This window comes from Pseudoxanthomonas koreensis, from assembly GCF_010093225.1.
Lineage (GTDB): Bacteria > Pseudomonadota > Gammaproteobacteria > Xanthomonadales > Xanthomonadaceae > Pseudoxanthomonas > Pseudoxanthomonas koreensis.
On the sequence record NZ_PDWM01000011.1, the window covers coordinates 1 to 57,248 of the forward strand.

The window sequence follows — 57,248 nt, forward strand, 5'->3', positions numbered from 1 at the left end:
AAGCCCTTGGCGGGACCACGCTGGGGGCGTGGATGACCTCCAACTTCCCTTCGCACTGCCCGCACGCAGTGACCCCACGTGCCTGGAACGCCCCGCGAAGTGCAAAACGGGGTTGTTCGAGGTTCCCCCATGTGGTTCACCCCCTGGGCCAGTCGCAGCTTGCCGCGCTTGCGGTCGCCATTGAGTTCGATGTTGTAGGGCCCGTTGCCATTCATGCCCGTGGCTGACACGCCCCAGGTCCCGTTGCTGCCGCCGCTGAAGTGGAAGGTGTAGCCAGGCGGGCCTGCCACCTGGAACGGGGCTTCGATGTCGGCGATGTCGCCCTTGAGGTCGCAGCCGCTGATGGCGTATTTCCTGCCGCACTTCTTTGACACGCTCTTGCGGATGTCGTCCATCCGGTCGTTGATGAGCTGCTGGAGCTGTTCGGACGTCATTGCCATGACCAGGCTGGCGGCAACCCCCAGTACCTTGAGCGGCTGCATGCCCGCGGCGGTGGAGGCCACGGTGTTGGCGGCGATGACGTGCAGGTCGGCGACGATGGCTTCGCGAAGCTCGTCCATCTGCTTGAGGATCTTCTCGCGCTCGCCGGGCTGCCATTGAACGCCACCGGGATTGTCCTCGGTGCACTTGCGCAGCTTGTCGATCTCATCCAGCGTTTCCTGCTTCTGGTCGGAGATGCCTTGCAGTTCCTGGCCGGCCTTGGCCACGTTCAATGCGCCGGCGATCTTGCCGCCGGCCTTGCCAAAAGATGCTTCGAGGTACTTGTCGCGTATTTCGTCGCTCGCCGTTTCGGTGAACCAGCTCTGGACCACCTTGGCGAAGCCGCCGTTGCCGGACGCCTGCGCATGGGCGCTGGGGATCAGCAGGTCGATGGGATTGAACGGTGCGCCCGGTCCTTGCAGCAGGGCGATGGGGTCCAGTCCTGACAGATCCTCCTCCGGGATGTAGTAGCGGAGGGTGCTGGTAATCCGCCCGGGCTCGACCGAGCTTTCCAGCACGGCCGGCCCAATCTCGCTGGCATCGACCCGGCTCAGGCGCAGTTCGATCCGGGTGGTGTCGCCCCAGGGATAGGTCATCACCATGTGCAGCACCCCCGGCTCCGGGGTGGTGTAGTTCCAGGTGGTCAGGGCCAGCGCCCGGGCCTCGTCCGGGTCGGCGCCGGCGTCGACCAGTTTCTGCACGAAGACCGGGTCCGGCGTGCCATCGGGATCGGGCGGCGGCGCCTCGGGCAGTTGCGACTGCGCGGCTTGTTCCAACGCCGACTGGCTGTCGGTTCCGGGCGAACAGCCGGCCAGCGCTGCCAGCACCGCCACGATCAGGAAGGTCTTGCGCATGGCCGGTCTCCCCGGATCACCAGCGGCTTGAAGGGGTCCACGTTCTGCTCGACCAGGTCGGGCTGGAAACTACAGGTTGCGCAGGATCCCCTTGAGCAGTTTCTTGCTCGTGCTTTCCGGTTTTTCCTGCGGCTGGCCGTCGGCGGCCTCGTCCGATTGAGGTTCCGGCTGCATGCCGTCGAACGCGCCGCCGAAGTCCATGCCCAGCATCGCGCTGGCGGTGGACTTGGTGCGCACGCGCAGGTTCCACTCCGGATCCCACTTCTTCAGTTCCTCCGGGTCGGTCGGCTTGGGCGGCCAGACCATGTGCGTTTCCGGGCCGTAGGCGATCATGCTGAGCATGGCCATGCCGCCCATGCCGCCCTGCGCGGGGTCGCCGCCGGCGGAGGCGAAGATGCCCTTGGGGATCGTGCAACTGGTGGCGGAGGGCGGCAGCAGCACCTTCTCCTTCAGCCAGCGGTCGACGTAGGAGCCGCTCAGGTACTGCTGCAGTTCATGGCCGGCGCCGGGAGACTCGGCGCTGCTCCAGAACACCATGGTGTTCTGGCCCTGCGCGCCGACCGCGTTGAGGAAGTAGGCGCGGGCGCGATCGACCGGCTGCCAGCCCAGCGCCATCGCATCGGTGGCCTGGCCCGAGGTCCTGAGCGCGATCTTCGGCATGAACTCGGCGTTGCCGCCCAGGTCGAACTGCAGCGATGCGGGCACGTCGGTGCCGCTGATCCGGTGCTGTCCCGCCAGCACGGCGCCGTTGGGCACGCGCTTGTCGTGCTTGCGGTTGGGCCACACCACGAAGGCCGGGGTGACGCTGATGTCGCGCGCGGGGGCCAGCCGGGTCTGCGTCACGCTGCCGCTGGTCTCGAGTTTGCCGCCGCGGAACTTCATCTTGAAGGTCTTCGGCTGGCCGGGACGCACCGTGTCGCCGCAGCCCCAGTATTCGTGGATGGTCATTTCGCCGTCGGGCATCTGCTGCTTGCCCTGGGTGGGAATGCCCGGCTCGTAGTCCTTCACTTCGGCCAGTGGCGGCAGCAGCGGCAGCGCCTTGCCCAGCTTCAGGCCGCCGGGGATCGCCTGCTGTGCCTCCACGCCGGGCCGGGGGCTGTTGTGCATGGCGATGTCGAGGTACTGGCCGGAGGAGGCCGGGTTGAGCGCGGTCGGGTAGGCCATCTTCTCCTGCGCGCCTGCGCCCATCATGCCGGCCAGGCCGCCCATCGCGCCCATGTCGGGCATGCTGGCGAAGTTGTGGGTGGCCACGTCGATCCAGACCTGGGTTTCGGGCGTCTGCGAGGGCGCGCTGGAGGCGGGCAGCGACGCCGCGGTCGCCACGGCCAGTGCGGCGGCCAGCGGTGCGATGCGGCGACGGCGGGGCAGGGGGTGCATGGTGGTTCTCCTGGGTAGTGGTGGCCGCGTGCGAGTGGTCATGTGGGGATCATGGGCACATGGCCGGCCAGGCCGTCATGCCCATGGAAGCGGGGCGGTGGCAGCCTCCGGCAAGGCGGCTCCGGCGGGGCAGTGCGCCGTAAACGTTTCTCCCGCAACGGGTTTTCTTGCCGATGTTGCGCTGCAACGCTTGACAGCCCCCGGTGCCATCGTGTCCCCTTGGACCCATGTCGATGCCCAACGCCAACGCCCGCGCAATCCGGCCGCTCCGGCCGATGCCCGCGCGTGCCCCGGCGATCGGCGCGACCGCCATTACCACCACCATCACCACCACCGGTATTACCCGCCCGGTGCGGCCCGTCGTACTCGCGTAACCCGCGAACCCACGGCCCCGCACCTGGATCAGGGAGCGGGGCGATCCGCGACCTGGTGCTGGCGGGGCCTCAACCATCGAGGTCCTCCATGTCGTCGTCCGCAGCACAAGCCCAACCCGCCGCCGCCGCCGCGCCTGCGCGCACCGTCGTGCACAAGTTCGGCGGCACTTCAGTGGCTGACGCCGAGCGCTACCGGCACGTGGCCCGCCTGCTGCTGGCGCGCGACGAAACCGTGCAGGTCGCCGTGGTCTCGGCGATGAAGGGCGTGACCGACGCGTTGATCGAACTGGCGCAGGTGGCCGCCGCTACCCCGGCCGGCGAAAGCCTGCCGGACTGGCGCGAACGCTGGCACGAACTGCGTGCCCGCCACCGCGGCGCCGCCGTCGCCCTGCTCGGCGAGAACGCCGGCGCCGCCGTGGAATGGCTGGACCAGCGCTTCGACGAACTGGCCCAGGTGCTCGCCGCGCTGAGCGTGATCGGTGGTCTGCCGGACGAAGTGCTGCAGCGGGTACAGGGGCAGGGCGAGGTCCTTTCGGCACGGCTGCTCGGCGAATACCTGCGCACCCTGGGCGAGGACTGCGCGGTGCTCGACGCGCGCGAGGTGCTGGTGGTCAGCCACGGCGAGCTGGGCGTGGACGTGGACTGGGGCCTGAGCGCGCAGCGCCTGGCGCGCTGGCGCCAGGCCAACCCGCAGTCGCGGGTGGTCGCCACCGGCTTCGTCGCCCGCGACGCGCAGGACCGGATCACCACCCTGGGCCGCAACGGCAGCGACTATTCCGGCGCGATCTTCGCCGCGCTGTTCGAGGCCGACGAGCTGCACATCTGGACCGACGTCGATGGCGTGCTCTCGGCCGACCCGCGGGTGGTGCCCGAGGCGGTGCAGCTGGAGTCGCTGAGCTACGACGAGGCCTGCGAACTGGCCTACTTCGGTGCCAAGGTGGTGCATCCGCAGACCATGTACCCGGCGATCGAGCGCGGCCTGCCGATCATCATCCGCAACACTTTCCAGCCCGACCACCCGGGCACCCGGATCACCGCCGCGCGCGACCTCGACGGCCCGGTGAAGGGCCTGACCCTGAGTCCGAACCTGGCCATGCTGAACCTGGAGGGTACCGGCCTGATCGGCGTGCCGGGCACCGCCGAGCGCGTGTTCGCCGCCCTGCGCAACGCCAAGGTCTCGGTGGTGATGATCTCGCAGGGCTCCTCGGAGCATTCGATCTGCTGCGTGGTCAAGCAGGAGGATGCCGACCGCGCGCAGGCCGCGCTGGTGAATGCGTTCGCCCACGAGCTCACCGTCGGCCAGGTGCAGCGGGTGCAGCAGGTGCCTGGGATCAGCGTGCTGGCGGCGGTCGGCGACGGCATGGCCGGGCAGCCGGGCGTGGCCGCGCGCCTGTTCCAGTCGCTGGGCCGGGCGCAGGTGAACATCCGCGCCATCGCCCAGGGTTCGTCCGAGCGCAACATCTCGGTGGCGATCGACAGCGACCACGCCACCCGCGCGCTGCGCGCCGCGCATGCCGGCTTCTACCTGTCGCCGCAGACCTTCGCGGTCGGCGTGATCGGCCCGGGCAACGTCGGCGGCACCCTGCTGGACCAGATGCTGGGCGCGCGCGACGGCCTGCTCGAGCGCGCCCACCTGGACCTGCGCCTGCGCGCGATCGCCTCGCGCGGGCGGCAGTTGCTCGATCCGCGCGGGATCGAGGGCGACTGGCGCGGCCGCTTCGCTGCGGCCACGGATGCGGCCGACCTGGACCGCTTCACCGCGCACCTGCTCGATTCGCACCTGCCGCACGTGGCCATCGTCGACTGCAGCGGCAGTCCGGACGTGGCCGACCGCTACCCGCAGTGGCTGGCCGCCGGCATCCACGTGGTCACCCCGAACAAGCAGGCAGGCGCCGGGCCGCTGGCGCGCTACGTCGCGATCCGCGAGGCCGCCGCCGCCAGCGGCGCGCGCTTCCGCTACGAGGCCACGGTCGGCGCCGGGCTGCCGGTGATCTCGACCCTGCGCGACCTGCTCGACACCGGCGACGCGGTGACCTCGATCGAGGGCGTCTTCTCCGGCACCCTGGCGTGGCTGTTCAACCGCTACGATGGCAGCGTGCCGTTTTCGCAACTGGTCGCCGAAGCGCGCGCGCTGGGCTATACCGAACCGGATCCGCGCGACGACCTGTCCGGCACTGACGTCGGTCGCAAGCTGGTGATCCTGGCGCGCGAGGCCGGGCGCGAACTGAGCCTGGAGGACGTGCGGATCGAGAGCCTGGTGCCGGAGGCCTTGCGCCAGGCCAGCGTGGAGGACTTCATGGGCCGGCTGCGCGAGGTGGATGAAGGCTTCGCCGCGCGCCTGGCCAAGGCCAGGGCCGAGGGCAGGGTGCTGCGCTACGTGGCGCGCCTGGATGCCGCCGGCGGCGCCAGCGTGGGCCTGGTGGAGCTGCCGCAGGAGCATGCCTTCGCCAACCTGCGCCAGACCGACAACATCGTCCAGTTCACCACCCGCCGCTACTGCGACAACCCGCTGATCGTGCAGGGCCCGGGTGCCGGCCCGGAGGTGACCGCAGCCGGCGTGTTCGCCGATCTGTTGCGGGTGGCCGCCGGCCGGGGGGCGCGGCTGTGAGCGAGGCGATGACGACGCCTGCGTCGCCGGGTGTGCGTGGCACGGCCGCGGCGCAGCGCCAGGCCGCCGCGTTCTCGCCGGCCTCGGTGGGCAACGTGGCGGTGGGCTTCGACATCCTCGGCCATCCGCTGGCCGGGGTCGGCGACACCGTCACCGCGCGACGCATCGTCGAACCGGAGGGGCGCATCGCCGCGATCCGCGGCGCGCCGTTCCCGTTGCCGCGGGAAGCCGCACGCAACACCGCCGGCGCGGCGCTGATCGCGATGCGCGAGGCGCTGGCGTTGCCGTACGGGTTCGAGATCGAGATCGACAAGGGCATCGCGCTGGGTTCGGGCATGGGCGGTTCGGCGGCCTCGTGCGTGGCCGCGCTGGTGGCGGCCAACGCGCTGCTCGACGCGCCGCTGCCGCGGCAGGCGCTGTATCCGTTCGCGCTGGCCGGCGAGGCGGTAGCCAGCGGTGGCCGCCATGGCGACAACCTCGGGCCGATGCTGCTCGGTGGGCTGGTGCTGGCCACCGCCGACCGGCTGGTGCGGATTCCGGTGCCGGACGCCTGGCACAGCCTGCTGGTGCATCCGGACGCGGTGCTGGAGACGCGCCGTGCGCGCGAGGTGCTGGCCGGTGCGTATGCGCTTGGCGACTTCGTCGCGCAGAGCGCCAACCTGGCGCTGGTGCTGGCCGGCTGCCATGCCGGCGATGCGCAGCTGGTTCGCGCCGGCCTGCGCGACGTGCTGGTCGAACCGCGGCGCGCGCCGCTGATCGGCGGCTTCGGGCCGGCCAAGGCGGCGGCGCTGGACGCCGGCGCGATGGGCGCGAGCATTTCCGGCGCCGGGCCCAGCGTGTTCGCCTGGTTCGAGTCGCGCGAGCGCGCGCAGGCTGCCGCACCGCTGGTGCAGGTGGCGTTCGCCGCCGCCGGTTTCGAGAGCCAGGCCTGGGTTTCGCCGGTCGACAGCCCGGGCGCGCACCTGCTGTAGCCGTTCTCCTTGCATGGGATCCCGATGAAATTCGTCTCCACCCGCAACAACTCGCCCGCCGTTTCGCTCAGCGACGCCATCGCCGCCGGCCTGGCGCCCGATGGCGGCCTGTACGTGCCGGCGCAACTGCCCGCAGCACGCGCGCTGCAGCCCGGCGACAGCCTGGCCGCGCCCACCGCCGCGCTGCTGGCGCCGTTCTTCGAGGGCGATGCGCTGGCGCCGGAGCTGGCCGCGATCTGCGCCGAAGCCTTCGACTTCCCGGTGCCGCTGAAGCCGCTGGCCACGCCGGGCGACCACGTGCTGGAGCTGTTCCACGGCCCCACGGCAGCGTTCAAGGACGTGGGCGCGCGTTTCCTCGCTGCGGCACTGGCGCGGATCCGGCGCGGCCAGGAGCGGCCGCTGACCATCCTGGTGGCGACCTCGGGCGACACCGGCGCGGCGGTGGCCGCGGCCTTCCACGGCCAGCCCGGACTGCGGGTGGTGGTGCTGTATCCGGACGGGCGGGTGTCGCCGCGGCAGGCGCACCAGCTGGGCTGCTTCGGTGGCAACGTGAGCGCGCTGCGCGTGGCCGGCTCGTTCGACGACTGCCAGGCGCTGGTCAAGCGCGCGCTCAACGATGCGCAGCTGCAGGCGCAGGTGCCGCTGAGCTCGGCCAACAGCATCAGCCTGGGCCGGCTGCTGCCGCAGATGAGCTATTACGCGCATGCGGCGCTGTCGCACCGCGCCGCCACCGGCAGGGAACTGCACTTCGTCATTCCCACCGGCAACCTGGGCAACGCGCTGGCCGCGATCCTGGCGCGCGCGCTGGGCGTGCCGATCGGCCGCATCGTGCTGGCGACCAATGCCAACCGGGTGCTGCCGGAGTACTTCGCCGGCGGCGACTACGCGCCGCGCGCCAGCGTGGCCACCGTGGCCAACGCCATGGACGTGGGCGCGCCGAGCAACTTCGAGCGCCTGCGCTGGCTCTACGCCGGCGATGACGCGGCGTTGCGCGCCGCGTTCACCGCGATGGCGGTGGACGACGACACGATCCGCGCCACCATCCGCCGGCGCCGGGAGTTGCACGGCGAGGTGTTCTGCCCGCATACGGCCACCGCGGTGCACGTGCTGGAAACCCTGCGCGCCGGTGGCGTGGACGGCGACTGGGCGGTGGCCGCGACCGCGCACCCGGCCAAGTTCGAGTCGGTGGTCGAGCCGCTGGTCGGCCATGCGGTGGAGGTGCCGCCGGCGCTGGCCGCGCTGCTGGCACGCCCGGCACACGCCGAGCCGGCGCCCCCCGATTACGGCGTTTTGCGCGATCATCTGCTCGGCTGAGCAGGGGACGGGGGACGCGATGACGGGGAATGCCGGTGGAATGCGCGCGATGGGCTCAGTCGCACGCTGGATGATGGCCGCGCTGCTGCTGGTCGCCGGCCTGGCGCTGGCCCAGGACGCGCCGCGCGGGCCGCTCGGGCTGGAGCCCGGCGAGTTCCGCTGGCACCCGGAGATCGCCCCGTCCGGCCCGGTGGTGCTGGTGGTCAGCCTCGACCAGCAGCGCGCCTACGTGTACCGCAACGGGATCGTGATCGGCGTGTCGACGATCAGTTCGGGCAAGCCGGGCAAGGACACCCCGACCGGGGTGTTCACCATCCTGCAGAAGAACAAGGACCACAAGTCCAACCTCTACAACAACGCGCCGATGCCCTACATGCAGCGGCTGACCTGGGATGGCATCGCCCTGCACGGCGGTGCGTTGCCGGGTTACCCGGCCTCGCATGGCTGCGTGCGCCTGCCGCATCCGTTCGCGGCCAAGCTGTTCGGCATCACCCGCAACGGCGACACGGTGGTGGTCACCGACGCACGCGCCGCGCCCACCAACCTGGTGTACCCGGCGGTGCTGGCGCCGGTCTCCGCCAGCGGCGCACCGCTGGCGATCCCGGAGGCCGGCGGACCGGGCTACAGCTGGGACGACGCGCCCGCCCCGGCCGGGCAGGTCGGGATCGTGGTCAGCCTGGCCGACCAGCGGGTCTACGTGCTGCGTGGCGGCGTGCCGGTCGGCGAAGCGCCGCTGGAGCTGGGGCCCGGCGCGGCGGACTTCCACGGCACCACGCTGTTCGTGATGGGCGAAGGCAGCAGCGCCCGCGCCAGCATGCTGGACCCGGAACGCCCCGGCCACCGCTGGACCGCCTACCCGATCCTGGACGACCCGCGCCCGGCCGCCGACGGCAGCGTGGCCGCGGGCCAGGTGCCGCTGGACCTGCTGGAGCAGCCGAGCCTGCCGGTGCGCCTGCCGGAGGGGTTCTCGCAGCGGCTGTACGCGGCGCTGGTCCCGGGCACGACCGTGCTGGTCACCGACCTGCCGGCGCTGCGCCCGCTGGACGATGAACAGGAGCCGCAGCCGGTCTTGGAATCGGACGGCTGAGCCGGCAAGCTGCGGGGGCGGGCCCGGGCAAGCGCCGGGCCGGCGCCCGTCCCTGGAACACCGTTGCATGAAGCTGTCGAAAAGTTCCGCCGGCCGCTGGCTGGCCATTTCCCCGGGGCGGCTGGCCCCGGTGCTCTGGCCCCGCTGCTGCTGCCCGCCGCGGCCAGTCCGTCTTCTCCCAGGGGTGCCGCACCGCCGCAGGTCCTGCCGGCGGTCGCCGCGGTGCTTCCGGACCTGCCATCCCTTCCGCCTGCAGGCAGCGACCTGGCCATGCGCCTGGCCGATGCCGCGCCGGCCGCCAGCCGCGAAGTGCTGGAACTGGCGGCGCGGGCGATGTCCTGCGCGCTGCGCAATCCTTCCTTCGGCGTCGATCCGCAGCGGCTGGGCGTGATCGACTACTCGCGCCCCTCGACCGAACCGCGGCTGTGGGTGTTCGACCTGGCCGCGCGCAAGCTGCTGTTCGAGGAGTGGGTCGCGCACGGCCGCAACAGCGGCGGGAACCTGACCACGCACTTTTCCAACCGCGACGGCAGCTACATGACCAGCCTGGGCGGGTTCACCGCGCAGGAGGCGTACAACGGTGGCAACGGCTATTCGCTGCGCCTGCGCGGGCTGGAGCCGGGCTTCAACGACCGCGCCCGCGACCGCGCCATCGTCATCCACGGTGCGCCCTACGTGAACCCGGCGGCGGCGAAGCTGCAGGGGCGGCTCGGCCGCAGCCTGGGCTGCCCGGCGGTGCGGCCGCAGGTGGCGCGGCAGCTGATCGATTCGATCCGGGGTGGCACCTTCGTCTTCGCCTACTACCCGGACCGCGACTGGCTGCAGCGTTCGCAGCTGCTCGCCGGCGATTGCGACGGGGCGAAGGCACCGGTGCTGGCGGCGCGTGCCTCCGCGGACGCGCCTGCCGGCGCGAACTGATCGGCCGCTCCGCCCCTTGTCCGGCGAGCAGCGTGGCGCTCAGACCCAGCCGGTCGCGTAGTACACGCCGATGATGAAGAACACTGCCAGCGTCTTGATGACGGTGATGGCGAAGATGTCCTTGTAGGACGTGCGGTGGGTGAGTCCGGTCACCGCCAGCAGGGTGATCACCGCGCCGTTGTGCGGCAGGGTGTCCATGCCGCCGGAGGCCATCGACGCGACCCGGTGCAGCACGTCCATCGGGATGCCGTAGGCCTGCGCGTTGGCGATGAAGGTGTCGCCCATCGCTGCCAAAGCGATGCTCAGGCCGCCGGAGGCCGAGCCGGTGATGCCGGCCAGCACGGTGATCGACACGGCCTGGTTGATCAGGGGATTGGGGATCGCGCCCAGCGCGTCGGCCACCACCAGGAAGCCGGGCAGGGCGGCGATGATCGCGCCGAAGCCGTACTCGGAGGCGGTGTTCATCGAGGCCAGCATCGCACCGCCGACGGCGGCCTTGGTGCCTTCGGCGAAGGCGGCCGTGACCGGCTTCCAGGCGAAGGCGAGCACGCTGAAGATGCCGACCAGCAGCGCACCCTGCACCGCCCAGATCGCCGCGACCTTGGCCACCTCCTGGACCACCGGCGCCGGGCTGCCGATCACCGAGGGGATGAATTCGTGGCTGGTCCCGTACAGCGCCGGGATCCAGCGGGTCAGCAGGAAGTTGGACACGCCCACCAGCAGCAGCGGCAGCACCGCCACCAGCGGGTGCGCCAGGCGTTCGCCGCGGAACGGTTCCGGTTCGTTGCGAAGTTCCACGCCGCTGGCGTAGCCGTCGCCGTTGCGCACGGCCGCGCGCCGGCGCCATTCCAGGTAGGTCATGCCCACGGCCAGGATGAAAACGCTGCCGATGGTGCCCAGCACCGGCGCCGCCCACGAGGTGGTGCCGAAGAACGCGGTGGGGATGATGTTCTGGATCTGCGGCGTGCCCGGCAGCGCGTCCATGGTGAAGGTGAACGCACCCAGCGCGATCGTGCCCGGGATCAGCCGCTTGGGGATGTTGTTCTGGCGAAAGAGTTCGGCGGCGAACGGGTAGACCGCGAACACCACCACGAACAGCGACACGCCGCCGTAGGTCAGCACCGCGCACACCAGCACGATCGACAGGATCGCGCGCTCGGCGCCGACCAGGCGGATGGTCGCCGCGACAATGGCCTTGGAGAAGCCGGAGATCTCGATCAGCTTGCCGAACACCGCGCCGAGCAGGAACACGGGGAAGTACAGCTTCAGGAAGCCGACCATCTTCTCCATGAACAGGCCGGTGAACATGGGCGCGACCAGCGACGGGTCGGTCAGCAGAACCGCGCCCATCGCCGCCACCGGCGCGAACAGGATCACGCTGTAGCCGCGGTAGGCCACGATCATCAGGAACGCCAGCGCCGCCAGCACGATCAACAACGACATCCACGCACCCCGCCCGCCTCCCGTGGCGGTGCGGCGCAGTATCCGGGCGCCCCCGGGCCGGGCCCACTGTACCAACGGACGATGCCGCCGCCGCCGGCGGCCGCCTAAGGTGCGCACCATTGGCAGGCATGTGCCCGCCACAACGTCCTGCACTTGGGAGGAGGGGACTGATGAAGCGCAAGTATCTGAGCCTGGCGATCGGTTGCGTGCTGGTGTCGCCGGCGATGCCGGCATGGTCGCAGGATGAAGCCGCGGCCGAGAAGGGCGTCAAGGCCACGCAGCTCGACACCGTGACGGTCACCGCGCGCAAGCGCGAGGAAACGCTGCAGGAAGTGCCGGTGGCGGTCACCGCGTTCACGCCGGAGACCCTCGACAAGCTGAACATCGAGGACCTCGGCGACCTCGACGCGCAGGTGCCCAACCTGACCGTCTACGCTGCGCGCGGCTCGACCAGCACCATCACCGCCTACATCCGCGGCATCGGCCAGGCCGACCCGCTGTGGGGCGTGGACCCGGGCGTGGGCATCTACCTGGACGACGTCTACCTGGCCCGCCCGCAGGGCGCGCTGCTGGACGTGTTCGACGTCGAGCGCATCGAAGTGCTGCGCGGCCCGCAGGGCACCCTGTACGGCAAGAACACCATCGGCGGCGCGATCAAGTACGTCTCGCGCGGCCTGCAGAAGGACACCTCGGGCTTCGCCTCGGTCACCGTCGGCAACTACAACCAGCTCGACGCCAAGGCCAGCATCGGCGGCTCCATCAGCGACGGCGCGCTGCGCGGCCGCGTCGCGGTGGCGAGCATGAACCGCGACGGCTACGGCGACAACCTGCATACCGGCCAGGAAGTCTCCGACAAGGAGATCAACGCCCTGCGCGCCCAGTTCGGCGCCTACGCCAGCGATGACTTCGACGTGCAGTTCGCCCTGGACTGGATGGACGACCAGTCCGGCGTGCGCGGCGCGAAGATGCTGGCCGCCAACCCGCTGGCGCCGGCGTACCCGCCGCTGGACGACCGCTACGACATCCGCAGCGCGATGAAGAACATCAACGACACCATCATGAAGGGTGCGTCGATGACGGTGAACTGGCGCGCCAACGACGACTGGGCGTTCAAGTACGTCATCGCCAAGCGCGAATCGGACACCGAGACCAACATCGACTTCGACACCACGCCGATGACCCTGGTCGACGTGCGTGCGTTCTACAACGACCAGCAGGTCAGCAACGAGTTCCAGGTCAACTACGACGGTGGCGGCCGCTCCCGCGGCGTGATGGGCCTGTACTTCTTCAACGGCGACGCCGGCGGCCAGGTGCTCAACCACTTCTGGAACCCGGCGCTGGCCCCCGGCCTCGCCAACCCGCTGTTCGGCGACACCCAGGGCTACGTGAACACCAAGAGCATTGCCCTGTATGCGGACTGGACCTTCGACCTGACCGACGACCTGAGGCTGGACGTCGGCGCGCGCTACACCGACGAGGACAAGCACGCGGTGGCGCTGAACCGCTTCTACACCGACCTGGACTACGACACCGCGTGGGGCACGGCGGCCAACTTCGACAAGACGGTGAACTTCAGCAACGTCTCGCCGAAGGCCTCGCTGAACTACCAGTTCACGCCCGACATCATGGGCTACGCGTCCTTCAGCCGCGGCTTCAAGTCCGGCGGCTACAACATCCGCGCCAACACCACCGCGATCCCGCGTTCGGGCGAGCCGTTCCAGGACGAGCAGGTGGACAGCTACGAGATCGGCAGCAAGATGGCCTTCCTCGACCAGCGCGCGTTCCTGAACCTGGCCTACTTCTACAACCAGTACGAGGACATCCAGCTGTCGGTGTTCACCTCGTACACGCTGCCGGGCGGCGGGGAGAGCTTCTTCGGCGACTTCACCAACGCCGGCAAGGGCACCGTACAGGGCGTGGAAGTGGAATACCAGTTCCTGCCGACCGAGAACTGGCTGTTCAGCGGCAACGTGGCGTGGCTGGACGCGGAGTACGACGAGTTCATGAGCGGTGGCGTCAACATCGCCGATACCCAGTACTTCACCAACGCCCCGGAGTTCTCCGGCGCGGTGAACGCGGAGTGGCGCACCGACCTGGCCAATGGCGGCCACCTGTCGGCGCGGTTGACCTACGCGTACCAGAGCGAAGTGTGGCCGACCACCGACCTGAGCCCGGTGATCAAGCAGGATGGCTATGGCCTGGTCAACGCCGGCGTGATCTGGGACGTCAACGACGACTGGCAGCTGTCGCTGCAGGGCAGCAACCTGGCCGACGAGGAGTACCGGACCACCGGCTACAACATCGGTGCCTACGGCGTGCTGACCGGCTTCTACGGTGCGCCGCGCACCTACAGCCTGAGCGCACGCTACAGCTTCTGACCGGTATCCGTTCCATCGGGGGTGATGGCGCACGGCGGCGGGCTTCGGCCCGCCGCCGTCGCGTTATGCTCACGGCACGGAGGCGGGGCGGGGGAGTGGGGTGAACATGCAGGCCGGGACGCCATGCTGAGCCTGGGGCTGGTCGCCGTGGCCGGGGTGCTGTGGCTGGCGTTGATGTTCGGCACCGCGCTGTACGGCGAGCGCCGGCCGGCCCTGTTCGCACGGCACTGGAACCACGTCTACGCGCTGTCGCTGGCGGTGCACTGCACCAGCTGGACCTTCTACGGCACCGTCACCCAGGCCGCCCGCTACGGCTGGCCGCTGCCGCCGACCTTCGTCGGCGCGATCCTGTTCTATGCGCTGGCCATGGGCTTCATGGTCCGCCTGGTGCGGCTGGCGCGGGAGACCAACGCCACCTCGCTGGCCGACCTGATCGCCACCCGCCTGGGCAAGGACGCGTGGCTGGCCGCCACGGTCACCGTGGTCGCCGCGCTGGGCCTGATCCCCTACATCGCCCTGCAGCTCAAGGCGGTGGCGATGAGCTTCGCCACGCTGACCCGCAGCGGCGTGGAGAACGGGCCGTTCTGGCGCGACAGCGCGCTGTACGTGGCCCTGGCCATGGCCCTGTTCGCGATGCTGTTCGGCACCCGCCGGGCCAGCGCGGCCGAGCACAACCGCGGGCTGGTGCTGGCGATGGCGGTCGAGTCGGTATTCAAGCTGGCGGCGATGCTGGCGCTGGGCGCGTTCGTCTGGTTCGGGCTGGACGCGCTGCCGGAAATCGCCGCCGCGCCGCCACCGGCCAGCCCCGCCGCGCCGGTGGGCGGCTTCCTGCCGCTGGTGCTGCTCGGCGCGCTGGCGATGTTCATCCTGCCGCACCAGTTCCACGTCGGCGTGGTCGAGTGCCGCGACGAGCGCGACGTGCGTACCGCGCGCTGGCTGTTCCCGCTGTACCTGCTGCTGATCGCCGCGCCGACCCTGCCGCTGGCCCACGCCGGCCGCGCCCTGCTCGGCGACGACGTGCCCTCGGACATGTACTCGCTGGCGCTGCCGGTCTCGCAAGGCCACGAGGGCGTGGCCCTGTTCGCCTTCCTCGGCGGGCTCAGCGCGGCCACCGGCATGGTCGTGGTCAGCACGCTCACCCTGAGCCTGATGATCGGCAACCACTGGTTCGCGCCGGGCCTGCTGCGCGGCGCCTGGGCGCGCGGCGACGGCGGCGACCGCCGCGGCGACCTGATCCGGCTGCGCCGCGCCGGCATCGCCGCGATCATGCTGCTGGCCTGGGCGTACAGCCGGCTGGTGGCCGGCAACGAGGCGCTGGCCGACGTCGGCGCGCTGTCGTTCTCGGCGCTGGCCACGCTGGCGCCGGTGCTGGCGTTCGCGGTGTGGCGGCCGCAGACCCCGCCGCGCGCGGCGATCGCCGGCGTCATCGCGGCCTTCCTCACCTGGGCCTGGGTGCTGATGACGCCGACCGTGGCCGCCGCCGCGGCGCTGGACGCGCACTGGATCGAACACGGCCCGTTCGGCCAGCGCTGGCTCGCGCCCGGCGGGCTGTTCGGCCTGACCGGCTGGAGTCCGCTCGGCCGCGCGGTCGGCGCCAGCCTGTTCATGGGCACGCTGGTGACCCTGCTGGCGATGGCATGGCGGCGCGAGGCGCCGCACCGCGCCAGCCGCAACCTGGATGCCGATGCGCTGCGCGACGCCGGGCGCCGCTTCCTGCCCGGCGACAAGGTGGCCGAACTGCTGGCGTCGGCGCCGCGCAGCGGCCCGGTGCCGGCGCTGGTGGAGGCACGGGTGGAGCGCGAGCTGTCGGCGGTGCTGGGCGCCGCATCGGCGCGTCTGCTGCTGGACGCGGCGCGGCGCGAGAGCGGCGATCTGGACACGGTGGCGGCGATCGTCGGCGAGGCCTCGCAGGACCTGCGCTTCAACCAGCAGGTGCTGCAGGCGGCGTTGCAGAACATGAGCCAGGGCATCAGCGTGATCGACCGCGAGCAGCGGCTGGTGGCGTGGAACCGCCGCTACGTCGAACTGTTCGGCTTCCCCGAGGAACTGCTGCAGGTGGGAAGGCCGATCGCCGAGTTGACGGCATGGTTCCTGCGGCGGCAGGCCCCGGGCGGGCTTGAGGCCAGGCAGTTCGCCAAGGCGATCGAGCGGCGCCTGGCGTTCATGCGCCACGGCAGCCCGCACCTGACCGAGCGCGTGTTCCCGGACGGCAGCATCGTGGAAATCCGCGGCAACCCGATGCCGGGCGGCGGCTTCGTCGCCACCTTCACCGACGTGACCGCGTTCCGCGAGGCCGAGCGCGGCCTGATCCGGGCCAACGAGACCCTGGAGCAGCGCGTGGTCGAGCGCACCGCGCTGCTGGAGACGGCAAAGCAGGAAGCCGAACACGCCAACGACGCCAAGAGCCGCTTCCTCGCCGCGATCGGCCACGACCTGCTGCAGCCGTTGCACGCCGCGCAGCTGTTCGTCGATTCACTGTCGCAGCAGATCTCCGGCGCACCCGATGCCCAGGCCGCGCCGGCGCATGCGCCGCCGCCGCGCGAGACCCTGCGCCAGCTCGGCGGCGCGCTGGATTCGACCACCGACCTGCTTACCGGGCTGCTGGACATGTCGCGGCTGGAAGCCGGCGGCCTGGTCCCGGCGCCGCGCGACTTCCCGCTGGACGAAGTGCTGGCACCGCTGGCCGAGCAGTTCCGGGCGATGGCCGGCGAGCGCGGGCTGGCCTTCGCCTACCGCCCGACCGCGCTGTGGGTGCACAGCGATCCGCAGCTGCTGCGGCGGGTGCTGCAGAACTTCCTCGGCAACGCGGTGCGCTACACCGCGCGCGGGCGCGTGGTGCTCGGCGCACGGCGCGGCGATGGACGTGTGCGGATCGAGGTCCACGACACCGGGCCGGGCGTGCCGGAGGCGGCACGCGCGGCGATCTTCGAGGAGTTCCGGCGCGGCGAGGATGCGCCGGGGCAGGGCCTGGGCCTGGGCCTGTCGATCGCCGACCGCATCGCCGGCCTGCTGCAGGCGCCGCTGACCCTGCGCAGCGTGGAAGGGCGCGGCTCGGTGTTCGCGGTGGACGTGGCGCGTGCGCAGGCACCTGCCGCTGCCAGGCCGGTGGCGGCCGTGGCGGCCGGCAAGGTGCGCGGCCTGGCCGGGCGGCGGATCCTGCTGGTGGACAACGACGCCGACGCCCTGGCCGCGCTGGCGCAGTTGCTCGCCGGCTGGGGCTGCGAGGTGGCCCCCGCCGCCGATGGCGACGGCGCCGCTGCCGCGCTGGCGCAGCGGCCGGCCGACCTGTGGCTGTTCGACTACCACCTCGACCGTGGCGACACCGGCGCGCTGCTGGCGGCACGACTGCGTGGCCGCTACGGGCCGGCGCCGTGCCTGATCCTGTCCGCCGATGCAGGCGAGGCCACCCGCAGCGCGGTGCAGGAAGCAGAACTTGCGCTGCTGCCCAAGCCGGTGCGCCCGCTGGCGCTGAAGTCGGTGCTGGACCGCATGCTCGCCGCCACCCGCCGCTGACCATCCGGCCCGACCCTGTAGGAGCCCACTTCAGGGGGCGACCCGGTTGCGTCCGCACGCAGCCGGGATCAACGCGACCGATCCGGAGATTCCGCGTTCAACGTGGCGCGTTCCGGCGCCGGCGGGTCGCCCCCTGAAGTGGGCTCCTACAGGGGGGGGACGGTTGGCGGCGCCGACGCAACACGCGCAGCAGGCGCCGCAAGGGCAGCAAGGGCAACAGACCCGGTTGTGCAACAGGCGCGGCGGGTAGAATCGCGCGACTCCCGCGCAGGCTCCGCCGATGCCCTACACCCCCATCGTCGCCACCCTCGGCTACGTGCTCTCGCCGGACCGGCGGCGGGTGCTGATGGTTCACCGCAACACGCGCCCCGGCGACCAGCACCTGGGCAAGTACAACGGCCTGGGCGGCAAGATCGAGCGCGACGAGGACGTGGTCGCCGGCATGCGTCGCGAGATCCGCGAGGAGGCCGGGATCGAATGCGACACGCTGCGCCTGCGCGGCACGATCAGCTGGCCGGGCTTCGGCAAGCACGGCGAGGACTGGCTGGGCTTCGTGTTCGTCGTCGATGGCTGGAGCGGCACGCCGCTGCAGTCCAATCCGGAAGGCACGCTGGAGTGGATCGAGGTGGAGCGCATCCTCGAGCTGCCGCTGTGGGACGGCGACCGCCACTTCCTGCCGCTGGTGTTCGATGCCGACCCGCGCGCATTTCACGGGGTGATGCCGTACCGCGACGGGCGGATGCAGTCCTGGAGCTTCTCGCGGATCTGAGCGGCGCAGGTTCCACGGCGCGCACGCCTGTCCACAGCAGGTGTGGAAAGCGATGGGAGAAGGATGTGGATAACCCGCGCAGCGCCTTGCCCGGCAAGGCTGTCAAGATGTGTGGCTATTTTTTGACCAGGTCATGACCGGACGATGCCCGGGTTTTCCACACCAGCTGTGGATGGATCGCGGACAAGCGTGTGGATAACCACCGCAGCGCCTTGCGTGGCGGGCCCGTCAAGGGGTGTGGCGGAAAAATGACCAGCGCCTGCATGCAGGCGGATGCGCTGCGTGCGACCGCGGAGGTTCCACGCAGTGGCGCGCTCAGCTTTCCAGCAGCCGGCTCGGGTCGCTCAGTTCCAGTTCGCGCAGGACCACGCCGGCCTGGGTGCGGTTGCGCACGCCGAGCCGTTCGAAGATCGCCGACAGGTGCGCCTTGACCGTGCGTTCCTGCACGTCCAGGCGGTCGGCGATCTGCTTGTTGAGCAGGCCCTGCGCGACCAGGCTGAGCACGCGGAACTGCTGCGGCGACAGGCTGGCCAGGCGCGCGGCCAGTTCGGTGTCCTGGTGCGAGGACTGCGCGCGTGCCACCGAGGCGCGCAGCGAGGCCGGCAGCCACTGCTCGCAGGCCAGCACGCTGCGGATCGCCTCGCGCAGTTCGTCCAGGCCCGAGCTCTTGGGCAGGTAGCCGGCAGCGCCGTGGTCCAGCGCGCGGCGGACCACGCGCGGGTCGTCGTTGGCCGAGACCACCACCACGGCCACGGCGGGGTACTGCGCGCGGATCGCGGCCAGTCCGGCCAGGCCGTGGTTGCCGGGCATGTGCAGGTCGAGCAGGACCAGGTCCACGTCCGGCCGCGACTCCAGCGCGGCGAGCACGCCGTCGAGCGATTCGGCTTCCAGCACCTGCAACTGGGCCACGGCATCGGCCGCGGCGCCGCGCAGGGCGGCGCGGAACAGCGGATGGTCGTCGGCGATCAGCAGGGTAGGCATGGGGCAGGGCGCCCGGTGGTCCGCTTACTGCACCGTCCAGCCGCCGTCGAGCACCAGGCACTGGCCGGTCATGTTGCGCGCGGCCGCGGAAATCAGGAAGGCGGTGGTGCCGGCCAGCTCGTCCATTTCGATGAACACGCCCTTGGGCATCGGCTTGAGCATCACCTGGCTGACCACGTCGGCCTCGGAGATGCCGCGGGTGCGGGCCTGGTCGGCGATCTGCCTGTCCACCAGCGGGGTTTTCACGTAGCTGGGGCACACGGTGTTGATGGTGATGTCGGTGTCGGCCGTTTCCAGCGCCAGCACCTTGGAGAAGCCGACCAGGCCGTGCTTGGCGGCCACGTAGGCGCTCTTGTACGGGCTGGCCACCAGCGCGTGGATGCTGCCGATGTTGACGATGCGGCCGAAGCCGCGCTCGCGCATGCCCGGCAGCACCGCGCGGGTGAGGCGGGCGACGCCGACCAGCATTACCTGGACCAGGAAGTCCCACTTGGCCAGCGGGAATTCCTCCAGCGGCGAGACGTGCTGCAGGCCGGCGTTGTTGACCAGCACCTCGATCGGGCGCGAGACCGCGGCCAGCGCGGCGGCGACGCTGTCGTCGGAGGTCACGTCCAGGGCCACGGCCTCGGCCGATCCGCCGTGGTCGCGGATGGTGGCGGCCACCGCTTCGGCACCGTCCAGCGACAGGTCGCTGACGATGATGTGGTGGCCTTCGGCGGACAGTGCGTGGGCGATGCCGGCGCCGATGCCGCTGGCCGCGCCGGTGATGAGGATGCTGCGCATGGGGGGATCCGGACCTTCGCTGATCTGCAGTGGCCAGCTTAGCAAGCCATGCCGTGCCCGGCGTGGTACCAAAGTACGATGACGCCGCTGCGGGCCGACGGTAGCGTGCGATCATCCCTCAGCCTGGGCCCCGCCATGCGCCGCCAGTCCCGCCTGCCGCTCCTCCCGCTTCTGATCGGTACCGGCCTGCTCGGCGCCGGCATGCTTGCTGGCTGCGCCAGCACCGGCGAACACGAACGTACCGGAGCCGCCGCCATCGAGACCGCACCGCAACGCGTTACCGAACATCGCGGCAGCGACGACCTGCTGACCGCCGGCCTGGGCCTGGACGGGCTGCGCGCGATGACGCCGCCGGCGTTCGCCGATGCGGCCAACCCGACCGCGGCCGAACTGCGTCGGCGCGCGATCTGGAGCAACTGGCGCGGCATCGCCGACCTGTCGCCGGGCGGTGGCTACGGCACCCTGTACGGCAGCGTGGCCGCGGTGCCCGGCCGCGAGTATTCGGCGCTGGCGCGCCTGCCCGGCGCCAAGCAGCCGCACCGTGTGCTGGTGCAGGTGCCCGATGCGTTCGATGCGAAGCAGCGCTGCGTGGTGGTGGCGCCGGCTTCCGGTTCGCGCGGCGTGTACGGTGCGATCGCCGTGGCCGCGCCGTGGGCGCTGCCGCGCGGCTGCGCGGTGGCCTACACCGACAAGGGCGCCGGCAGCGACTATGTCGACCTGGATGCGGGCATCGGCGTGCGCCTGGACGGCACGCCGGGGCGACTGGGCGAGGCCGACGACCTGGCCTTTGCGCCGGAGGTGCCGGCCGGGGCGAAGGGCGTGGCATTCAAGCACGCGCACTCGCAGGACAATCCGGAAGCGGACTGGGGCCGGCACGTGCGGCAGGCCGCGCAGTTCGCGCTGTCGGCGCTGGACCAGGCCTTCCCGCAATCGGCGCCGTACACCTTCGACAACACCCGGGTGATCGCGGTGGGCATCTCCAACGGCGGCGGCGCGGTACTGCGCGCGGCCGAGCTGGAGGGCGACTGGCTCGACGCGGTGGTCGCCGGCGAGCCGAACGTGCTGGTCGAAGGCCACGGCAGCCGCGCGCTGTACGACTTCTCCACCGAGGCGGCGCTGCTGATGCCGTGCGCGCTGCTGCACCTGCCGGCCGAGAGCCTGCCGCAGCCGCCGCTGCGTGCGCAGGTCGAACCGCTGTGGCAGGGGCGCTGCGCGATGCTGCAGGCGGCCGGGATGGTGCAGGGCGCCGATGTCGCGGCGCAGGCGCGTTCGGCCTACGACCAGATGCGGGCCAGCGGCTGGACCGACGAGGCGCTGCAGGCCGGTGCGCTGAGCGTGGGCTTCGACCTGTGGCGTTCGGTGGCGGCGACCTATGCGTCGGCCTATGGCCGCCACGGGATCGGCGCGCATCCGTGCGGCTTCGCGTTCTCGGCGCAGAACCCGGATTTCAGCCCGCGCCCGGCCACGGCGGCCGAGCGCAGCGTGTGGTGGTCCGATGCCGCGGGCATTCCGCCCGGCAATGGCGTGGGCATCGTCGACGCGAAGCTGGCGCCGCCGGACTTCACCCTGCCGGGACTGCAGTGCCTGCGTGGGTTGTACGCGGGGCAGGGCGCGGCCGCCGACGGCGTGCGTGCCGGGATCGCGGCCACGCGTGCGGCGATGCCGCGCGCCGGCCTGCCGGTGCTGGTGCTGCATGGCAGCGACGACGGCCTGGTGCCGCCGGCGTTCACCAGTGCGCCGTACGTGGCCGCGGCGCAGGCCGCCGGCCGCGACCAGGTGCGTTACTGGCAGGTGCGCAACGGCGAGCATTTCGATGCGTTCCTGGCGTTCCCGGCCTACGGGGCGCGCTACGCGCCGATGCTGCCGTTCGTCTACGCCGCGCTGGATCGCGTGTCGGCGCACCTGGACGGGCAGGGCGCGCTGCCTGTGGATGCAGTGATCGAAGCGCGCGGCCGCGGCACCGGCGCGGTCGAAGCCGCCCAGCTGCCGCTGCCGCGCTGACGCCCCGGCCCACGCCGGATGGGTATGCTTGGGCCGTTGCCTTCGCCGGACGCCCGCATGACCCGACATTTCTCGATGCTGCGCGACTTCCACCTGGCCGACTGGTTCACCCTGGCCAACGCCTTCTGCGGCACCGGCGCAATCTTCGCCGCGATGCGCTTCCTGCAGGACGGCCACGTCCGCGACCTGCTGCTGGGCATGGCGCTGATCCCGCTGGCCTTCGTCTTCGACGCGCTCGACGGCCGCATCGCCCGCTGGCGCAAGTCGTCCTCCACCCTGGGCCGCGAACTGGATTCGCTGGCCGACGTGATCTCCTTCGGCGTGGCCCCGGCCGCGCTGGCCTACGCCTGCGGCATGCAGGGCGGCTGGGACTGGCTGATCCTGTCGTATTTCGTCTGCTGCGGCGTCAGCCGCCTGGCGCGCTACAACGTCACCGCCGAGCAGCTGTCCGAAGGCGAGGACAAGGTGAAGTACTTCGAAGGCACGCCGATCCCGACCAGCCTGGCGCTGGTGGTGGTGCTGGCGATTGCCGCGGCCACCGGCAACATCGGCGCGGAACTGTGGTGGGGTCGCTGGCAGCTGGGGCCGTGGCAGCTGCATCCGATGGTGCTGCTGTTCGCCCTGTCCGGATCGCTGATGGTCAGCAAGACCCTGCGCATTCCCAAGCCCTGAGGGCGGACGGCTGCGGACGGCGCTAGAATCGGGCGGACAAGGGAGGGCGTCATGATCAAGCCACCGTTTCCGGGCGATTTCGACTCGCTGGCCCGGCAGTACTGGGACACCTGGAGCGAGATGCTCGGCCGCAACGGGGGGTTCGATGGCTGGGGCCTTCCCGGTGGCTCCGCCGGCGGCATGCACAATCCTTTTGCCGGCACGCCATTCGCCGGCAATCCCTTCGCCGCCAGCCTGGCCAGCCTCGGCGGCATGGGAGGCGGCCTGCCGCCGGCGCTGGCCGGATTCGATCCGGGCGCCTACGAGTGGTACCAGCAGATGCAGCGCCTGGCTGCCGATTTCAGCAACGGCGGCGCCCACGCCGCCGAGATCGCCGCCGCCTGGCGCGAGATGATGGGCAAGGACGGGGGCCACTCGTTCGCCCGGATGCTGCGCTCGATGCATGGCGGCCTTGCCGGCGGCAGCTGGATGGACCAGGTGCGGCCGATGCTGGAGGCGATGCTGGGGTCGCTGCGCGAGCAGAGCGCCGAATGGCTGCGCCGCCCGGCGTTCGGCCTGATGCGCGAGCGCCAGGAACGCCTGCAGGCGCTGGCGTTGGCCTGGCAGGAGTGGGAGCGCAGCAACGATGCATTCAACCAGTTGCTGGCGCGGGTCGGACAGGACGCGTTCGCCCGCTTCGAGGTGATGCTCCAGGAGTGCGACGAGCCGGGCAAGCGCCTGGAGTCGGCGCGCGCGCTGTTCGACCTGTGGATCGATGCGGCCGAGGAGGCCTGGGCCGAACTGGCCTTCACCGAGGAATACCGCCACGCCTACGGCGAGTTGACCAACGCGATGATGCGCCTGCGCCTGGGCCTGCAGCGCGAGGTCGAGGAGTTCGGCGCGTTGCTAGGCATGCCCGGCCGCACCGAGATCGATGCGCTGGCGCGCAAGGTCGCCGAGCTGGAGCGCGCGCAGCATGCGGCGCGGAGTGCGGCGAAGGCGGCCACGGCGAAGGTTGCCGCAGCCCCGGCCCCGGCCGCACGCAGGCCAGCTGCTGCGGCGCTTGCGGCCAGGACGGCGGTTGCCGCCGCGCCGGTGGTTGCCGGGATGGAGCCTGTCGCGGCGCCGGTGGCCAGGCCGGCCAAGGTGGCCAAGACGGGGAAGGCGGGCAAGGAGAAAAGGCCGGCCGTCGCCAGGCGTGCGCAGGCGGACAAGGCCGCCGCCAAGCCGGCCACGGCTCGCAAGCCCGCGCCCACGCGCAGCACCGCGGTGCGCAAGCCGCCGGCCAGGCCTGCCGCCGCGCAGGCCGCAACCGCCAACAAGGCGCCCGCGCGCCGCGCACCGGCGCCCAGGACCGCGGCCCGCGCCAAGCCGCAGGCGGCCACTGCCGCCGCACGCAAGTCCAAGGTCGCCAGGCCCGCCCGTGCGCCGGCAGCCCCGGCCACGGAGAAGGTGGTGTCGATGAAGGACTGGGTCAGCCGCAACCTGCCGGGAATCGAGCCGCCGGTCGCCCCGGTGCGCCGCGGCAAGTCGGGGAGGAAGTAAGCCATGCGCGCCGGACCGACGGGACCGCTGCAGTTCAGTCCGCTGGACCTGGCCCAGGAGGCCTGGAAGTTCCAGCAACGCCTGTCCGAGGGCATGCGTACGCTCGGCCAGCTGCCGCCGGACGTGCACTACGGCGCTACCGAGCGCGAGGAGGTCTGGCGCGACGGCAAGACCGTGCTGTACCGCTTCGTCGGCGACAAGCCGGCCACCGGGCCGGCGCTGCTGATCGTCTACGCGCTGGTCAACCGCCCGTACATGGTCGACCTGCAGCACGACCGCTCGCTGGTGAAGGGCCTGCTGGCGCTGGGCATGGACGTGTACGTGCTGGACTGGGGCTACCCGGACCGCTCCGACCGCTACCTGACCCTGGACGACTACATCAACCGCTTCATCGACGGTGCCGTCGACCACCTGGCCGAGGCCACCGGCGGCCCGGTCAACCTGCTGGGCGTGTGCCAGGGCGGCGCGTTCTCGCTGTGCTATTCGGCGCTGCACCCGGAGAAGGTGCGCAACCTGCTGACCATGGTCACCCCGGTGGATTTCCAGACCGAGGACAACATGCTGTCGAGCTGGGTGCGCGACGTGGACGTGGACCTGTTCGTCGACGCGCTGGGCAACGTCCCGGCCGACATGATGAACGCCAGCTACCTGATGCTGAAGCCGTTCCGGCTGAACCTGCAGAAATACGTCGGCCTGGTCGACAGCCTGGGCGACGCCAGGGCGGTGGAGGACTTCCTGCGCATGGAGATGTGGATCTTCGACTCGCCCGACCAGGCGGGCGAGGCGTTCCGCGACTTCATCAAGCAGTTCTACCAGGGCAACGCCTTCGTCAACGGTACCGCCAGCATCGGCGGACGCAAGGTGGACCTGGGCTTCGTCGACATGCCGGTGCTGAACATCTACGCCCTGCAGGACCACCTGGTGCCGCCGGACGCTTCGCGTGCCCTGGCCAACCTGGTCGGCAGCGACGACTACACCGAGCTGAGCTTCCAGGGCGGCCACATCGGCATCTACGTCTCCAGCCGCGCCCAGCGCGAAGTGCCGGCGGCGATCCACCGCTGGCTGGCGGCGCGCCAGGGCGGCTGACCCGGGGCTGCCCGGCCCGCGGGCGGCGGTCGTGGAAGGGATCCATCGCGCACGGCGATGGCGCGTGGTGGCCGCATGCCGGCGGCACCGCCACCGCGTGCGCCAAAGGGCCAATTCGGCCGGCGCGGATTTTTTCTAAGCTGGGGGCCGGCACGAGCCATCCTCCCCCCCACGAGGCACCGGCAATGGAAATCCAATCGCTTGCGCGCAGCCAGGACGTCGCCGGCAAGATCAACCGTGTATTCGCCCGGCGCGTCGCCCATGCGGACGGGCGGCTGCAGGAACGGCTCCGCGAGGCATGGAAGGCGTACTCCAGCGGGTCGGGGACCGCGGCCGCACTGCCGACGCCCTGGGAGCTGTGGTCGGAGTGGTCGAACTACGCGGTCGATGCCGGCCAGCGCACCATCCTGTTCTGGGAAACGCTGCGCCAGCGCGGCAACAACTACAACGAGCACGTGGAGCAGGGCCAGCCGCCGGTCCTGCACTTCGACTACACGACGGTCCTCGATGGCCGCCAGTTCGAGCGGCCGGTCAACTACGCGCTGGTGGCCATCGTCCCGCCCGCGGGCGTCAAGGTCGACGCGAAGCGGCGGCCGTTCCTGATCATCGATCCGCGCGCCGGGCACGGCCCCGGCATCGGCGGCTTCAAGGACGACTCGCAGGTCGGCGTGGCGCTGCAGGGCGGCCATCCGGTGTACTTCCTGATCTTCTTCCGCGAACCGGAGCCGGGCCAGACCCTGCTGGACGTGTGCGAGGCCGAGCAGCGCTTCGTCCACGAAGTGCGCCGGCGGCATCCGCACAGCCCCAAGCCGGCGATCGTCGGCAACTGCCAGGGCGGCTGGGCGGCGATGATGCTGGCCGCTTCCGACCCCGACGACACCGGCCCGCTGGTGATCAACGGTGCGCCGATGTCGTACTGGGGCGGCGCCTGGGACGAAGGCGAGGGCGACAACCCGATGCGCTATTCCGGCGGGCTGCTCGGCGGCAGCTGGCTGGCCTCGCTCACCGCCGACCTGGGCAATGGCCTGTTCGACGGCGCCTGGCTGGTGCAGAACTTCGAGAACCTCAACCCCGCCAACACGTTCTGGGACAAGTACTACCACGTGTTCGCCACCGCCGACACCGAGCCGCCGCGGTTCCTGGAGTTCGAGCGCTGGTGGGGCGGCTTCTACCTGATGAACCGCGAAGAGATCGAGTGGATCACGCGCACCCTGTTCATCGGCAACCGGCTGTGGTCGGGCGAAACCGCCGGCAGGAACGGCCGCTCGTTCGACCTGCGCGACATCAAGGCGCCGATCATCCTGTTCGCCTCGATGGGCGACAACATCACCCCGCCGCAGCAGGCGTTCAACTGGGTCGCCGACGTCTACGGCAGCACCGAGGAGATCAAGGCGCGCGGCCAGGTGATCGTGGGGCTGCTGCATGAAGACGTCGGCCACCTGGGCATCTTCGTGTCCGGGCGCGTGGCCAGGAAGGAACACGCGCAGATCGTCTCGGTGCTCGAATCGGTGGAGCTGCTGCCGCCGGGCCTGTACGGCATGGAAATCAGCGAGACAAAGGCTGCCGATGGCAGCCGCGGCTACGAGGTGGCGTTCCACGAGCGGCGGCTGGAGGACGTGCTGCAGAACCTGAACCGGTTCGAGCGGGCCGACGAGCGTCCGTTCGAGACGGTGGCGCAGGTGTCCGAGTTCAACCAGCGCGCCTACGAACTGTTCGTGCGCCCGCTGGTGCAGGCCGCCGCCAGCGAGCCGGCGGCACGGCTTTCGCGCGAACTCCACCCGTTGCGGATGCAGCGCTGGCTGCTCTCCGACCGCAATCCATGGCTGGGATGGCTGGGGCCGGCGGCCGGGGCGGTGAAGCAGCAGCGCAGGGCGTTGCCGGCCGACGCACCTTCGCGCCGCGGCGAGGCGCTGTTCGCGGAGATCGTCAGCGCCTCGCTCGACCACTACCGCGCGATCCGCGACGCCGCCAGCGAGGCGGCATTCTTCGGGATCTACGGTTGCGTCTTCTCGCACATGGGCGGGCCGCCGGACGCGGAAGATGCCGACGCCGGGCGCGATGCCCGCGAACTGCACTTCGTGCAGGATGCGCTGGCCTCCATCGCCGAGGGCGGGTTCGCCGAGGCCTTCGCCCGCGCCGGAGCGCTGCTGGCGCCGCAAGGCGGGATGCCGCTTTCCCGGCTGGTGCTGCGCAAGGATGTCGCGCGCGATTACCGCGACCTGCTGCCGGACCTGTCGCTGGAGCAGTGGCGGCGGATCCGCGGCGAGCAGGAAATCATCGTCCGCTACGCGCGCGAGCAGGCGATCGAGACCCTGCCGGCGCTGTTGGCCGATGCCGAGGCCCGCGACCGCTTCATGCAGCTGTGCAGGCGCCTGCTGGCCGACGAGCGCGTCCAGCACGCCGGGGCAACGGCCGCGCAGGCCGCCATGCTGGACAGGATCCGCGGGCTGCTCGGACGCAAGCCGGCCAAGCCGGGAAAGACTGCCAAGACTGCCAGGACGGCCACGCCGGCCAGGACACCGCCCAAGCGCGCCGCCGCCGCCCCGAAGCGCCCCGGAGGGAAGACGAAATGAGCCAGCGCCACGAAAAGTACCAGCGCCTGATCGACGCCTGCCGGGCGCTGCCACCGACGCCGACCGCGGTGGTGCATCCCTGCGACGAGAGCTCGCTGCGCGGCGCCGCCGAGGCCGCCTCACTGGGGCTCATCGCGCCGATCCTGGTGGGTCCGCGGGCGCGGATCGAGGGTCTTGCAGCGGAGCATGGCATCGACATCGGCGGCCTCGCCCTGGAGGAGGCCGCCCACAGCCACGACTCGGCCGAGCGTGCGGTCGCGCTGGTGCGCGAGGGGCGCGCCGAAGCGCTGATGAAGGGCAGCCTGCACACCGACGAGGTGATGGCCGCGGTGGTCCGCCGCGACACCGGACTGCGCACCTCACGCCGCATCAGCCACTGCTTCGTGATGGACGTGCCCGGGCACGCGGACGCGCTGATCATCACCGACGCGGCGATCAACATCGCCCCGGGGATCGCCGAGAAGGTCGACATCGTCCAGAACGCGATCGACCTGGCGCACGCGCTGCAGCCGGGTCCGGCGCAGGACGTCAGGGTGGCGATCCTGTCGGCGATGGAGACGGTGAATCCTGCCGTGCCTTCCACGATCGAAGCGGCCGCGCTGTGCAAGATGGCCGACCGCGGCCAGATCACCGGCGCGATCCTGGACGGGCCGCTGGCGCTGGACAACGCGATCGACCTGGATTCGGCGCGGATCAAGAAGATCGAATCGCCGGTGGCCGGCCGCGCCAACGTGCTGGTGGTGCCGGACCTGGAGGCGGGCAACATGCTGGCCAAGAGCCTGACCTTCCTCGCCGACGCCGATGCGGCCGGCATCGTGCTCGGCGCCCGCGTGCCGATCATCCTCACCAGCCGCGCCGACTCGGTGATGGCGCGGCTGGCCTCGTGCGCGGTCGCGGTGCTGGTGGCCCGCGTGCGCCGCGAAGGCCGCAAGGTCGTGGGCTGAGGGGGCGCGACATGATCGATGTCATCCTGGTCCTCAACGCCGGTTCCTCCAGCATCAAGTTCTCGCTGTTCGCGGCCGACCCCGGCATCCCCGGGCTGCTGATGTCCGGGCAGATCGAGGGGCTGTACGCGGCGCCGCGTTTCCGCGCCCGTGACGCGGCTGGCGCACCGGTCGGCGAGCACCGCTGGCCGGACGGCGAACAGATCGGGCACGCCGGCGCCGTTGCCCACCTGGTCGGCTTCCTGCGCGGCCAGCGCGACCGCTACCGGCTGTGCGCGGCCGGCCATCGCGTGGTCCACGGCGGCCTTGCGTTCTCCGACCCGGTACGGGTCGATGCGGGCGTGGTGGAGGCACTGGACGCGCTGACGCGGCTGGCGCCGCTGCACCAGCCGCACAACCTCGCCCCGATCCGGGCGCTGCTGGAGCAGACGCCGCAGCTGCCGCAGATCGCCTGCTTCGACACCGCTTTCCACCGCGGCCAGCCGGACCTGGCCCAGCGCTTCGCGCTGCCGGCGAAGATCACCGATCGCGGCGTGCGCCGCTACGGTTTCCACGGGCTTTCCTACGAATACATCGCCAGCGCTTTTCCGGACCTGGATCCGCGCGCGGCCGCCGGCCGCGTGGTGGTCGCCCACCTCGGCAACGGCGCCAGCATGTGCGCCATGGTCGACGGCCGCAGCGTCGCCAGCACCACCGGCTTCACTGCGGTCGACGGGCTGCCGATGGGCACGCGCAGCGGCACCCTGGACCCGGGCGTGCTGCTCTACCTGATGGACGACATGGGCATGGATGCGCGCGCGATCGAGACGCTGATCTACAAGGAGTCCGGGCTGCTGGGCGTGTCCGGGATCTCCAGCGACATGCGCACCCTGCTGGCCAGCAGCGAGGCGTCCGCGCGCGAGGCGGTGGACCTGTTCGTGTACCGCATCGCCCGCGAACTGGGCTCGCTGGCCGCGGCGATGGGCGGCCTGGACGCGTTGGTCTTCACCGGCGGCATCGGCGAGCACGCGGCGGTCATCCGCGAACGCGCCTGCCGCGACGCGGCCTGGCTGGGCCTGGAGTTCGATGCCGGCGCCAACGAGGCCGGCGGGCCGCGCATCAGCACCGCGGGCAGCCGGGTCTCGGCCTGGGCGATCCCGACCAACGAGGAACTGATGATCGCGCGCCATACCCGGCGCCTGGTCGCGGCGCACGGAGGAGCGGAACGATGAGCACCGACCGGCCCGGACGGATCCTCGATGGCGCCAGGGCGCTGGTGGTGGGCGTCGCCAATGACAGTTCGATCGCCTATGGCTGCGCCCGTGCCTTCGCCGAGAACGGCGCCGACCTGGCCATCACCTACCTCAACGAGCGCACCCGCGCCTTCACCGAACCGCTGGCGCAGGAGCTGGGCGCGTCGATCTACCTGCCCATGGACGCCTCCAGGCCCGGCGAGATCGAAGCGGTGTTCGACGCGATCGCCCGGCAGTGGGGCAGGCTGGACGTGCTGGTGCATTCGATCGCCTGGGCGCCGAAGGACGACCTGCAGGGCGGCCTGCTGGAGTCCAGCGCCGAGGGGTTTGCCCAGGCCATGGACGTGTCGTGCCATTCCTTCGTGCGCATGGCGCGGCTGGCCGCGCCGCTGATGAAGGACGGCGGGACGATGTTCGCGATGAGCTACTACGGCGCCAACAAGGTGGTGCCGAACTACAACCTGATGGGCCCGGTGAAGGCGGCGCTGGAAGCGTGCTGCCGCTACCTTGCCTACGAGCTCGGGCCGCGGGGCATCCGCGTGCATGCGATTTCGCCGGGGCCGCTGAAGACGCGCGCGGCCTCCGGGCTCAAGGATTTCGACCTGCTGCTCAACGAGGCGGCGCAGCGCGCACCGCTGGGGGAGCTGGTGGACATCCTCGACGTCGGCCACACCTGCGCCTACCTGGCCTCGCCGTATGCCCGCCGCCTGTCCGGCGAGACGCTCTACGTCGATGGCGGCGTGAACATCATGGCCTGACCCGCGCTAGACTGCCCACGCCAGCCCGACGGAGCCCGTGCATGAACGCCAGCACCCCCACCACCGGACTGTCCCGATCGCTCAACGACCGCATGATCGCCGGGGTGATCGGCGGCATCGCGCACCGCTACGGATGGAGCTCCACCTGGCTGCGGATCGGCTACGTGCTGGCCTCGATCCTGTCGGCCGCGTTCCCCGGCATCCTCGTCTACCTGGTCCTGTGGCTGCTGATCCCGAACGAAGCGGACTGAGTGGCCGGACGCGCCTGCGCCCGCCGCGCTGGCTGCGGGCGCTGGGGTTCGTCCTCGGCGTGGCCTGGGCCTCGCCGTGGACCCTGCTGGGCCTGTTCGTCGGCGCCGCCGGGCTGCCGGCCGGCGCTTCGGCGCACTTCAGCCGCCGCGACCGCGCCCTGGTGTTCCGGCGCTGGCCCTGGGGCCCGGGCGGGGCGATCACCTTCGGCAACGTGATCATCGCCACCGGCCAGGACCTGGACGCGGACTGCATCACCTACGAACACCGCGCCGGCTGGTGCGCGCATCCGGCCGTGCGCCTGGGCGACCACGAGCGCGCGCATGTGTACCAGTACATGCTGCTCGGGCCGCTGTTCGTGCCGCTGTATTTCCTCTGCGGCGGCGTGTCGGTGCGCAACCGGTTCGAGCGCGCCGCGGATCGATATGCGCTGCATGGGCACGGCTGGTGGCCGTGGCCGCGCGCTTCATGAACCTGTCTTCATGAATGGATGATCGCGCATTCGCAGCGCGGAAACGTGCGTTTCTCGCAACGGAAATATCGGCCGACCAACATGTTCTGCACGAACTTCTAACGACGCCGCCGGCACACTGCGCGGCATCGACCGGAAGCGGTACAGAACAAGAGGAAACGGCCGAATGAGCATTGTCCTTTACATCGGCGGCAGCAAGGACGGCACCCGCGGCTTCGTCCCGCACGGATTCACCAAGACCATGCGCGAGACCGTCGAGTACGGCCGCGAGATCTACGTCGAACGCCTCGTCCGCCTGGCCCGCTACGGCACGGTGCGGATCATGGCGCTGGAATCGCTGTGCGAAGAGCTGATCGCCAGCCTGGTGAGTCGGCACTACGCGGCGGCCACCGCCTGAGGTCACGTCACTTGTAGGAGCCCACTTCAGTGGGCGACCCGACGCCAACGGGAGACACCACGTTGAACGCGGTGCCCCTGGACCAGTCGACGTCGACTCAGCCCCGCCGGACCGGTCGCCTTGAACGCGGCTGCGGTATGGCGCTGTCGGGTCGCCCACTGAAGTGGGCTCCTACAGGAGGGGCTTGGTGGTGGTGCCGAAGGTGGGACTCGAACCCACACGGTTTTAAGGCCGGCGGATTTTGAGTCCGCTGCGTCTACCATTCCGCCACTTCGGCAAGGGCGCGAGTATAGCGGCCGGCGGGTCGGGACGGCTACGCGGCGGCGCTTCGGGCAACACGCCGTGGCCCGACGCGATCGCTTCGTCCGGGGCGGCCATGCGGGGGCGTCCGCTGCGCGGCTATGCCGCCGCCTGGTCGTCCGTCGCCAGCTGGCGTTCCTCGCGGCGCGTCCAGCCGGCGTTCCCGGCATGGTGGTCTTCAGGCACGAACACATGGCAGCGCAGCAACGGCCGCTGGTAGACGTGCAGCGAGACGGCGATGTCGTCGGTGCCGGGGTTGCGGATGGCGTGGTACTCGTGCGGCGGGATCAGGCTGCCGGCGGTACCGGGGCCGGCCTCGATCGTGCCCACGGGTTCGAAGCGCCAGCGCTCGCCGTCGCGCTCGCACGGTTCGTACTGGGTGATCGCCAGGCGGCCGCGCCACCCGCCTTCCACGCACCAGGCGCCGTCGTGGTCGTGGACGTGGGTGCCCTGGCCGGGGCCCCAGGTCATCGCGATCACGCTGTAGCCCAGGGTGGGGCTGGCGTGCAGTTCGCGGCGGGCGTAGTGGTCGGCGACCGGTTCGAGCACGCAGCGCGGCAGGCCCACTTCGCGGTCGGCGAACAGCGCCACCAGCGCTTCGCGCAGCGCCGCGGTGACCGCGCTTTCGTCTTCGAGCCGGACCGCCGCGTCCAGCGCGGCGACCAGCCTGTCCTTGCCGGGGAATTGCATCGCGGGCGCGTCCGCTGTCCGGGTCCGGGGCAAGGGAGCCAGCGGGACGTTAGAAGAATGTTTCCGCTGCAACCGTGTCAGGGGTCGAGGCTGTCCAGGAAGCCGCGCACGGCCGGGCCGAAGCGGGCGAAGTCGACCAGGAAGGCGTCATGCCCCTGCGGCGAATCCATGCCGATGAACTGCGCCTGTGCGCCGCCTGCGGCCAGGCCTTCGGCGATCTCCTGCTGCTGCTGCACCGGGAACAGGATGTCGGTGTTGGCGCCGATGGCCAGGGCGCGCTCGATCCGGATCCGCGCCAGTGCGGCCGACACGTCGCCACCGGCGTGGTCGGCGATGTCGAACCAGTCCATCGAGCGGCTCAGGTACAGGTAGCAGTTGGGGTCGTAGCGGCGCACGAAGCGGCGGGCGTGGCCTTCCAGGTAGCTCTCGACCTGGAACTCCAGGCCGCCGAACGGATCGTCTTCGGCGCCGGCCAGCGGGATCGCTTCGTCCAGGCGCACGCGGCCGAAGCGGCCGTCCCATTCCAGGGCCGAGCGGTAGCTGATCACGCCCAGCTTGCGGGCGATGCGCATGCCCGATTCCGGGTAGCTGTCATCGTCGTAGAAGCCGTTGTTCCAGTTCGGATCCAGGCGGATCGCTTCGCGCTGCAGCGAACGCACCGCGATCGAGAACGGCAGGGCGCGGGCGCTGCCGGAGATGTTGACGTGGGCGCGGGCGATGCCCGGATGTCGCTGCAGCAGCGACAGCGCGGTCATGCCGCCCATCGAGTTGCCGATCACGCAGGCCAGCCGTTCGATGCCCAGGCCGCGCACGACTGCGGCCGCGGCATCGGCGATGTCCTCGATCGACAGTTCCGGGAAGGAGAGCCGGTAGGGTTCGCCGCTGGCCGGGTCGATCGAGGCCGGGCCGGTGGAGCCCTTGCAGCTGCCCAGCGAGTTGACGCAGACCACGAACCAGCGGTCGCTGTCGATCGGCTTGCCGGGGCCGAGCATCGGTTCCCACCAGCCGGGTTCGGGGTCGCTGGCATGCGAAGCGGCGTGCGCGTCGGGCGACAGGCCGGTGACGATCAGCACCGCGTTGCCGCGTGCCGCGTCCAGCGTGCCCCAGGTCTCGTAGGCCACGCGCGCGCCGTGCAGCGCGCCGCCGCGCTTCATCGGGAAGGGCGAGGGCAGGGCGTGGAAGCGCGTGCCTGGAGGGATGAATTCGTGGGTGGATGCGGGGGGCATAGAGGCCGGAGTTTACCGGCATCGGCGTGCACGTCGCAGGCGTGCGGCGGGTCAGGGGGCGATCAGGAGTTCGATGGGAGCGGTGGCGGGCAGGGTTACACGTACCGGGGCCGATTGCAGGTCGCCTTCGCTGCGGTTGGCGCTGCCGCTGGCGGAGACGCGCGCGAACACTTCGACTTCCTGCAGTGCGGACAGCTTCTGCGTCGGCATCGGGCTGTCGGCGTCGTCCAGCACCACTTCCAGCGGCAGGTCCGCCAGTGTCCTGCGCTCGACCGCCACCGGCATCGGCGGGCCATCGGGAATGCGCGCGATGACGAACACGGTGGCGTCGCCACGCAGGCGCACGCGTTCGGCGAAGGCCGGGTCGAGCGCGACCTTCACCGTCAGTGCGTTGGCCGTCGCCGCAGCGGTGGCCGCGGTCTTGCCCGCATCCGCCGCCGCCGCAGTCGTGCTGGCGGCAGGCAGCGGTTCCAGGCCGGCTTCGGCGCGGGCCTCGTCGATCTGCACGCGCAGGCTGCGCGCGGTGGCGGCATCGACCACGCCGAGCAGCGACGCCCAGGTTTCCGCCGCCTCGGCCGGTTGCCGCGACTGGCGCTGCGAGACGCCGAGGAACCAGGTCGCGCGCTGGTGACCCGGCTGCGTGGCCAGGGCCCGGTGCAGCCATTCCACCGCGGTGGCATCGAAGCGGCGCTGCGGATCGGCCACGGCGCGTGCTTCTGCCGCGTCGACCAGCAGGTCGGGCACGCCGGGGGCGAGTTCCACCGCGCGTGCATAGGAATCGCGTGCGGCGGCGGCGTTGCCGAGCGCGGCCTGCGAGCGGGCCAGCAGCGCCCAGCCTTCGGGCTGGTCCGGATTGCGCTGCAGTTCGGCCTCGAGCTGGGCCATGGCCTCGTCCAGGCTCTGCGGGTTGGCGCGGACCTCGGCCTGCAGCGCATCGGGCGTGCCGACCACGCGGTACAGCGCGAGCCCGGCCACGCCCAGGGCGAGCACGCCGGCGGCCCACTGCCACTGGCGGCCGCGCCACAGCGGCCACAGCACCCAGCCAAGCACCGACAGGGCGATGGCAGTGGCCAGGCCGGCAAACACCGCGGTGGCCGGGATCACCATTCCTGTTCTCCTTCGTCGCCGTCCTGTCGTGCCGGCGTGGCGGCGGCCCGGCGGCGCACGATCCAGGCCAGCAGCGCGGCGCCGCCGAGCAGCACCACGCCCGGGCCGAACCACAGCAGCCAGGTGTGCGAGGACACCGTCGGCCGGTACAGCACGAACTCGCCGTAGCGGTCGACCAGGAACTGCTTCACTTCGGCGTCGGACTTGCCCTGGTGCATCAGCGCCAGCACCTCGCGGCGCATGTCCTGGGCGATCTGTGCGTTGGAGTCGGCCAGCGACTGGTTCTGGCACATCACGCAGCGCAGCTCGGCGGTGAGGGCGCGGAAGCGCGCTTCCTCGGCGCTGTCGGCGAACTGCAGCGGCGTGGCGTCGCCGACCGGTTGCGCGTGCAGCGCCAGGCCCGGCGCGAAGGCCAGCATCATGCCGAGCAGCAGCGCGCGCAGCGGCCGCATCATCGCGCCTGCTCCACCTTTTCCAGCACCGGCAGCAGCTGGCTGGCGACGACTTCGTCGGTCAGCGGCCCGGTGTGCTTCCAGCGGACGATGCCGCTGCCGTCGACCAGGAAGGTCTCCGGCGCGCCGGCCACGCCCCAGTCCAGCGCGTAGCGACCCTCGTAATCGGCCAGCACCACGAAGAACGGGTTGCCGAACTGCTCCAGCCAGCGCAGCGCGTCGGCCGGCTCGTCCTTCCAGTTGTAGCCGACCACGCGCACGCGGCGGGTCTCGGCGAACTTCGTCAGCACCGGGTGCTCGTCGCGGCAGGCCGCGCACCAGCTGCCCCAGACGTTGAGCAGGTAGGGCGCGCCGCGCAGCCGGTCGGCGCCGAAGCTGATCGTCGGGTCGTGCAGGATCGGCAGCACGAAGTCCGGCGCCGGCTTGCCGATCAGCGCCGAGGGCAGCACGTCGCGGTCGGCGTCTCCCGAGCGCACCACGCCGTAGAGCATCAGTCCGACCAGGCCGATGAAGAACAGCGCGCCGATCACCACGGCCACCACCGGCAGGCCCTGCTTCGGAGTGATGGGATCGCCGGTTTCGGGGGTACTCATTTCGGTGTCTCCTGGGGCAGGCGGCGGAAGCGGCGGTCGGCCGCGGTGACCAGGCCGCCCAGCGCCATCAACAGTGCGCCGATCCAGATCCAGCGCACGAAAGGCTTGATATGCACGCGCACCGCCCAGGCGCCGTCGCCCAGGGGTTCGCCCAGCGCGACATAGACGTCGGCGGTGAGGCCCGGGCGCAGGCCGACCTCGGTCATCACCTGGCCACCGCTGGCGTAGGCGCGCTTCTCAGGGTGCAGCAGCACCAGCGGCCGGTCGTCGCGCAGCACCTGGACGTGGCCGCGGTCGGACAGGTAGTTCGGGCCCTGCTTCTGGTCCACGCCCTGGAACACGAAGCCGTAGCGGCCCACCTGCAGCGACTGTCCGGGCTTGAGCGCGACCTCGTGCTGTACGTTCTGCGCCTCCACCAGCAGGGCGCCGACCAGGAACACGGCGATGCCCAGGTGGCCCAGGGTCATGCCCCACATCTCCGCGGTCATCCGCCCGCTGTTGCGCAACCGACCCCAGACGAAGCGCAGCGTGCCCAGGGTGACCCAGGCCGCGCCGCCGACGCCCAGCGCGGTCTTCCACGGGCCCTGCGGGGCGGTGAAGTACGCGGCCACGCCCAGTCCCAGCGCCAGCGCGGCCCACGGCAGCAGCACCGCGACCACCTTCGAGGCCTGGTCGCGCTGCCAGCGCACCAGCGGCCCGAACGGTACCAGCGCCACCAGCGGCAGCATCAGCACGAAGAACAGCAGGCCGAAGTAGGGGGGGCCTACCGAGATCTTGCCCAGTCCCAGCGCGTCGGCCAGCAGCGGGTACAGGGTGCCGAGCAGGACCATGGCGCAGGCGCTGGCCAGCAGCAGGTTGTTCACCAGCAGCAGGGTCTCGCGCGAGACCGGCTGGAAGCCGGCGCCGGCCTGCAGGCGCCCGGCGCGCAGCGCGTACAGCAGCAGCGAGCCGCCGATCACCGCCACCAGGAACACCAGGATGAACACGCCGCGCGACGGGTCGGCGGCGAACGCATGCACGCTGGTCAGCACGCCGGAACGGACGAGGAAGGTCCCCAGCAGCGACAGCGAGAACGCAGCGATCGCCAGCAGCAGGGTCCAGCCGGCGAAGCTGCCGCGCTTCTCGGTCACCGCCTGCGAGTGGATCAGGGCCGTGCCGGCCAGCCACGGCATGAAGATCGAGTTCTCGACCGGGTCCCAGAACCACCAGCCGCCCCAGCCCAGCTCGTAGTACGCCCACCAGCTGCCCAGGGCCATGCCCAGGGTCAGGAAGGCCCAGGCGACGTTGGTCCACGGCCGGGTCCAGCGCAGCCAGCGCGCATCGACGTTGCCATCCAGCAGCGCGGCGATGGCGAAGGCGAACGGTACCGCGAAGCCGACATAGCCCACGTACAGCAGCGGCGGATGGAAGATCAGGCCCGGGTCCTGCAGCAGCGGATTGAGGTCGTGGCCCTCGGCGGCCGCCGGCAGCAGGCGCACGAACGGATTGGAGGTGAAGATCATGAAGGCCAGGAAGCCGACCGCCACCAGCCCCATCACCCCGAGCACCCGCGCCACCACCTGTTGCGGCAGCTTGCGCGAGAACACGGCCACCGCCGCGCTCCACAGCCCCAGCACCAGCGCCCACAGCAGCAGAGAGCCCTCGTGCGCGCCCCATACCGCCGAGTAGCGGTAGATCATCGGCAGCAGCGAGTTGGAGTTGGTGGCGACGTACTTCACCGAGAAGTCCTGGACCACGAAGGCCCAGGTCAGGATCGCGAAGGCGCCGGCCAGCAGCAGCATCTGCGCGTATGCGGCGGGCCGCGCCACCGCCATCCACGCGGTGTTGCCGCGATGGGCGCCGGCCAGCGGCAGCACCGCCTGCAGCGCCGCGACCAGCAGCGCCAGGACCAGCAGGACCTGGCCAAGCTCAGGCAGCATGAGGGCCTCCGGCGATGTGGCCGGCGAAGATGCGCGCCATCAAGGCGACGGCTCCGCGGCGGCTGCCTGCACGTCGTGCTTCTGGTGGGCCTTGCCCATCTTGTCGGCCACTTCCTTGGGCATGTAGGTCTCGTCGTGCTTGGCCAGCACGTTCTCGGCGACGAACACGCCGTCCTGCATGCGCCCTGTGGCGACCACCGCCTGGCCCTCGCGGAACAGGTCCGGGAGGATGCCGGTGTAGACCACCGGCAACTGCGCGTCGCCGTCGGTGACGCGGAAGTGCGCGTCCATCGAGCCGGCGGCGCGCTTGAACGAATCCTTCTCGACCATGCCGCCGAGGCGGAAGCGGGCATGCTCGCCGGCATCTCCGCGCAGCACTTCGGCCGGGGTGTACAGGTAGGCGACGTTGCGCTGCAGGGCCATCGCCACCAGCGCGGTGGCCACGCCTGAAGCCAGCACCAGCAACAGCACGAAGATCAGGCGACGCTTGCGGGTCGGGTTCAACGGCTCAGCTCCACCGCCGGGTCGGGCTTGCCGGCCGGCTTGCGTTCGCGCGCGGCGCGCAGGCGCGCGGCACGCAGTTCGCGCCGCAGTTGCAGCCGCGGCGCCAGGAAATCCCACAGCATCACCAGCGCGAACACCGCGTAGGCGCCGATCACGTAGGGCAGGTAGCTCACGCCTTCTCCTCCACCAGCCCGTCCTCCGCCAGCTTTCGCACCCAGTCCTTGCCGGATTCGCGGCGCAGGTTGTCGGCGCGCGCGCGCGCCAGCAGCGAGCCGGCGAACCAGAACTTGGTGCCGATCACCATCCACCACAGCGGCGCCATCATGCTCGGGTCCAGGCTGGATTCGCCGAACACACGGATGGTCTGGCCCTGGTGCAGCGAATCCCACCACTCAACCGAGTAACGGATCACCGGCAGCAGGGCCACGCCGACGATCGCCAGCAGGCCAGCGGCGCGTGCCGAGGCGCGGCGGTCGTCGCCGGCGTGGTACAGGCCGATCACGCCCAAGTACAGGAACAGCAGGACCAGTTCGGTGGTCAGGCGCGGATCCCAGTCCCACCACGTGCCCCACATCGGCTTGCCCCAGATCGAGCCGGTGGCCAGGGTGATCACGGTGAAGGCCGCGCCGATGGGCGCGCAGGCCATCGCCAGGATCTCGCACAGCTTGATCCGCCAGATCAGCGCGATGGCCGCGTACAGCGCCATCAGCGCGAACACGAACATGCTCATCCAGGCCGCCGGCACGTGGATATAGAGGATCCGCGCGCTGTCGCCCTGCTGGTAGTCGGCCGGCACGTGGAACAGCGCCAGCCACAGGCCCACGCCCAGGGTCAGCACCGCCGCAGCCCAGCACCACGGCGCCCAGCGCGCGGCGAAGCGGTCGAAGTACGGCGGCGAGCCGAGGAGGTGGAACCAGCGGAACACCGGGTTCATGGAGAAGATCGCATCGCTCGCATTTGGCGCCGGCAGGCCCTGGGCCCGGCCGGACAGGCTCGAATGGCCCATTTTTCCAGACTCCGCCCCCCGGGCCAAGCCAAGCCCCTGGTCAGAATGTCCCCCCCGTCCGCCGCCAGCCCCTTCCGCCCCATTGTAGGAGCCCACTTCAGGGGGCGACCCGACGCGGATCTGGCGCAGCGGCGGTGAATGCGGCCGTTCCGGAGGGGACGCGTTGAGCGCGGCGCCTTCCGGCGGCGCGGGGGCGCCCCCTGAAGTGGGCTCCTACAGAGGGGGGCGCAATGGCGCGCCCGCCGCCGGGGGGCGCAATGGCGGTACACGCCGCAGGGGCGGCGTGCCGCCTTTATCCCTGGGCGATCCGGATCGCGGCCGCCGCCGCCAGCGGCGCCAGCACCGCCGACAGCACCAGCATCGCCGCCATCAGCAGCAGCGCGCCGCTGGCGTCCAGTCCCTGCGCGCTGGCGGCCACGCTGCCGGCGCCAAACACCAGCACCGGCACGTACAGCGGCAGCGCCAGCAGCGCCACCAGGATGCCCGAGCGCTTCAGCCCGACGGTGAGCGCCGCCACCACCGCGCCGAGCAGGCTCAGCACCGGCGTGCCCAGCAGCAAGGTCAGCATCAGCATGGGCAACTGCGCGCGCGGCAGGTACAGGAACTCGCCCAGCACCGGCACCACCAGCAGCAGCGGCACCGCCGTGGTCAGCCAGTGGCCGAAGGTGCGCACCGCCACCAGCCAGGCCAGCGGCACCGGCGCCAGGATCCACTGTTCCAGCGAACCGTCCTCGGCATCGCCGCGGAACAGGCTGTCCAGCGAAAGCAGCCCGGCCAGCAGCACCGCCACCCAGACTGCGTACGGCGCGACGAAATCGCGCAGCACCTGCTTCCCGCCGCCCAGCGCCAGGGCGAACATCACCACCACCAGCAGCGCGAACAGCGCCGGCTGCAGCGCATCGCCGCGACGGCGCCAGACCAGGCGCAGGTCGCGCAGGAGCAGGGCGCGGGCGGCCTGCGCCAGCGAGGGCGTGGCGCTCACAGAAGCTCCCCGGCGATGCCCGCGGCGCGGCGGATCCGGCTCATGCCGCCGTCCCCAGTTCCAGCATGCGCGTGCGCACCGGCGGCGCGGCGTAGGCGCCGTGGGTGGTGACCAGCGCCGCGCCGCCGTCGCGCAGGTGCGCCGAGATCATCCGGTTGACCAGGTTGATGCCTTCCAGGTCGAGGTTGGCGTAGGGCTCGTCGAGCAGCCACAGCGGCGCCGGCGCCAGCCACAGGCGCGCCAGGCTCACGCGCTTCTTCTGCCCGGCGGAAAGCTGCCGCGCCGGCGCATCCTCGTAACCGGCCATGCCGGTGACCGCCAGCGCGTCGCCGATCGACTGGCGCGGGCGGCGGCCGTGCAGGCCGCAGAGGAATTCCAGGTTTTCCTGCACCGACAGCTCGCCCTTCAGCGCTGGCAGGTGGCCAAGGTAGGCGATGGCATGCGCGCGCAGCGCCGGCGCGGCGGAGCGGCCCTCAATCTCGACCCGGCCGGCGTCGGCGCGCAGCAGCCCGGCCAGCACCCGCAGCAGGGTGGTCTTGCCAGAACCATTGCTGCCCTGGACCAGCAGCGCCTCGCCGGCGTCCACAGCGAAATCGAGCGGCCCGAACACGGGCGCCTCGTTGCGGGCGAAGGCCAGGCCACGGGCGGCCAGCAGCGGGGAAGGGGACGCGTTGGTCATCGGCGCGCATTGTAGCGGTGGCCGGGCCGCCGCAATGGGGCGGCCCAGCCACTTCGCCGGCCATCGCCTTTGCGTACACTCGGCGGTCCCGACATTCCAGGCCCGGACCGCGATGCCGCTGCAGACCCCGCAGACCAAGCTGCCCAAGGTGGGCACCACCATCTTCACCGTGATGTCGCAGCTGGCTGCCGAGCACGGCGCGGTGAACCTGGGCCAGGGTTTCCCGGATTTCCCGGTGCCGCAGCGGCTGGTGGACGAACTGGACGCGGCCATGCGCGCCGGCCACAACCAGTACGCGCCGATGACCGGGGTGCCGGCGCTGCGCCAGGCCATCGCCGGCAAGGCGCTGCGCTGCTACGGCGCCATCGTCGACCCGGACACCGAGATCACCGTCACCAGCGGCGCCACCGAAGCGATCTTCAACGCGATCCACGCGGTGGTGCGCCCGGGCGAGGAAGTGATCGTGCTCGACCCGGCCTACGACTGCTACGAACCGGCGATCGACCTGGCCGGTGCGCGTGCGGTGCACGTGCCGCTGGATCCGGCGACCTTCGCCGTGGACTGGGAGCGGGTGCGCGCGGCGGTCACGCCGAAGACCCGGATGATCATGGTCAACAGCCCGCACAACCCGTCCGGGGCGATGTTCTCGGCCGACGACATGCGCGCGCTGGCCGGGCTGCTGCACGGCACCGGCATCTGGCTGCTCTCCGACGAGGTCTACGAACACATCGTGTTCGACGGCGCCCGCCACGAGTCGGCACTGCGCTGGCCGGAGCTGCGCGAGCGCGCCTTCGTGGTGTCGAGCTTCGGCAAGACCTACCACTGCACCGGCTGGAAGGTCGGCTACGCGATCGCGCCGCCGGCGCTGACCGCCGAGTTCCGCAAGGTCCACCAGTACAACGTGTTCTGCACGTTCGCGCCGGCGCAGCACGCCTTTGCCGCGATGATCCGCGACGAGCCGCAGCACGACGAGCAGCTCGGCGCGTTCTACCAGACCAAGCGCGATCGCTTCCGCGAACAGCTGCTGGGCACGCGGCTGCAGCCGCTGCCGGTGCCGGGCGGCTACTTCCAGCTGGTCGACTACTCGGCGGTGAGCGACCTGCCGGACTTCGAGTTCGCCAGGTGGCTGACGGTGGAGGAGGGCGTGGCCGCGATCCCGCTGTCGCCGTTCTACGAAAGCCCGCCGCCCGGGCAGCGCCTGGCGCGGCTGTGCTTCGCCAAAAACCAGGCCACCCTGGACGCGGCGATCGAGCGGCTGCGCCAGCTGTGAAGGAGCCAGGAGCCATGCACGACCTGCGCATTTCCCTGGTCCAGGGCGACACCCGCTGGCACGACCCGGCGGCCAACCGCGACTACTACGCCGCGCTGGTTGCACCGCTGGCCGGCACCACCGACCTGGTGGTGCTGCCGGAGACTTTCACCAGCGGTTTCTCCAACGACGCCATCGACAAGGCCGAAGACATGGACGGGCCGACCGTGGCCTGGATCCGCGACCAGGCGCGCGCGCTCGGCGCGGTGGTGACCGGCAGCGTGCAGCTGCGCATCGCCGATGGCACGGGCGCTTCGAAGGTGTTCAACCGGCTGCTGTGGGCCACGCCCGATGGCGGGCTGCAGTGGTACGACAAACGCCACCTGTTCCGCTACGCCGGCGAGCACAGGCGCTACGCCGCCGGGCGCGAGCGCCTGTGCGTGGAACTGAAGGGCTGGCGGATCAATCCCCAAGTCTGCTACGACCTGCGCTTCCCGGTGTTCTGCCGCAACCGTTTCGACGTGGAGCGGCCGGGGCAGTTGGACTTCGACCTGCAGGTGTTCGTCGCCAATTGGCCCTCGCCGCGGGCGTACGCGTGGAAGACGCTGCTGCGGGCGCGGGCGATCGAGAACCTGTGCTACGTGGCGGCGGTGAACCGGGTCGGCGTGGACGGCAACCAGCTGGCCTACGATGGCGACAGCGCGGTGATCGACTTCCTCGGCCAGCCGCAGGTGGAGGCGCACGGGTGCGAGCAGGTGCTGACCACCACGCTGTCGGCGGCGGCGCTGGCGGCGCACCGCGAGCGCTTCCCGGCCATGCTCGACGCCGACCGCTTCGACCTGCACCCGTAGGGCCGGGCTTGCGCTGTATGCTCGGCGTGCACCGTCACTGCCACCGGAGGTTGCCATGTCCCGTTCCCCGCAAACCCCGATGCCGCGCCGGCGCGGCCTGAGTCTGGCGCTGCCGGCACTGCTGGCGCTGGTCCTGGCGCCCGCCGCGCAGGCGGCCGGCAACGTCGACTGCAAGCTGCACTTCAACCTGTCGGGCTGGTCGGCGTTCTACAAGACCGCCAAGGGCAACGGCACCATCACCTGCGACGACGGCAGCAGCCTGCCGGTGCGGATCAGCGCCAAGGGCGGTGGCATCACCTTCGGCAAGTCCACGATCGAGAACGGCACCGGCGAGTTCTCCGGCGTGCACAACATCCGCGAGACGCTCGGCACCTATGCGGCGGCCGAAGCGCACGCCGGCGCGGTCAAGTCGAGCAAGGCGCAGGTGATGACCAAGGGCGAGGTTTCGCTGGCCCTGGCCGGCACCGGCAAGGGCTGGGACCTGGGCGTGGCCTTCGGCAACTTCGTGATCGAGCCGCGCTGAGGGTCAGCGCGGACCGCGGTTGCCGCCGCGCGGGGCGCCACCCGGACGCCCGCCGGGGCGCTGGTTGCCGCCGGGACGGTTGCCGCCGCCGCCGGGCCGCGGGCCTTGGCCGCGCGGGCCGCGGTTGCGGTCCTGCGCATGGCCGTGGCCATGGCCACCGCCCGGATTGGCGTGGTCGGACGGGAAGTGCGGTGCGTTGCCCGGATGGCCGTACGGACGCGGCTTGCGCGCGCCGGCGCCTTGGCCCTGTGCCTGGCCGCCGCCGGCAAATCCGCCGCCGCCCGCGCCGCCGCCGGGCCTGCCGCCCGGCTTGCCGTAGCGCGGCTTGCCGCCGGGACCGGCGTTGCGGTGGCCGCTCGGGCCGGTGCTCACCCCTTCGGGCACGTACCAGGTGCGGAACGCGGCCGGATTACCGTCCGGCAGCGGCTTGGGACCCTTTTCCTTGCGCTGCTTGAACGGCTTCTGCGACTGCTTGGCCGCCATCTCGCCGCTGACCGTGAGCCCGCCATGCGGCTTCTTGCCGCCGCGGCCGCCGCGACGGTCCTCGCGCACGTGGTCGAAGCGGCGCAGTTCGCGGCCTTCGTCGGCGGTGTTGTGGCCGTTGACGTAGGCCTGGCCCGGCGCGCGCGCGCCGCCGCCGACGTGCACGGTCGACTTGGCCGCGCGGCGCTGGCCGATCACCGGCTGCAGGGTCAGGGTCGATGCGGCCGTGTCCTCCAGCGCCAGCGCCTTGCGCAGTGCCTCGACCTGTTCGGCCGGCAGTTCCTGCGAATGCCCGCGCAGCAGTTCGCGCGGCAGGCCCACCTGGCCGTAGCGGGTGCGCTTGAGCCGGCTGACCTGGCAACCCTGCGATTCCCACAGGCGCCGCACTTCGCGGTTGCGGCCTTCCTTGACCACGACCTTGAACCAGTCGTGCGAGTCGGTGCCGCCGATGCGTTCGATCTGGTCGAACTTCGCCGGGCCGTCCTCCAGCGCCACGCCGCGGGCGAGGCGGTCGACGACGTTGTCCGGCACGCTGTCCTGGCCTTCCGGGGCGCGCACGCGCACCACGTACTCGCGCTCGACCTCGTGCGAGGGATGCATCATCGCGTTGGCGATCTCGCCGTCGGTGGTCAGCAGCAGCAGGCCGCTGGTGTTGATGTCCAGCCGGCCGATCGCGATCCAGCGCGCGCCCTTCAGCCGCGGCAGGGACTCGAAGATGGTGGGGCGGCCCTCGGGGTCTTCGCGGGTGGTCACTTCGCCCTCGGGCTTGTTGTAGACCAGCACGCGCGCCGGCTCGGTCAGGGCCGAGGCGACGAAGGCCTTGCCGTCCAGCTCGACCTTGTCGCCGCTGCGGATGCTCTGGCCGACCTGGGCGGTCTCGCCGTTGACCTTGACCAGGCCGTCGGCGATGCGCTGCTCCAGCGCGCGGCGCGAACCGAGCCCGGCCTGGGCCAGGACCTTGTGCAGGCGCTCCTCGACCTTCGGCGCGGGGGCGGCGGTATTTTCTTCGCCGCGCTTGAGCGAGAGCTTGCCGAGGGGCTTGCGGGGGGTTGGATCATTCATCAGTTGCTGCTCCGGCCGGTGCTTTCGTCGTCGGCCTGGGTTTCGGGATCGCCATCGGCCGGGTCGGCCGCGGGCGGGGTGGAGGTGTCTCGGGTGCCTTCGCTGGTGTCTTCGTCGCTGTCGTCGGACACGTCGGCGTCGATCGCGTCGGCGCCAGCTTCGGCGTCGGCGTCGGTTCCGGCGTCAGCGCCGGGGTCCTGGTCGTCGCCGCCGTCCGCGTCGTTGGCCGCGCCGTCGTTGCCGGTCTCGTCGGCCGATGCTTCATCGGCGTCGGTTGCGGCCAGGCCGGCCTGCACCGGCGCGGTGTCCGGATCCAGCGGCAGCTGCGGCTCCAGTTCGCCGATGTCCTTCAGCTCGGACAGCGGCGGCAGTTCGTCCAGGCGCTTGAGCCCGAAATAGTCGAGGAAGCCCTTGGTGGTGCCGAACAGCGCCGGCTTGCCGGGCACGTCGCGGTGGCCGACCACGCGGATCCATTCGCGCTCTTCCAGCGCCTGGATGATGTTGCTGCTCACCGCCACGCCGCGGACCTGTTCGATCTCGCCGCGGGTGATCGGCTGGCGGTAGGCGATCAGCGCCAGGGTTTCCAGGGTGGCGCGGGTGTAGCGGGTCTTGCGCTCGGTCCACAGCCGCGCGACCCAGCCGTGGACGTCGGCCTTGACCTGGTAGCGGAAGCCCGAGGCGACCTCGACCAGCTCCACGCCGCGGTCTTCGCAGGCGGCGGCGAGCTGCTCCAGCGCGGCCTCTACGCTGCCGGCCGGGGCCGGGGCGTCCTCGGGGAACAGTGCATGCAGCTGCGCAAGCGCCAGCGGCTGGTTCGCGGCCAGCAGGGCAGCCTCGACGATACGGTTGATCAGCGCCTGGTCCATGGATCGGTGGTGTCCGGGTTGAAGGGGTGCGCGCGGCGTCAGCCCGCGGCCGGCTCGCTGGCGTCGTCGCCATCGTCGAACTCGCTGTGGAACTGCAGCGGTTCGTTGGTGTTGCCGATCGCCAGCGAGCGCACATAGATCGGTGCCAGCGGCGCGTCCTGGACGATGTCCAGCAGCTGTTCCTTGGCCAGCTCCAGCAGCGAGAGGAAGGTGACCAGCACGCCGAGCTTGCCTTCCTCGGCGGTGAACAGCGATTCGAAGCGATGGAACTGGCCGTCGTCCAGCCGCTGCAGTACGTCGCCCATGCGCTGGCGCACACTCAGCGCCTCGCGCCTGATGTGGTGGCCGCTGAACAGCTCGGCGCGCTTGAGCACGTCGTGCAGGGCCAGCAGCATCTCGCGCAGGTCCACCGCTGGCGGCAGCCTCACCACCGCCCGGTCCGGCACGAAGGCCTGCACCGGGGTGGTGTCGCGGTCCTGGCGCGGCAGGGCGTCGATGTCCTCGGCAGCCTGCTTGAAGCGCTCGTACTCCTGCAGGCGGCGGACCAGCTCGGCGCGCGGGTCGGCCTCGTCGCCGTCCTCGCTCACCGGCCGCGGCAGCAGCATCCGCGACTTCACCTCGGCCAGGATCGCGGCCATCACCAGGTATTCGGCCGCCAGCTCGAAGCGCAGGTCCTGCATCGCGCCGATGTAGTCCACGTACTGGCGGGTGATCTCGGCGACCGGGATGTCGAGGATGTCCAGGTTCTGCCGGCGGATCAGGTACAGCAGCAGGTCCAGCGGGCCTTCGAAGGCGTCGAGGATGACCTCGAGCGCGTCCGGCGGGATGTACAGGTCCTGCGGGATCTGCAGCAGCGGCTGCCCATGGACCATCGCCAGCGGCATTTCCTGCTGCTGCGGGGCCGGAGGCGGCTGCGTTGTCGGGGTCGCGTCTTGCGCGGGTTCGGAACTCATCTGCTCGGAAGCCAGGCCCGGTAGGGGGCGCGCGGCGCTGCGCATGGAGGGCGCACGCCGCGCCTGCGATGGCGGCCGTCGCCGGAGGGCCGGGACGGGGCGCCGCTACAAGCACATCAATACAGGCCCGGCACCGCATGGGGCGGTGGCCGACAGCCGGGGAGGTCGTCTGCGCGTGGCGGGATGGGGCAGCGGTGCGGTTCGCCGGGAATGGCGGCACCCGAAGGATGGTCACATCCTGTGGGAGCCCGGGTGTCCCCTTGCCGGCGTGGCCGCTGCTTCCGGCCAACGTGTGAAAGCAAGGGTAAGCGCTGGCGGCCGGCGCTGTCCAGCGTGGCCGGGAGCGCGGTCAGGACGGGTTGGGCCGCGCCTGGCCGGGAGGGGGCGCGGCGCAGGGAGCCAGGAAGCCTGCGCCGGACGATCGGGCAGGGCCCGCGCGCGCGCCCCACTTGCAGATGACGACCCGGTCGCCGACCCTGTGAACGGCCCGCACGCGACGCGCCGGGGCGAGTCGCCATATTGCGGTGCAACATCGCATAGGCCGCTTATCCCACTGATTCCGGTACGGAATCGCCGATCACAATGGGCCTTTGCATTGCGCCTGAAAACGGTTACAGTGCGGCGGCCGGTCGCCTGATCCGACCGGGAGGGAGCGGGATGGGGCGCCAGGCGGTCACGATCCGCGATGTCGCGCGCGAGGCCAACGTCTCGGTGGCGACCGTGTCCCGGGCCTTGAACGGGCACAGCAACGTCGCCGAGCCGGTCCGCCAGCTGGTGCTCGAGGTCGCCCGGCGCATGCGCTACAGCCCGCACGCCGCCGCGCGCAGCCTGTCCAGCCGCAGCACCCAGACCATCGGCGTGGTCCTGCCGGACCTGCACGGCGAATTCTTCTCCGAACTGATCCGTGGCATCGACGCGCGCGCGCGCAGCGCCGGCCGCCACCTGCTGCTGTCCAGCTACCACGGCGACCCGGAAGAGCAGGCCGCCGCGCTGCGCGCCATGCGCGGGCGGGTGGACGGCCTGCTGGTGATGTCGCCGTATGCCTCGCGGCCGGGCTTCCTGACCGAGAACCTGCCGCAGCCGCTGCCGGTGGTGCTGATGAACACCCGCCAGGACGAGCCTTCCTGGCCTGCGTTCGAGATCGACAACCACGCCGGCGCGATGGCGATGACCACGTACCTGCTGTCGCTGGGCCACCGCCACATCGCCTTCATCGGCGGACCCGAACACAACCACGACGCCAGCGAGCGCCTGCGCGGTTTCCGCGACGCGATCGCCGCGCATCCGGGTGCGCGCGGCAGCGAATTCCCGGGCGACTTCGACGACGCCTCCGGGCACCGCGCCGGGCGCGCGATCGCCGCGGCGAAGGAGCGCCCCGACGCGGTGTTCGCGGCCAACGACATGATGGCGCTCGGCTGCCATTACGCATTCGCCCAGGCCGGCGTCGACGTGCCCGGCGAAATCGCACTGGCGGGCTTCGACGACATCCCGCTGGCGCGCTTCATTCACCCGTCATTGACGACGATGAGGGTGAGTATCGACGAACTCGGTGACAGCGCATTGAAGCGACTGCTCGCGCTGATCGAGGCGGGCGAACCGGCGGTGGCCGAGCGCCACGTGCTGGTGCCGGAACTGGTTGTGCGCCAGTCGAGCGGAACACCGGTGGCGGCCAAGGCCGGTCCCGGCAAGAAGAAGAAAACCTAGACGAAACACCCGCTGCATCACTCCTGGGAGGGAAATCGATGAACGGCACACGCAACAGAACACCTGCACGCAGGATCCTGGCCGCGGCCCTGGCAAGCTGCCTGGCGCTGGGCGCGGCACCGGCGATGGCGCAGAGCACCGGCGCCACCATCCGCGGCCAGGTGATGGCCGATTCGGCGCCGGCGGCCGACGCGCAGATCGTCGTGGTCAACACCACCACCGGGCTGCGCCGCACGGTGCAGGCCGGCGCGGACGGCAAGTACTCGGTCGCCGGCCTGCCGCCGGGCACCTACCGGATCGAAGTCCAGGCGGGCGGCCAGAGCAGCGTGCGCGAGCTGACCGTGCAGGTCGGCCAGACCGCGACCGTGGATCTGGGCGTGGGCGGCGTGGCCGAGACCGCGACCGCCGGCGCGGCGACCACCCTGGATACGGTGCAGGTGGTGGCCACCGCGGTGGAGACGCGCACCTCGGAAGTGGCGACCTACATCAGCAACAAGCAGATCGAGGCGCTGCCGCAGAACAGCCGCAACTTCCTCGCCTTCGCCGACACGGTGCCGGGCGTGCAGTTCATCACCGACGCCAGCGGCAACACCCGGCTGCGCTCGGGCGCGCAGAACGCCAACGCGGTCAACGTCTTCATCGACGGCGTGGGCCAGAAGAACTACGTCACCACCGGTGGCGTCAGCGGCCAGGACACCAGCCGCGGCAATCCGTTCCCGCAGTCGGCGATCGGCGAGTACAAGGTCATCACCCAGAACTACAAGGCCGAGTACGACCAGCTCAGCAGCGCCGCCGTGGTCGCCGCCACCCGCTCGGGCAGCAACGAGTTCGAAGGCAGCTTCTTCTGGGACTACACGATGACCGACTGGCGCTCGGCCACCGACTTCGAGCGCCGGCCCGGCGCGACCAAGGCCGAGAGCAAGCAGGAACAGTACGGCGTTTCCTTCGGCGGGCCGATCGTCAAGGACGTGGCCCACTTCTTCCTGGCCTATGAGGCCAAGGAGTTCAGCAGCCCGCGCACCTTCAGCCTGGGCCGGGGCTACACCGTCGACCAGCTGCCGCCGGAACTGCAGCGCCAGTACGGCGACGGCCCCTTTACCTCGCCGTTCAAGGAAGACCTGTACTTCGGCAAGATCGACTGGGCGATCGGCGAGAACCACTACTTCGAGCTGACTGCCAAGTATCGCGACGAGAGCGAGACCATCCAGGTGGAAGGGCAGCGCCTGCCGCCGGCGGCCACGCTCAACACCAACGACGAGACCCGCGTGGACCTGCGCTGGCAGTGGACCGCGGGCGACTGGCTCAACGATGCGCACATCACCTACGAGGACGCGTTCTGGAGCCCGCAGCCGGCGAACTTCATGCCCGGCTACTTCCTCAGCGACGGCAACTGGTGGGACACCATCGTCCGCAGCGGCGGCGGCGACAACTACCAGGACAAGGGCCAGGAGGGCTGGTCGTTCCAGGACGACCTGACTTTCACCGGCTGGGCCGACCACACGGTCAAGATGGGCCTGAAGTACAAGAAGGTCGACCTCGATACGCTCGAGCAGAACAAGTACAACCCGCAGTTCTACTACGACATCCACGAGAGCCTGGGCGTGCCGACCCACGTCGAGTTCGGCGCGCCGGTGGCCGGCTACGGCGACGGCACGGTGAGTTCGGGCAACAGCCAGTTCGGCATCTACATCCAGGACGACTGGCAGGTCAACGAACACCTGACCGTGAACATGGGCGTGCGCTGGGACGTGGAGACCACCCCCAGCTACGAGGACTTCGTGACCCCGGCCGACGTGGTCACCGCGCTGCAGAACTCCAACACCAACCTGCCCAACACGGGTGTGGACATCAACGACTACATCAGCACCGGCGGCAACCGCGATCCGGACCGCAACAACTGGGCGCCGCGCCTGGGCTTCTCCTACGACCTTGGCGCCGACCAGCGCCACGTGATCTTCGGCGGCGCCGGGCGTTCCTACGACCGCAACCTGTTCGACTACCTGCAGAACGAGGTGTCCAAGGGCAGCTGGGGGCAGTACGTCTACAACTTCAACACGCCGATGCATCCCTGCGCGGTGGGCGTGGACGCCACCTGCCGCGACTGGGATCCGCGCTACCTGGATCCGGAGTTCCTGCGCGCCTCGTCGGTCGCCGGCGGCGGGCGCGAGATCTTCCTGATGGACAACAACCTGGTGGTGCCTTACTCCGACCAGTTCGGGCTGGGCATGCGCAACGCCTTCGACGCCTGGGGCCACGGCTGGAACACCGAGGTGATGTATTCGTACGTGCGCAGCCACGACGGCATCGCCTTCCTGCTCGGCAACCGGCGCCCTGACGGGCTGTTCTTCCCGCCGACCCCGCCGGATGCGACCGATCCGCCGCCGTGGGGGCAGGGCTTCGCGCCGTTCTCCAACCTGATCCTGGGCCAGAACGCGCTGGAGACGCGCACCAGTTCGGTCTACGTGAAGCTGGAGAAGCCGTACACCCGGTCCTCCGGCTGGGGCGCGACCTTCGCCTACACCTGGACCGACTCGGAGCAGAACAGCCCGATCAACGGCTGGCCGGGCGCGTTCAACGCCGAGAACATCGAGGACTACGGCTGGTTCCCGGGCCTGGTGCCGGAGAACCGCGTCGTCGCCTCGGGTATCGTGGATGGCCCGTGGGGGCTGATGTTCTCGGGCAAGGGCGTGTGGTCGGATGCGACCCCGCGCTACTACCAGAACTGCAACATGTCGGCCTGGGCCTACTGCCACTTCGACAGCTACACGCCGTCGGACGACTTCAAGCAGGTCGACCTGGCGGTGGAGAAGGTGTTCGACACCGGCACCAACATCGCGCTGCGGATCCGGCTCGACGTGCTCAACGTGTTCGACTGGACCAACTACTCCGGGTACGAGGACTGGCGCGGTGGCGCCACCGAGCCGCAGAACCCGTTGTGGGGCACGCCGAACGCGATCGCGCTGCCCACGCGCACGTTCAAGCTCGGCATCGGCATCGACTGGTGAACGCGCGGCGGCCGCCCGGGACACCTCTCCCGCCCGGGACGGTCGCCGCGTATCTTCCCGCCCGTGCGCCGCCGGTCCGTCGCGCACGGGCGGGCCGGGAAGCGGCGGAGACGGCCCGTGGCACGGAATGGCAAGGGGAACTGGCGTGAGATGGCGGCAATTGCGGATCGGGGCGACGATGGCCATCGCGGCGTGGCTGCTGGCCGCGTGCGGTCGTGAACCGCCGCCGCCGCCGGCGCAGCCACCGCCGCCGAAACCCGACGTGGTGATGATCGAGCCGGTGCTGCCCGAGCGGCCGCCGCGGCCGGAGCTGCCGCCGCTGTTCCGCGACATCGAGAAGCGCACGTTCCAGTTCTTCTGGGACACCACCAACGAGCAGAACGGGCTGACCCCGGACCGCTACCCGTCGCGGCCGTTCGCCAGCATCGCCTCGATCGGCTACGCGCTCACCGCCTATCCGATCGGGATCGAGAACGGCTGGGTCAGCCGCACCCAGGCGGTGGACCGCACCCTGACCACGCTGCGCTTCCTGCGCGACATCCCGCAGGGGCCGCAGCGCACCGGCAAGGGCGCCTACCACGGCTTCTACTACCACTTCCTGGACATGCAGCAGGGACACCGCTACGACAGCTGGGTCGAGCTGTCCAGCGTGGACACCGCGCTGATGATGATGGGCGTGCTGTTCGCCCAGGCCTACTACGACGGCGAGGACCCGCGCGAGGCCGAGATCCGCCGCATCGCCGACCAGCTCTACCGCAAGGTCGACTGGTCCTGGCTGCAGCAGCGCGAGCCGCTGGTGTCGATGGGCTGGTTCCCGGAGAGCGGGTTCATCGTCCACGACTGGATGGGCTACAACGAGGCCATGCTGCTGTACATCCTGGCGCTGGGTTCGCCGACCCACCCGGTCAGCCCCGACGCGTGGACGGTGTGGACGCGCACCTACGACAACGACTGGGGCGTGTACTACGGCCAGGAGTACCTGTCGTTCGGGCCGATGTTCGGCCACCAGTACAGCCATGTCTGGATCGACTTCCGCGACATCCAGGACCAGTACATGCGCGCGCGCGGCATCGACTATTTCCTCAACAGCCGCCGCGCCGCGCTGGCCCACCGCGAGTACGCCATCGCCAACCCGATGAAGTGGCGCGACTATGGCGAGAACGTGTGGGGCCTGACCGCCGGCGACGGCCCGCAGAACACCCGCCAGATCTACCGCGGCGAGGAACGCGAGTTCAGGCACTACTCCTCGCGCGGCGCCGGCCTGCGCGAGAACTTCGACGACGGCACCATCGCCCCGACCGCGGCGATCTCCTCGATCGTGTTCGCCCCGGAAGTGGTGATCCCGGCCACCGAGGAGATCCACCGCCGCTACGGCGACTACCTGTATTCCAGCTATGGCTTCCTGGATTCGTTCAACCCGAGCTTCGATTTCGAGATCCCGCTCAAGACCGGGCGGCTGGTGCCGGGCAAGGGCTGGGTGGCCAGCGCCTACATCGGCATCGACCAGGGGCCGATCCTGGCGATGATCGCCAACTACCGCAACGAATTCGTCTGGACGGTGATGAAGAAGAGCCCGTACATCCGCAAGGGCCTGGAACAGGCCGGCTTCCGCGGCGGCTGGCTCAGCCCGGACGGGGCGGCCGGGGCCGATGCGCAGGCCGACGCACAGGCCGATCCGGAAGCGGCGGGCGCGCGCGCGCTGGGCATGGGCGAATCGCGTGCAGCGGCCGGCGCGGCGCAGCAGCGGCGGGAACGGCCCGCCGGCAACCGCGCGCAGCCACCGCGGCCGTGAGCGAAGCGCGCGATCGCGGCAAGGGCGCGCGCGTGCGCGCGGCGGCGGGCGTGGCCGCCTGCGGGCTGCTGGTCCTGGGCTGCCTGGCCGTCGCCGGGTGCCGCCGCGAGGGGCCCGAGCCGCTGCGCTTCTGGGCGATGGGCCGCGAGGCCGAAGTGGTGGCCGAACTGGTCCCGGAGTTCGAGCGCGAGACCGGGATCAAGGTCGACATCCAGCAGATCCCGTGGACCGCGGCGCACGAGAAACTGCTCACCGCGTTCGCCGCGGACGGCCTGCCGGACGTGTGCCAGCTCGGCAACACCTGGCTGCCGGAGTTCGCCGCGCTGGGCGTGCTGGAGCCGCTGCAGCCGTTCGTCGATGCCTCCACGGTGATCGCTCCGGACGATTATTTCCCCGGCATCTGGGACACGGCGAAGATCGACGGCGAGCTGCTGGGCATCCCCTGGTACGTGGATACGCGGCTGCTGTTCTACCGCAAGGACATCCTGCGCGAGGCGGGGGTGGCGCAGCCGCCGCGGACCTGGGCCGAGTGGGAAGCGGCGATGGCCGCGGTCAAGCGCCACGTCGGCCCGGAGCGCTACGCGATCCTGATGCCGCTCAACGAATTCGAGCAGCAGCTGTCGCTGGCGCTGCAGCAGGACGATCCGCTGCTGCGCGACCACGACAACCGCGGCAACTTCCAGAGCCCGGGTTTCCGCCGCGTGCTGGCGTTCTACGCCAACATGTTCGAGCAGGGGTGGGCGCCGAAGATGTCCGAGACGCAGATCTCCAACGTCTGGGACGAGTTCTTCAACGGCTTCTACGCCTTCTACCTGTCCGGGCCGTGGAACATCCGAGAGTTCCGCAAGCGCCAGCCGGCGGCGCTGGAAGGGCAGTGGGGGACGATGCCGCTGCCGGGGCCCGACGGCCCGGGCGCGGGCATCGCCGGCGGCACCAGCCTGGTGATCTTCCGCGGTTCGCCGCGCCAGCAGCAGGCGTGGAAGCTGATCGAATTCCTGTCGCGGCCGGAGATCCAGCAGCGCTTCCACGCCATGATCGGCGACCTGCCGCCGCGGCGCAGCACCTGGGAACATCCGTCGCTGGCCGGCGACGAACTGTCGCGCGCGTTCCGCGAACAGCTGGAGCGGGCCAAGTCCCCGCCCAAGGTGCTGGAGTGGGAGCGGATCGTGCAGGAGATGCGCATCGCCACCGAGCGCGTGGTCCGCGGCGGCCAGGACCCGGACCAGGCGCTGCGCGAGCTGGACCAGCGGGTGGACGAGATACTGGCCAAGCGGCGGTGGATGTACGAGCGTGACCAGGCCGCGGGCGTGGACGGTGGCGCGGGTGCGAAGGCTGGCGAAGGCGAAGCCCCGCGAGAGCCGACCACGACTGCGGAGGTGCCGCGATGAGCCGCTCGCTCGCCGGCTGGGTGTTCGCCGCGCCCGCGCTGCTGGTGATCGGCGTGTTCTTCGGCCTGCCGGTGCTGGCCGCGCTGGCGCTGAGCCTGACCGATTTCGACCTGTACGCGTTGGCCGACCCTGGCAACCTGCGCTTCATCGGCCTGGACAACTACCTGGACCTGCTGCGCACGCCGATGTTCTGGAAGGCGCTGTGGAACACCACCTACTTCGTGGTGGTGGGCGTGCCGCTGTCGATCGCGGTGTCGCTGGGTGCGGCGCTGCTGCTCAACGCGCCGGTGGCGCGGTTCAAGGCGCTGTACCGCACCGCGCTGTTCGCGCCGGTGGTGACCACCCTGGTGGCGGTGGCGGTGATCTGGCGCTACCTGTTCCACACCAGCTATGGCCTGGTGAACTGGGCGCTGGGGCACGTGGGGATCTCGCCGGTGGACTGGCTGGGCGATCCGCGCTGGGCGATGCCGACCATCATCCTGTTCGCGGTGTGGAAGAACTTCGGCTACAACATGGTGATCTTCCTGGCCGGCCTGCAGGCGATCCCGCAGGACCTGTACGAGGCCGCGCGCATCGACGGCGCCTCGCGCTGGCGGCAGCTGCTGCACATCACCCTGCCGCAGCTGGGCCCGGTGCTGCTGGTGGTCGGCGTGATCACCGTGTCCGGCTACTTCCAGCTGTTCGCCGAGCCCTACGTGATGACCCGCGGCGACCCGCTGCAGAGCACGGTCAGCGTGCTGTACTTCATGTTCGAGGAAGGCTTCAAGTGGTGGAACCTGGGTCGCGCCTCGGCGGTGGCGTTCCTGCTGTTCCTGATCATCCTCGCGGTGACCACGCTGATGCTGCGGCTGGGCCGGCGCAAGGAGCTGGTATGAGGCGCGTGGGCGCGGAGGACGTGCGATGAGCCGCGAGGTCGGGCAGTCGCGCACGCATGCGCTGCTGGTCAACGGCGCGCTGCTGCTGCTGGCGGCGGTAAGCCTGGCGCCGCTGCTGTGGATGGTGTCGGTGTCGTTCATGCCGGCCGGCGAAGCCAGCCGCTTCCCGCCGCCGCTGCTGCCCTCGGCGCCGACCTTCGCCAACTACCACGAGATGTTCGCGCGCACCGGCATGGCGCGCAATTTCGCCAACAGCGTGCTGGTCTCGGTGGCGATCACCCTGGGTTCGCTGCTGTTCAACACCCTGGCCGGCTACGCCTTCGCCAAGCTGCGCTTCGCCGGGCGCGAGCGGGTGTTCCAGGGGCTGCTGGCGGCGCTGGTGGTTCCTGCGCAGGTGGCGATGCTGCCGCTGTTCCTGCTGATGAAGCAGTTCGGGCTGGTGAACACCTATGCGGGCGTGGTGGTGCCGGCGCTGGCGGGTGTGTTCGGGATCTTCCTGGTGCGGCAGTACGCGCGCTCGATCCCGGACGAGCTGCTGGAGGCGGCTCGGATCGACGGGGCGGGGGAGTGGCGGATCTTCTTCCGGATCGTGCTGCCGATGCTCAAGCCGGTGCTGGTGACGCTGGCGATCTTCACCTTCATGGCGGCGTGGAACGATTTCATGTGGCCGCTGATCGTGCTCACCAACCAGGAGCACTACACGCTGCCGGTGGCGCTGGCGTCGCTTTCACGCGAGCACATCATGGACGTGGAGATGATGATGGCGGGGGCGGTGGTGACTGTGCTGCCGGTGCTGCTGCTGTTCCTGCTGCTGCAACGCTACTACCTGCAGGGGTTGTTGCTGGGTAGTGTCAAAGGGTGAGGTGGGTTTGATGGTTTTTCTGTTGCGGGTTTTCGGGCTGGTTGGTGGGGCGTCGGCTTGCGTGCTTCGTCGCGGGGCTGGCGCGATGCCCCGGGCCGGGACCCGCCGTGAATCCATCCATGGAGGCTCTTGGGCGCCATCCATGGCGCCCAAGGTCCCGGCCCGGGGCATCGCACCAGCCCTCCAGGTGTTCTCGTGGACGGATGGAAGAAGCCTGGAAGCCGGAACCACGCAGGAATCCACGGCCGTTTCCGGACCTTCCGCTCTTGCTGCTCCGGTCAGGTCGCCACTGGATTCCGGAGGCGAGGCATGGCAGCCCCTGGCGCAACCTTCGGCGCCATGGATGGCGCCGAAGAGCCTACATGGACGTACTTGCGGCGGGTTTCGCCAAGGGCCGCCATGCCTCGCCCTTCGCGCCG

At 70.8% G+C, this 57,248-nt stretch carries 47 protein-coding genes, 1 tRNA gene and 1 pseudogene; 29 read left to right on the top strand and 20 right to left on the bottom strand.

The window, feature by feature from the left end; all coding sequences use genetic code 11:
* The coding region (locus CSC64_RS05015; RefSeq protein ID WP_202922313.1) for a hypothetical protein at nt 1-1,334 on the bottom strand (1,334 nt) is incomplete at its 3' end.
* Between the two features lie 69 nt (nt 1,335-1,403).
* Complete coding sequence (locus tag CSC64_RS05020) at nt 1,404-2,711, bottom strand: hypothetical protein (RefSeq protein ID WP_162434232.1); 1,308 nt, start codon at nt 2,709-2,711, stop codon at nt 1,404-1,406.
* 233 nt (nt 2,712-2,944) lie between these two features.
* Between CSC64_RS05020 and CSC64_RS05025 the strand changes: the two genes are divergently transcribed.
* The 6 genes from CSC64_RS05025 to CSC64_RS05050 all read left to right on the top strand — a co-directional run bounded on the left by CSC64_RS05025 (nt 2,945) and on the right by CSC64_RS05050 (nt 9,983).
* Nucleotides 2,945-3,085, top strand: coding sequence for a hypothetical protein (locus tag CSC64_RS05025; protein ID WP_238389766.1), 141 nt, complete (start codon nt 2,945-2,947; stop codon nt 3,083-3,085).
* 88 nt (nt 3,086-3,173) lie between these two features.
* Nucleotides 3,174-5,693: a bifunctional aspartate kinase/homoserine dehydrogenase I gene (thrA, locus tag CSC64_RS05030; RefSeq protein WP_162434234.1), complete on the top strand. Its 2,520-nt coding sequence runs from the start codon at nt 3,174-3,176 to the stop codon at nt 5,691-5,693.
* A gap of 8 nt (nt 5,694-5,701) precedes the next feature.
* Entirely contained in the window at nt 5,702-6,664 is a 963-nt protein-coding gene (locus CSC64_RS05035; protein WP_162434235.1) for a homoserine kinase, read from the top strand.
* 24 nt (nt 6,665-6,688) lie between these two features.
* Complete coding sequence (gene thrC / locus CSC64_RS05040; RefSeq protein ID WP_162434236.1) at nt 6,689-7,978, top strand: threonine synthase; 1,290 nt, start codon at nt 6,689-6,691, stop codon at nt 7,976-7,978.
* Between the two features lie 70 nt (nt 7,979-8,048).
* Nucleotides 8,049-9,065: a L,D-transpeptidase gene (locus CSC64_RS05045; protein ID WP_238389771.1), complete on the top strand. Its 1,017-nt coding sequence runs from the start codon at nt 8,049-8,051 to the stop codon at nt 9,063-9,065.
* Between the two features lie 270 nt (nt 9,066-9,335).
* Entirely contained in the window at nt 9,336-9,983 is a 648-nt protein-coding gene (locus tag CSC64_RS05050; protein ID WP_162434295.1) for a murein L,D-transpeptidase catalytic domain family protein, read from the top strand.
* A gap of 39 nt (nt 9,984-10,022) precedes the next feature.
* Here CSC64_RS05050 and CSC64_RS05055 read toward each other — a convergent pair whose 3' ends face one another.
* Complete coding sequence (locus tag CSC64_RS05055) at nt 10,023-11,426, bottom strand: GntP family permease (protein WP_162434238.1); 1,404 nt, start codon at nt 11,424-11,426, stop codon at nt 10,023-10,025.
* 170 nt (nt 11,427-11,596) lie between these two features.
* Between CSC64_RS05055 and CSC64_RS05060 the strand changes: the two genes are divergently transcribed.
* The 3 genes from CSC64_RS05060 to CSC64_RS05070 all read left to right on the top strand — a co-directional run bounded on the left by CSC64_RS05060 (nt 11,597) and on the right by CSC64_RS05070 (nt 18,086).
* Nucleotides 11,597-13,804: a TonB-dependent receptor gene (locus tag CSC64_RS05060; protein WP_162434239.1), complete on the top strand. Its 2,208-nt coding sequence runs from the start codon at nt 11,597-11,599 to the stop codon at nt 13,802-13,804.
* A 123-nt stretch (nt 13,805-13,927) separates the two neighbouring features.
* The gene (locus CSC64_RS05065) at nt 13,928-17,317 is read left to right on the top strand and encodes a hybrid sensor histidine kinase/response regulator (RefSeq protein WP_162434240.1); all 3,390 of its coding nucleotides are present in this window, start codon (nt 13,928-13,930) and stop codon (nt 17,315-17,317) included.
* 280 nt (nt 17,318-17,597) lie between these two features.
* Complete coding sequence (locus CSC64_RS05070; RefSeq protein WP_162434241.1) at nt 17,598-18,086, top strand: NUDIX hydrolase; 489 nt, start codon at nt 17,598-17,600, stop codon at nt 18,084-18,086.
* Nucleotides 18,087-18,401: 315 nt separating this feature from the next.
* Here the strand turns inward: CSC64_RS05070 and CSC64_RS05075 are convergent, their stop codons facing one another.
* On the bottom strand, nt 18,402-19,067 hold the full coding sequence (locus CSC64_RS05075; RefSeq protein WP_162434242.1) for a response regulator: 666 nt from the start codon (nt 19,065-19,067) through the stop codon (nt 18,402-18,404).
* A gap of 24 nt (nt 19,068-19,091) precedes the next feature.
* Complete coding sequence (locus CSC64_RS05080) at nt 19,092-19,850, bottom strand: 3-hydroxybutyrate dehydrogenase (protein WP_162434243.1); 759 nt, start codon at nt 19,848-19,850, stop codon at nt 19,092-19,094.
* 135 nt (nt 19,851-19,985) lie between these two features.
* Here CSC64_RS05080 and CSC64_RS05085 point away from each other — a divergent pair, with 135 nt between their 5' ends.
* The 11 genes from CSC64_RS05085 (at nt 19,986) to CSC64_RS05135 (ending at nt 31,758) form a co-directional block, all read left to right on the top strand.
* Nucleotides 19,986-21,851 carry a 3-hydroxybutyrate oligomer hydrolase family protein gene (locus CSC64_RS05085; protein ID WP_162434244.1) on the top strand — a complete coding sequence of 622 codons (1,866 nt, stop codon included), beginning with the start codon at nt 19,986-19,988 and terminating at the stop codon, nt 21,849-21,851.
* A 57-nt stretch (nt 21,852-21,908) separates the two neighbouring features.
* Nucleotides 21,909-22,523, top strand: a complete 615-nt coding sequence (locus CSC64_RS05090) for a CDP-alcohol phosphatidyltransferase family protein (RefSeq protein ID WP_162434245.1) — start codon at nt 21,909-21,911, stop codon at nt 22,521-22,523.
* A gap of 51 nt (nt 22,524-22,574) precedes the next feature.
* The gene (locus CSC64_RS05095; protein WP_162434246.1) at nt 22,575-24,047 is read left to right on the top strand and encodes a poly(R)-hydroxyalkanoic acid synthase subunit PhaE; all 1,473 of its coding nucleotides are present in this window, start codon (nt 22,575-22,577) and stop codon (nt 24,045-24,047) included.
* A gap of 3 nt (nt 24,048-24,050) precedes the next feature.
* Nucleotides 24,051-25,133, top strand: coding sequence for a class III poly(R)-hydroxyalkanoic acid synthase subunit PhaC (gene phaC, locus CSC64_RS05100; RefSeq protein WP_162434247.1), 1,083 nt, complete (start codon nt 24,051-24,053; stop codon nt 25,131-25,133).
* Nucleotides 25,134-25,318: 185 nt separating this feature from the next.
* A complete protein-coding gene (locus CSC64_RS13935; protein WP_162434248.1) occupies nt 25,319-27,706 on the top strand; it encodes a DUF3141 domain-containing protein in 2,388 nt (795 codons plus the stop codon).
* A complete protein-coding gene (locus CSC64_RS05110; protein WP_162434249.1) occupies nt 27,703-28,650 on the top strand; it encodes a phosphate acetyltransferase in 948 nt (315 codons plus the stop codon). The genes CSC64_RS13935 and CSC64_RS05110 overlap by 4 nt, the downstream gene beginning before the upstream one ends.
* Nucleotides 28,651-28,661: 11 nt before the next feature.
* Nucleotides 28,662-29,861 (top strand): acetate/propionate family kinase, encoded by a 1,200-nt coding sequence (locus CSC64_RS05115; RefSeq protein WP_162434250.1) that lies wholly within the window; start codon nt 28,662-28,664, stop codon nt 29,859-29,861.
* The gene (gene fabI / locus CSC64_RS05120; protein WP_162434251.1) at nt 29,858-30,640 is read left to right on the top strand and encodes an enoyl-ACP reductase FabI; all 783 of its coding nucleotides are present in this window, start codon (nt 29,858-29,860) and stop codon (nt 30,638-30,640) included. Before CSC64_RS05115 ends, fabI begins: the two co-directional genes overlap by 4 nt.
* A gap of 41 nt (nt 30,641-30,681) precedes the next feature.
* Nucleotides 30,682-30,891, top strand: a complete 210-nt coding sequence (locus tag CSC64_RS05125; RefSeq protein WP_162434252.1) for a PspC domain-containing protein — start codon at nt 30,682-30,684, stop codon at nt 30,889-30,891.
* A gap of 14 nt (nt 30,892-30,905) precedes the next feature.
* On the top strand, nt 30,906-31,361 hold the full coding sequence (locus CSC64_RS05130) for a hypothetical protein (RefSeq protein WP_425501678.1): 456 nt from the start codon (nt 30,906-30,908) through the stop codon (nt 31,359-31,361).
* A gap of 166 nt (nt 31,362-31,527) precedes the next feature.
* Nucleotides 31,528-31,758 carry a hypothetical protein gene (locus CSC64_RS05135; RefSeq protein ID WP_162434253.1) on the top strand — a complete coding sequence of 77 codons (231 nt, stop codon included), beginning with the start codon at nt 31,528-31,530 and terminating at the stop codon, nt 31,756-31,758.
* 191 nt (nt 31,759-31,949) lie between these two features.
* Here the strand turns inward: CSC64_RS05135 and CSC64_RS05140 are convergent.
* The 12 genes from CSC64_RS05140 to ccmA form a co-directional block, all read right to left on the bottom strand.
* Nucleotides 31,950-32,035 (bottom strand) — tRNA-Leu (locus tag CSC64_RS05140).
* 122 nt (nt 32,036-32,157) lie between these two features.
* Nucleotides 32,158-32,748, bottom strand: coding sequence for a cysteine dioxygenase family protein (locus CSC64_RS05145; protein WP_162434254.1), 591 nt, complete (start codon nt 32,746-32,748; stop codon nt 32,158-32,160).
* Between the two features lie 77 nt (nt 32,749-32,825).
* Nucleotides 32,826-33,974 (bottom strand): homoserine O-acetyltransferase MetX, encoded by a 1,149-nt coding sequence (metX, locus tag CSC64_RS05150; RefSeq protein WP_162434255.1) that lies wholly within the window; start codon nt 33,972-33,974, stop codon nt 32,826-32,828.
* A 51-nt stretch (nt 33,975-34,025) separates the two neighbouring features.
* Nucleotides 34,026-35,081 (bottom strand): tetratricopeptide repeat protein, encoded by a 1,056-nt coding sequence (locus CSC64_RS05155; RefSeq protein WP_162434256.1) that lies wholly within the window; start codon nt 35,079-35,081, stop codon nt 34,026-34,028.
* The gene (locus CSC64_RS05160) at nt 35,075-35,536 is read right to left on the bottom strand and encodes a cytochrome c-type biogenesis protein (protein WP_162434257.1); all 462 of its coding nucleotides are present in this window, start codon (nt 35,534-35,536) and stop codon (nt 35,075-35,077) included. The genes CSC64_RS05155 and CSC64_RS05160 overlap by 7 nt, the downstream gene beginning before the upstream one ends.
* Entirely contained in the window at nt 35,533-36,126 is a 594-nt protein-coding gene (locus tag CSC64_RS05165; RefSeq protein ID WP_162434258.1) for a DsbE family thiol:disulfide interchange protein, read from the bottom strand. Before CSC64_RS05165 ends, CSC64_RS05160 begins: the two co-directional genes overlap by 4 nt.
* The gene (locus CSC64_RS05170; RefSeq protein WP_162434259.1) at nt 36,123-38,045 is read right to left on the bottom strand and encodes a heme lyase CcmF/NrfE family subunit; all 1,923 of its coding nucleotides are present in this window, start codon (nt 38,043-38,045) and stop codon (nt 36,123-36,125) included. Before CSC64_RS05170 ends, CSC64_RS05165 begins: the two co-directional genes overlap by 4 nt.
* Nucleotides 38,046-38,084: 39 nt before the next feature.
* Nucleotides 38,085-38,549: a cytochrome c maturation protein CcmE gene (gene ccmE / locus CSC64_RS05175; RefSeq protein ID WP_162434260.1), complete on the bottom strand. Its 465-nt coding sequence runs from the start codon at nt 38,547-38,549 to the stop codon at nt 38,085-38,087.
* Nucleotides 38,546-38,722 (bottom strand): heme exporter protein CcmD, encoded by a 177-nt coding sequence (gene ccmD, locus CSC64_RS05180; protein ID WP_162434261.1) that lies wholly within the window; start codon nt 38,720-38,722, stop codon nt 38,546-38,548. Before ccmD ends, ccmE begins: the two co-directional genes overlap by 4 nt.
* Nucleotides 38,719-39,483 carry a heme ABC transporter permease gene (locus CSC64_RS05185; protein ID WP_162434297.1) on the bottom strand — a complete coding sequence of 255 codons (765 nt, stop codon included), beginning with the start codon at nt 39,481-39,483 and terminating at the stop codon, nt 38,719-38,721. Before CSC64_RS05185 ends, ccmD begins: the two co-directional genes overlap by 4 nt.
* 364 nt (nt 39,484-39,847) lie before the next feature.
* Nucleotides 39,848-40,537: a heme exporter protein CcmB gene (gene ccmB / locus CSC64_RS05190; protein ID WP_162434262.1), complete on the bottom strand. Its 690-nt coding sequence runs from the start codon at nt 40,535-40,537 to the stop codon at nt 39,848-39,850.
* 40 nt (nt 40,538-40,577) lie between these two features.
* Nucleotides 40,578-41,216, bottom strand: a complete 639-nt coding sequence (ccmA, locus tag CSC64_RS05195) for a heme ABC exporter ATP-binding protein CcmA (protein ID WP_162434263.1) — start codon at nt 41,214-41,216, stop codon at nt 40,578-40,580.
* A gap of 112 nt (nt 41,217-41,328) precedes the next feature.
* Here ccmA and CSC64_RS05200 point away from each other — a divergent pair, with 112 nt between their 5' ends.
* From CSC64_RS05200 to CSC64_RS05210, 3 genes are all read left to right on the top strand, one after another.
* Nucleotides 41,329-42,486 carry a pyridoxal phosphate-dependent aminotransferase gene (locus tag CSC64_RS05200; RefSeq protein WP_162434264.1) on the top strand — a complete coding sequence of 386 codons (1,158 nt, stop codon included), beginning with the start codon at nt 41,329-41,331 and terminating at the stop codon, nt 42,484-42,486.
* Nucleotides 42,487-42,500: 14 nt separating this feature from the next.
* Entirely contained in the window at nt 42,501-43,316 is an 816-nt protein-coding gene (locus CSC64_RS05205) for an amidohydrolase (RefSeq protein ID WP_162434265.1), read from the top strand.
* A gap of 79 nt (nt 43,317-43,395) precedes the next feature.
* On the top strand, nt 43,396-43,839 hold the full coding sequence (locus CSC64_RS05210; protein WP_162434298.1) for a hypothetical protein: 444 nt from the start codon (nt 43,396-43,398) through the stop codon (nt 43,837-43,839).
* A 3-nt stretch (nt 43,840-43,842) separates the two neighbouring features.
* On the opposite strand, the gene rluB is transcribed toward CSC64_RS05210, so the two are convergent.
* From rluB to CSC64_RS05225, 3 genes and pseudogenes are all read right to left on the bottom strand, one after another.
* A complete protein-coding gene (rluB, locus tag CSC64_RS05215; protein WP_162434266.1) occupies nt 43,843-45,384 on the bottom strand; it encodes a 23S rRNA pseudouridine(2605) synthase RluB in 1,542 nt (513 codons plus the stop codon).
* Nucleotides 45,385-45,404: 20 nt separating this feature from the next.
* Nucleotides 45,405-46,250: pseudogene (gene scpB / locus CSC64_RS05220) on the bottom strand (SMC-Scp complex subunit ScpB); the annotation flags it as partial.
* A 38-nt stretch (nt 46,251-46,288) separates the two neighbouring features.
* The gene (locus tag CSC64_RS05225) at nt 46,289-47,203 is read right to left on the bottom strand and encodes a segregation and condensation protein A (protein WP_162434268.1); all 915 of its coding nucleotides are present in this window, start codon (nt 47,201-47,203) and stop codon (nt 46,289-46,291) included.
* Between the two features lie 657 nt (nt 47,204-47,860).
* Between CSC64_RS05225 and CSC64_RS05230 the strand changes: the two genes are divergently transcribed.
* The 6 genes from CSC64_RS05230 (at nt 47,861) to CSC64_RS05255 (ending at nt 56,829) form a co-directional block, all read left to right on the top strand.
* Nucleotides 47,861-48,907, top strand: coding sequence for a LacI family DNA-binding transcriptional regulator (locus CSC64_RS05230; protein WP_162434269.1), 1,047 nt, complete (start codon nt 47,861-47,863; stop codon nt 48,905-48,907).
* A 38-nt stretch (nt 48,908-48,945) separates the two neighbouring features.
* Nucleotides 48,946-51,912, top strand: coding sequence for a TonB-dependent receptor (locus CSC64_RS05235; RefSeq protein ID WP_162434270.1), 2,967 nt, complete (start codon nt 48,946-48,948; stop codon nt 51,910-51,912).
* A gap of 145 nt (nt 51,913-52,057) precedes the next feature.
* Nucleotides 52,058-53,704: a glucoamylase family protein gene (locus tag CSC64_RS05240; RefSeq protein WP_425501675.1), complete on the top strand. Its 1,647-nt coding sequence runs from the start codon at nt 52,058-52,060 to the stop codon at nt 53,702-53,704.
* 50 nt (nt 53,705-53,754) lie between these two features.
* Entirely contained in the window at nt 53,755-55,092 is a 1,338-nt protein-coding gene (locus tag CSC64_RS05245; RefSeq protein WP_484573151.1) for a sugar ABC transporter substrate-binding protein, read from the top strand.
* A complete protein-coding gene (locus CSC64_RS05250; RefSeq protein ID WP_162434272.1) occupies nt 55,089-55,967 on the top strand; it encodes a carbohydrate ABC transporter permease in 879 nt (292 codons plus the stop codon). Before CSC64_RS05245 ends, CSC64_RS05250 begins: the two co-directional genes overlap by 4 nt.
* A 25-nt stretch (nt 55,968-55,992) precedes the next feature.
* Nucleotides 55,993-56,829 (top strand): carbohydrate ABC transporter permease, encoded by an 837-nt coding sequence (locus CSC64_RS05255; protein WP_162434273.1) that lies wholly within the window; start codon nt 55,993-55,995, stop codon nt 56,827-56,829.
* Nucleotides 56,830-57,248: the final 419 nt, after the last annotated feature.

Excerpts from the sequence above, each read along its gene's own strand:
- rluB (WP_162434266.1), bottom strand. The coding sequence starts at position 45,384 with ATGAATGATCCAACCCCCCGCAAGCCCCTCGGCAAGCTCTCGCTCAAG.
- CSC64_RS05110 (WP_162434249.1), top strand. The coding sequence starts at position 27,703 with ATGAGCCAGCGCCACGAAAAGTACCAGCGCCTGATCGACGCCTGCCGG.
- CSC64_RS05075 (WP_162434242.1), bottom strand. The coding sequence starts at position 19,067 with ATGCCTACCCTGCTGATCGCCGACGACCATCCGCTGTTCCGCGCCGCC.
- CSC64_RS05050 (WP_162434295.1), top strand. The coding sequence starts at position 9,336 with ATGCGCCTGGCCGATGCCGCGCCGGCCGCCAGCCGCGAAGTGCTGGAA.
- CSC64_RS05095 (WP_162434246.1), top strand. The coding sequence starts at position 22,575 with ATGATCAAGCCACCGTTTCCGGGCGATTTCGACTCGCTGGCCCGGCAG.
- phaC (WP_162434247.1), top strand. The coding sequence starts at position 24,051 with ATGCGCGCCGGACCGACGGGACCGCTGCAGTTCAGTCCGCTGGACCTG.
- ccmA (WP_162434263.1), bottom strand. The coding sequence starts at position 41,216 with ATGACCAACGCGTCCCCTTCCCCGCTGCTGGCCGCCCGTGGCCTGGCC.
- CSC64_RS05170 (WP_162434259.1), bottom strand. The coding sequence starts at position 38,045 with ATGCTGCCTGAGCTTGGCCAGGTCCTGCTGGTCCTGGCGCTGCTGGTC.
- CSC64_RS05115 (WP_162434250.1), top strand. The coding sequence starts at position 28,662 with ATGATCGATGTCATCCTGGTCCTCAACGCCGGTTCCTCCAGCATCAAG.
- CSC64_RS05090 (WP_162434245.1), top strand. The coding sequence starts at position 21,909 with ATGACCCGACATTTCTCGATGCTGCGCGACTTCCACCTGGCCGACTGG.
- CSC64_RS05160 (WP_162434257.1), bottom strand. The coding sequence starts at position 35,536 with ATGATGCGGCCGCTGCGCGCGCTGCTGCTCGGCATGATGCTGGCCTTC.
- thrC (WP_162434236.1), top strand. The coding sequence starts at position 6,689 with ATGAAATTCGTCTCCACCCGCAACAACTCGCCCGCCGTTTCGCTCAGC.
- CSC64_RS05035 (WP_162434235.1), top strand. The coding sequence starts at position 5,702 with ATGACGACGCCTGCGTCGCCGGGTGTGCGTGGCACGGCCGCGGCGCAG.
- CSC64_RS13935 (WP_162434248.1), top strand. The coding sequence starts at position 25,319 with ATGGAAATCCAATCGCTTGCGCGCAGCCAGGACGTCGCCGGCAAGATC.
- CSC64_RS05055 (WP_162434238.1), bottom strand. The coding sequence starts at position 11,426 with ATGTCGTTGTTGATCGTGCTGGCGGCGCTGGCGTTCCTGATGATCGTG.
- thrA (WP_162434234.1), top strand. The coding sequence starts at position 3,174 with ATGTCGTCGTCCGCAGCACAAGCCCAACCCGCCGCCGCCGCCGCGCCT.
- CSC64_RS05185 (WP_162434297.1), bottom strand. The coding sequence starts at position 39,483 with ATGAACCCGGTGTTCCGCTGGTTCCACCTCCTCGGCTCGCCGCCGTAC.
- CSC64_RS05225 (WP_162434268.1), bottom strand. The coding sequence starts at position 47,203 with ATGAGTTCCGAACCCGCGCAAGACGCGACCCCGACAACGCAGCCGCCT.
- CSC64_RS05230 (WP_162434269.1), top strand. The coding sequence starts at position 47,861 with ATGGGGCGCCAGGCGGTCACGATCCGCGATGTCGCGCGCGAGGCCAAC.
- CSC64_RS05135 (WP_162434253.1), top strand. The coding sequence starts at position 31,528 with ATGAGCATTGTCCTTTACATCGGCGGCAGCAAGGACGGCACCCGCGGC.
- CSC64_RS05085 (WP_162434244.1), top strand. The coding sequence starts at position 19,986 with ATGCGCCGCCAGTCCCGCCTGCCGCTCCTCCCGCTTCTGATCGGTACC.
- CSC64_RS05020 (WP_162434232.1), bottom strand. The coding sequence starts at position 2,711 with ATGCACCCCCTGCCCCGCCGTCGCCGCATCGCACCGCTGGCCGCCGCA.
- CSC64_RS05065 (WP_162434240.1), top strand. The coding sequence starts at position 13,928 with ATGCTGAGCCTGGGGCTGGTCGCCGTGGCCGGGGTGCTGTGGCTGGCG.
- CSC64_RS05025 (WP_238389766.1), top strand. The coding sequence starts at position 2,945 with ATGCCCAACGCCAACGCCCGCGCAATCCGGCCGCTCCGGCCGATGCCC.
- CSC64_RS05255 (WP_162434273.1), top strand. The coding sequence starts at position 55,993 with ATGAGCCGCGAGGTCGGGCAGTCGCGCACGCATGCGCTGCTGGTCAAC.
- CSC64_RS05235 (WP_162434270.1), top strand. The coding sequence starts at position 48,946 with ATGAACGGCACACGCAACAGAACACCTGCACGCAGGATCCTGGCCGCG.
- CSC64_RS05210 (WP_162434298.1), top strand. The coding sequence starts at position 43,396 with ATGCCGCGCCGGCGCGGCCTGAGTCTGGCGCTGCCGGCACTGCTGGCG.
- fabI (WP_162434251.1), top strand. The coding sequence starts at position 29,858 with ATGAGCACCGACCGGCCCGGACGGATCCTCGATGGCGCCAGGGCGCTG.
- CSC64_RS05080 (WP_162434243.1), bottom strand. The coding sequence starts at position 19,850 with ATGCGCAGCATCCTCATCACCGGCGCGGCCAGCGGCATCGGCGCCGGC.
- CSC64_RS05060 (WP_162434239.1), top strand. The coding sequence starts at position 11,597 with ATGAAGCGCAAGTATCTGAGCCTGGCGATCGGTTGCGTGCTGGTGTCG.
- CSC64_RS05045 (WP_238389771.1), top strand. The coding sequence starts at position 8,049 with ATGATGGCCGCGCTGCTGCTGGTCGCCGGCCTGGCGCTGGCCCAGGAC.
- CSC64_RS05200 (WP_162434264.1), top strand. The coding sequence starts at position 41,329 with ATGCCGCTGCAGACCCCGCAGACCAAGCTGCCCAAGGTGGGCACCACC.
- CSC64_RS05165 (WP_162434258.1), bottom strand. The coding sequence starts at position 36,126 with ATGAGTACCCCCGAAACCGGCGATCCCATCACTCCGAAGCAGGGCCTG.
- CSC64_RS05250 (WP_162434272.1), top strand. The coding sequence starts at position 55,089 with ATGAGCCGCTCGCTCGCCGGCTGGGTGTTCGCCGCGCCCGCGCTGCTG.
- CSC64_RS05145 (WP_162434254.1), bottom strand. The coding sequence starts at position 32,748 with ATGCAATTCCCCGGCAAGGACAGGCTGGTCGCCGCGCTGGACGCGGCG.
- CSC64_RS05070 (WP_162434241.1), top strand. The coding sequence starts at position 17,598 with ATGCCCTACACCCCCATCGTCGCCACCCTCGGCTACGTGCTCTCGCCG.
- metX (WP_162434255.1), bottom strand. The coding sequence starts at position 33,974 with ATGCCCCCCGCATCCACCCACGAATTCATCCCTCCAGGCACGCGCTTC.
- CSC64_RS05205 (WP_162434265.1), top strand. The coding sequence starts at position 42,501 with ATGCACGACCTGCGCATTTCCCTGGTCCAGGGCGACACCCGCTGGCAC.
- CSC64_RS05125 (WP_162434252.1), top strand. The coding sequence starts at position 30,682 with ATGAACGCCAGCACCCCCACCACCGGACTGTCCCGATCGCTCAACGAC.
- CSC64_RS05155 (WP_162434256.1), bottom strand. The coding sequence starts at position 35,081 with ATGGTGATCCCGGCCACCGCGGTGTTTGCCGGCCTGGCCACTGCCATC.